Origin of the sequence: Sessilibacter corallicola (assembly GCF_021290925.1) — a bacterium.
Taxonomy (GTDB): Bacteria; Pseudomonadota; Gammaproteobacteria; order Pseudomonadales; family Cellvibrionaceae; genus Sessilibacter; species Sessilibacter corallicola.
This window is the reverse complement of sequence record NZ_JAJSLX010000002.1, coordinates 1,197,743-1,255,413: the sequence shown is the minus strand read 5'-3', so window position 1 is coordinate 1,255,413 and position 57,671 is coordinate 1,197,743. Positions and strand designations below refer to the sequence as shown.

Annotated in this window: 50 protein-coding genes (2 of these 50 running past the window's edge); 4 read left to right on the top strand and 46 right to left on the bottom strand. The window is 43.0% G+C overall.

Annotated features, from left to right (window positions below):
• On the top strand, positions 1 to 672 hold the 3' portion of the coding sequence (locus LU361_RS12655; protein WP_233089198.1) for an ABC transporter permease. The gene continues 1,023 nt to the left of window position 1, outside the view; only the last 672 of its 1,695 coding nucleotides appear in the window; its start codon lies beyond the left edge, outside the window; the stop codon is at positions 670 to 672.
• A 116-nt stretch (positions 673 to 788) separates the two neighbouring features.
• Here LU361_RS12655 and LU361_RS12650 read toward each other — a convergent pair whose 3' ends face one another.
• The 3 genes from LU361_RS12650 to LU361_RS12640 form a co-directional block, all read right to left on the bottom strand.
• Positions 789 to 2,297 carry an SLC13 family permease gene (locus LU361_RS12650; RefSeq protein ID WP_233089197.1) on the bottom strand — a complete coding sequence of 503 codons (1,509 nt, stop codon included), beginning with the start codon at positions 2,295 to 2,297 and terminating at the stop codon, positions 789 to 791.
• 908 nt (positions 2,298 to 3,205) lie between these two features.
• A complete protein-coding gene (locus tag LU361_RS12645; protein WP_233089196.1) occupies positions 3,206 to 4,561 on the bottom strand; it encodes a sigma-54-dependent transcriptional regulator in 1,356 nt (451 codons plus the stop codon).
• A gap of 64 nt (positions 4,562 to 4,625) precedes the next feature.
• Positions 4,626 to 6,413 carry a sensor histidine kinase gene (locus tag LU361_RS12640; protein ID WP_233089195.1) on the bottom strand — a complete coding sequence of 596 codons (1,788 nt, stop codon included), beginning with the start codon at positions 6,411 to 6,413 and terminating at the stop codon, positions 4,626 to 4,628.
• Positions 6,414 to 6,757: 344 nt separating this feature from the next.
• Between LU361_RS12640 and LU361_RS12635 the strand changes: the two genes are divergently transcribed.
• A complete protein-coding gene (locus LU361_RS12635; protein WP_233089194.1) occupies positions 6,758 to 8,071 on the top strand; it encodes an OprD family outer membrane porin in 1,314 nt (437 codons plus the stop codon).
• A 132-nt stretch (positions 8,072 to 8,203) separates the two neighbouring features.
• On the opposite strand, the gene LU361_RS12630 is transcribed toward LU361_RS12635, so the two are convergent.
• From LU361_RS12630 to LU361_RS12455, 36 genes are all read right to left on the bottom strand, one after another.
• A complete protein-coding gene (locus LU361_RS12630) occupies positions 8,204 to 8,641 on the bottom strand; it encodes a DUF2802 domain-containing protein (protein WP_233089193.1) in 438 nt (145 codons plus the stop codon).
• A 10-nt stretch (positions 8,642 to 8,651) separates the two neighbouring features.
• Positions 8,652 to 9,140: a chemotaxis protein CheW gene (locus LU361_RS12625; RefSeq protein ID WP_233089192.1), complete on the bottom strand. Its 489-nt coding sequence runs from the start codon at positions 9,138 to 9,140 to the stop codon at positions 8,652 to 8,654.
• A gap of 361 nt (positions 9,141 to 9,501) precedes the next feature.
• Positions 9,502 to 10,884: a chemotaxis protein CheW gene (locus tag LU361_RS12620; RefSeq protein WP_233089544.1), complete on the bottom strand. Its 1,383-nt coding sequence runs from the start codon at positions 10,882 to 10,884 to the stop codon at positions 9,502 to 9,504.
• Position 10,885: 1 nt separating this feature from the next.
• A complete protein-coding gene (locus LU361_RS12615) occupies positions 10,886 to 11,710 on the bottom strand; it encodes a ParA family protein (RefSeq protein WP_233089191.1) in 825 nt (274 codons plus the stop codon).
• Between the two features lie 244 nt (positions 11,711 to 11,954).
• Positions 11,955 to 13,076: a flagellar motor protein MotB gene (locus LU361_RS12610; protein WP_233089190.1), complete on the bottom strand. Its 1,122-nt coding sequence runs from the start codon at positions 13,074 to 13,076 to the stop codon at positions 11,955 to 11,957.
• Between the two features lie 15 nt (positions 13,077 to 13,091).
• Positions 13,092 to 13,832: a flagellar motor protein gene (locus LU361_RS12605; protein ID WP_233089189.1), complete on the bottom strand. Its 741-nt coding sequence runs from the start codon at positions 13,830 to 13,832 to the stop codon at positions 13,092 to 13,094.
• A gap of 90 nt (positions 13,833 to 13,922) precedes the next feature.
• The gene (locus LU361_RS12600) at positions 13,923 to 15,020 is read right to left on the bottom strand and encodes a protein-glutamate methylesterase/protein-glutamine glutaminase (RefSeq protein WP_233089188.1); all 1,098 of its coding nucleotides are present in this window, start codon (positions 15,018 to 15,020) and stop codon (positions 13,923 to 13,925) included.
• 122 nt (positions 15,021 to 15,142) lie between these two features.
• Entirely contained in the window at positions 15,143 to 17,701 is a 2,559-nt protein-coding gene (locus LU361_RS12595) for a chemotaxis protein CheA (protein WP_233089187.1), read from the bottom strand.
• Between the two features lie 57 nt (positions 17,702 to 17,758).
• Positions 17,759 to 18,553 (bottom strand): protein phosphatase CheZ, encoded by a 795-nt coding sequence (locus LU361_RS12590; protein WP_233089186.1) that lies wholly within the window; start codon positions 18,551 to 18,553, stop codon positions 17,759 to 17,761.
• A gap of 21 nt (positions 18,554 to 18,574) precedes the next feature.
• A complete protein-coding gene (gene cheY, locus LU361_RS12585; RefSeq protein ID WP_233089185.1) occupies positions 18,575 to 18,958 on the bottom strand; it encodes a chemotaxis response regulator CheY in 384 nt (127 codons plus the stop codon).
• A 500-nt stretch (positions 18,959 to 19,458) separates the two neighbouring features.
• A complete protein-coding gene (locus tag LU361_RS12580; protein ID WP_233089543.1) occupies positions 19,459 to 20,202 on the bottom strand; it encodes an RNA polymerase sigma factor FliA in 744 nt (247 codons plus the stop codon).
• Positions 20,203 to 20,204: 2 nt separating this feature from the next.
• Entirely contained in the window at positions 20,205 to 21,032 is an 828-nt protein-coding gene (locus LU361_RS12575; protein ID WP_233089184.1) for a MinD/ParA family ATP-binding protein, read from the bottom strand.
• 374 nt (positions 21,033 to 21,406) lie between these two features.
• Positions 21,407 to 23,086 carry a flagellar biosynthesis protein FlhF gene (locus tag LU361_RS12570; RefSeq protein ID WP_233089183.1) on the bottom strand — a complete coding sequence of 560 codons (1,680 nt, stop codon included), beginning with the start codon at positions 23,084 to 23,086 and terminating at the stop codon, positions 21,407 to 21,409.
• Positions 23,087 to 23,164: 78 nt separating this feature from the next.
• Positions 23,165 to 25,372: a flagellar biosynthesis protein FlhA gene (flhA, locus tag LU361_RS12565; protein ID WP_434064668.1), complete on the bottom strand. Its 2,208-nt coding sequence runs from the start codon at positions 25,370 to 25,372 to the stop codon at positions 23,165 to 23,167.
• 78 nt (positions 25,373 to 25,450) lie between these two features.
• Positions 25,451 to 26,587 carry a flagellar biosynthesis protein FlhB gene (flhB, locus tag LU361_RS12560; RefSeq protein ID WP_233089182.1) on the bottom strand — a complete coding sequence of 379 codons (1,137 nt, stop codon included), beginning with the start codon at positions 26,585 to 26,587 and terminating at the stop codon, positions 25,451 to 25,453.
• A 42-nt stretch (positions 26,588 to 26,629) separates the two neighbouring features.
• A complete protein-coding gene (fliR, locus tag LU361_RS12555) occupies positions 26,630 to 27,397 on the bottom strand; it encodes a flagellar biosynthetic protein FliR (RefSeq protein ID WP_233089181.1) in 768 nt (255 codons plus the stop codon).
• Positions 27,398 to 27,403: 6 nt separating this feature from the next.
• Entirely contained in the window at positions 27,404 to 27,673 is a 270-nt protein-coding gene (locus LU361_RS12550; RefSeq protein ID WP_233089180.1) for a flagellar biosynthetic protein FliQ, read from the bottom strand.
• A 52-nt stretch (positions 27,674 to 27,725) separates the two neighbouring features.
• Positions 27,726 to 28,628 (bottom strand): flagellar type III secretion system pore protein FliP, encoded by a 903-nt coding sequence (gene fliP, locus LU361_RS12545; protein WP_233089179.1) that lies wholly within the window; start codon positions 28,626 to 28,628, stop codon positions 27,726 to 27,728.
• Position 28,629: 1 nt separating this feature from the next.
• The gene (locus tag LU361_RS12540; RefSeq protein ID WP_233089178.1) at positions 28,630 to 29,226 is read right to left on the bottom strand and encodes a FliO/MopB family protein; all 597 of its coding nucleotides are present in this window, start codon (positions 29,224 to 29,226) and stop codon (positions 28,630 to 28,632) included.
• A gap of 5 nt (positions 29,227 to 29,231) precedes the next feature.
• A complete protein-coding gene (fliN, locus tag LU361_RS12535) occupies positions 29,232 to 29,708 on the bottom strand; it encodes a flagellar motor switch protein FliN (protein ID WP_434064667.1) in 477 nt (158 codons plus the stop codon).
• On the bottom strand, positions 29,701 to 30,732 hold the full coding sequence (gene fliM, locus LU361_RS12530) for a flagellar motor switch protein FliM (protein ID WP_233089177.1): 1,032 nt from the start codon (positions 30,730 to 30,732) through the stop codon (positions 29,701 to 29,703). The genes fliN and fliM overlap by 8 nt, the downstream gene beginning before the upstream one ends.
• A gap of 12 nt (positions 30,733 to 30,744) precedes the next feature.
• Positions 30,745 to 31,281, bottom strand: a complete 537-nt coding sequence (locus LU361_RS12525) for a flagellar basal body-associated FliL family protein (RefSeq protein WP_233089176.1) — start codon at positions 31,279 to 31,281, stop codon at positions 30,745 to 30,747.
• Between the two features lie 240 nt (positions 31,282 to 31,521).
• On the bottom strand, positions 31,522 to 32,700 hold the full coding sequence (locus tag LU361_RS12520) for a flagellar hook-length control protein FliK (protein WP_233089175.1): 1,179 nt from the start codon (positions 32,698 to 32,700) through the stop codon (positions 31,522 to 31,524).
• Positions 32,701 to 32,908: 208 nt separating this feature from the next.
• Positions 32,909 to 33,262, bottom strand: coding sequence for an Hpt domain-containing protein (locus LU361_RS12515; protein WP_233089174.1), 354 nt, complete (start codon positions 33,260 to 33,262; stop codon positions 32,909 to 32,911).
• Between the two features lie 297 nt (positions 33,263 to 33,559).
• Positions 33,560 to 34,447, bottom strand: coding sequence for a TIGR01777 family oxidoreductase (locus LU361_RS12510; RefSeq protein WP_233089173.1), 888 nt, complete (start codon positions 34,445 to 34,447; stop codon positions 33,560 to 33,562).
• 331 nt (positions 34,448 to 34,778) lie between these two features.
• On the bottom strand, positions 34,779 to 35,219 hold the full coding sequence (locus tag LU361_RS12505) for a flagellar export protein FliJ (protein ID WP_233089172.1): 441 nt from the start codon (positions 35,217 to 35,219) through the stop codon (positions 34,779 to 34,781).
• A 17-nt stretch (positions 35,220 to 35,236) separates the two neighbouring features.
• Entirely contained in the window at positions 35,237 to 36,577 is a 1,341-nt protein-coding gene (gene fliI, locus LU361_RS12500) for a flagellar protein export ATPase FliI (protein ID WP_233089171.1), read from the bottom strand.
• A gap of 45 nt (positions 36,578 to 36,622) precedes the next feature.
• Complete coding sequence (locus LU361_RS12495) at positions 36,623 to 37,477, bottom strand: FliH/SctL family protein (protein ID WP_233089170.1); 855 nt, start codon at positions 37,475 to 37,477, stop codon at positions 36,623 to 36,625.
• A 32-nt stretch (positions 37,478 to 37,509) separates the two neighbouring features.
• The gene (gene fliG, locus LU361_RS12490) at positions 37,510 to 38,529 is read right to left on the bottom strand and encodes a flagellar motor switch protein FliG (protein ID WP_233089169.1); all 1,020 of its coding nucleotides are present in this window, start codon (positions 38,527 to 38,529) and stop codon (positions 37,510 to 37,512) included.
• Positions 38,522 to 40,216 carry a flagellar basal-body MS-ring/collar protein FliF gene (fliF, locus tag LU361_RS12485; RefSeq protein WP_233089168.1) on the bottom strand — a complete coding sequence of 565 codons (1,695 nt, stop codon included), beginning with the start codon at positions 40,214 to 40,216 and terminating at the stop codon, positions 38,522 to 38,524. Before fliF ends, fliG begins: the two co-directional genes overlap by 8 nt.
• 25 nt (positions 40,217 to 40,241) lie before the next feature.
• Positions 40,242 to 40,607 (bottom strand): flagellar hook-basal body complex protein FliE, encoded by a 366-nt coding sequence (gene fliE, locus LU361_RS12480; RefSeq protein ID WP_233089167.1) that lies wholly within the window; start codon positions 40,605 to 40,607, stop codon positions 40,242 to 40,244.
• Between the two features lie 443 nt (positions 40,608 to 41,050).
• Positions 41,051 to 41,245 (bottom strand): PA3496 family putative envelope integrity protein, encoded by a 195-nt coding sequence (locus LU361_RS12475; RefSeq protein WP_233089166.1) that lies wholly within the window; start codon positions 41,243 to 41,245, stop codon positions 41,051 to 41,053.
• A 559-nt stretch (positions 41,246 to 41,804) separates the two neighbouring features.
• A complete protein-coding gene (locus tag LU361_RS12470) occupies positions 41,805 to 43,439 on the bottom strand; it encodes a sigma-54-dependent transcriptional regulator (protein ID WP_233089165.1) in 1,635 nt (544 codons plus the stop codon).
• Positions 43,440 to 43,500: 61 nt separating this feature from the next.
• Entirely contained in the window at positions 43,501 to 44,571 is a 1,071-nt protein-coding gene (locus LU361_RS12465) for a sensor histidine kinase (protein WP_233089164.1), read from the bottom strand.
• 556 nt (positions 44,572 to 45,127) lie between these two features.
• Positions 45,128 to 46,561, bottom strand: a complete 1,434-nt coding sequence (locus LU361_RS12460) for a sigma-54-dependent transcriptional regulator (RefSeq protein ID WP_233089163.1) — start codon at positions 46,559 to 46,561, stop codon at positions 45,128 to 45,130.
• Between the two features lie 501 nt (positions 46,562 to 47,062).
• Positions 47,063 to 47,647 (bottom strand): hypothetical protein, encoded by a 585-nt coding sequence (locus LU361_RS12455; RefSeq protein WP_233089162.1) that lies wholly within the window; start codon positions 47,645 to 47,647, stop codon positions 47,063 to 47,065.
• A 603-nt stretch (positions 47,648 to 48,250) separates the two neighbouring features.
• On the opposite strand from LU361_RS12455, the gene LU361_RS12450 reads away from it, so the two are divergent.
• A complete protein-coding gene (locus tag LU361_RS12450) occupies positions 48,251 to 49,312 on the top strand; it encodes a flagella assembly protein FlgT middle domain-containing protein (RefSeq protein ID WP_233089161.1) in 1,062 nt (353 codons plus the stop codon).
• 41 nt (positions 49,313 to 49,353) lie between these two features.
• Here LU361_RS12450 and LU361_RS12445 read toward each other — a convergent pair whose 3' ends face one another.
• From LU361_RS12445 to LU361_RS20190, 7 genes are all read right to left on the bottom strand, one after another.
• Positions 49,354 to 49,671: a hypothetical protein gene (locus LU361_RS12445; RefSeq protein WP_233089160.1), complete on the bottom strand. Its 318-nt coding sequence runs from the start codon at positions 49,669 to 49,671 to the stop codon at positions 49,354 to 49,356.
• Entirely contained in the window at positions 49,640 to 50,059 is a 420-nt protein-coding gene (gene fliS, locus LU361_RS12440; protein WP_233089159.1) for a flagellar export chaperone FliS, read from the bottom strand. Before fliS ends, LU361_RS12445 begins: the two co-directional genes overlap by 32 nt.
• Positions 50,060 to 50,200: 141 nt before the next feature.
• Complete coding sequence (fliD, locus tag LU361_RS12435; RefSeq protein ID WP_233089158.1) at positions 50,201 to 51,658, bottom strand: flagellar filament capping protein FliD; 1,458 nt, start codon at positions 51,656 to 51,658, stop codon at positions 50,201 to 50,203.
• Between the two features lie 302 nt (positions 51,659 to 51,960).
• Positions 51,961 to 52,341, bottom strand: a complete 381-nt coding sequence (locus tag LU361_RS12430) for a flagellar protein FlaG (RefSeq protein WP_233089157.1) — start codon at positions 52,339 to 52,341, stop codon at positions 51,961 to 51,963.
• A 79-nt stretch (positions 52,342 to 52,420) separates the two neighbouring features.
• Complete coding sequence (locus LU361_RS20195; RefSeq protein ID WP_286206476.1) at positions 52,421 to 53,956, bottom strand: flagellin; 1,536 nt, start codon at positions 53,954 to 53,956, stop codon at positions 52,421 to 52,423.
• A 335-nt stretch (positions 53,957 to 54,291) separates the two neighbouring features.
• A complete protein-coding gene (locus LU361_RS12415) occupies positions 54,292 to 54,687 on the bottom strand; it encodes a DUF1761 domain-containing protein (protein WP_233089156.1) in 396 nt (131 codons plus the stop codon).
• Positions 54,688 to 54,850: 163 nt separating this feature from the next.
• The gene (locus tag LU361_RS20190) at positions 54,851 to 56,383 is read right to left on the bottom strand and encodes a flagellin (protein WP_286206475.1); all 1,533 of its coding nucleotides are present in this window, start codon (positions 56,381 to 56,383) and stop codon (positions 54,851 to 54,853) included.
• A gap of 408 nt (positions 56,384 to 56,791) precedes the next feature.
• On the opposite strand from LU361_RS20190, the gene LU361_RS12395 reads away from it, so the two are divergent.
• Positions 56,792 to 57,671: the 5' portion of a tetratricopeptide repeat-containing glycosyltransferase family protein gene (locus tag LU361_RS12395; protein ID WP_233089155.1), read on the top strand. Its footprint extends 713 nt past the window's final position; 880 of the gene's 1,593 nt are visible here — the first part of the coding sequence; it begins with the start codon at positions 56,792 to 56,794; the stop codon falls past the right edge of the window.

Sequence of the window (57,671 nt, the reverse complement as noted above, 5' to 3'; positions counted from 1 at the left end):
CCCGCCACATGGACCGCAACCCATTTTTTAAACGCGCAAACAGCAATTACCGAATCACTATTAGTCACCTTGAGTATTGCTGTAATCACGGTATTAATTGCAATCGTGGTTGTTATTGTAGTTCTAGAAGCCGAAATTCAAACAAAATCTTCGCGGATTAACAAATTTATTATTTACTCACCGCTATTGATTCCGCAGGTGGGTTTTATCTCGGGCTTGGTTGTTCTCAGTATTTGGCTAAACATCAACCCAAATGTGTATTTGGTCATTTTAGGTCATTTGTTGTTTGTCATTCCCTACGCGTACTTATCCTTAGGTAAAGCGTACCAAGCCTTTGATCACCGCTGGCTGCAATTGAGCCGCACCCTGGGCGCCAGTTACTGGAAAATACTGTTTCGAATAAAATTACCCATGCTCACCACGCCACTGCTATCGACGCTTGCATTGGCTTTTTCTGTGAGTATCGCTCAGTACTTAGCAACACAATTACTGGGCGCTGGCCGAGTCAGCACAATCACAACCGAAGCCATAGCCCTAAGCAGCAGCGGTAATCGCCGTTTAATTTCAGTGTGGTCACTGTGCCAAGCTCTCTTACCATGCCTTATTTATTTACTCGCTTTAATGATTCCAAAACTGGTGTGGCGACAACGGAAATTAATGCAATTGCGTTAATTTAATCATCGAGAGCCAACAAACAAAAAAGCCTCCCAATAGGAGGCTTTTTTATAACATCAAAATCCGCAACGAAAAAAAGCGGCTGATACAGCCGCTAAAACGTGCTTGACAATTTAAAAGGTTAATCCAAATACCGCAGGTGCCAATAACATGGTTGCGCAGTAAATCAGTGCGATGGTAATGACATTCAACCAAAGACCGGCTTTCATCATGTCTTTAATCTGCATGCCATCATAAGAGAACACAATTGCATTTGGCGGTGTTGCTACCGGCATCATAAACGCCATTGATGCCGCTAACGCCGCAGGAATTGCCAATACTAATGGGCTAAATTCTAGACCGACAGCAACCGCACCTAAAATAGGTAAGAACGTTGCGGTGGTTGCGGTGTTTGAAGTAATTTCTGTTAGAAAAATAATGGTAACAATCGTCACGGCAATAATAATGGCGATATCGAACGCATTTAATGACGCAACCGCATCACCAATAGATGCTGCCAACCCGGTACTTTTAAAGGCACCGGCTAAAGCAAGGCCACCGCCGAACAACAACAACAATACGCCCCAAGGAATATTTTTCGCGCCGCTCCAATCTGCAGTGAATTGCTTTTTCTCTAATGACACAGGAATGACGAACAAAAGGCTCGCAGCGATCAGTGCGATGGAAGTATCGGTAATGGCTAATCCGGTAAAAGACACGATTAATTTACGGAAAATCCAGCAGAATACGGTCGCTAAGAAAACGGTTAGCACCACTTTCTCACCGCGCGACATAACACCGAGTGCTTTTAATTCGCGCGAGACTAATTCGTCCGCGCCTTCCAAATCAAGTTTGCCAACGGGGAAAATAACGCGGGTTAATAAAAACCACACCACCGGCAGCATAATAATGGTGATTGGAAGACCCATCATCATCCAGGTAATAAAATCAATTTCGACGCCGTAGCTGTCAGACATCACACTGGCAAGCAAAGTATTAGGCGGCGTACCAATAAGAGTCGCAACACCACCGATAGAGGCACTGTAAGCAATACCCAACATCAAGGCGATACCAAAGCGACGTACCTGAGCCGGATCTTTACCTTTAGCACTGATAAATTCGATCAGAGAAATACCCACGGTAAACATCATTAGGGTGGTAGCAGTATTGGAAATCCACATGGATAAAAACGCAGTAGCGCCCATAAAGCCGCCGATAATTGCGCTACTGGAGGTACCGGTCATGCGGACTACCGTCAGGGCGATACGTTTGTGCAAGCCCCAACGTTGCATGGCAACGGCGATTAAAAAACCACCTAAAAATAAATAGATAAGCGGATGAGCGTAACTGCTCGCAACGGCTTTTTGCCCGGCAATGCCGAACAGTGGCATTAAAATAATAGGCAACAATGCGGTAACAGCGACGGGGGCGGCTTCGGTCATCCACCAAATTACCATCCAACTCACGACGGCAACCAGTTTCCACGCTTCTGGAGATAATCCCGCCGGAGCATCCATTAACAGTAATAGGGCGCAGACGATGGGTCCTGCGAGAATGCTGATGATGTGTTTCTTTGAAATTGAATCCGAAGAAGATGTTGCGGCCTTCTCTGAAGGTACATTTAGTTCGACTTGTGTTGTCATACGCTGACTCTCTTTGTTATATGCGTACTTGTGTTATTTCTAATGTACGAAAAATTTTATTTTTCGAAACAACCATTTCTAATACGGTTGTTACATCGAAGATAATTAACGACTGAAATAACAACAATTAATGCAGTGTTATTTAATCGCTATTATTAAATGGCAAGACAAATGCCAACCTAAATAAATATTATAACTAATTGTTTTTTATAGTAATTTTTTCATATCGAATAAAAACAAAAATTCAAGATAGTTTATTTGAGGGGGGATTGCCACCCATAACCCACGCCAAATTCACCCATCGAATTCCTGGCGATTGTTGTTAGAAATAATTACTGCCCGCGCCATAGACGAAGGTCCAATTGAATACTAAAAGAGCCTCTGAATAACCTCAAATTACTCAGCGTGATCTCAAGCGTGCAGCTGCAAGGCGCCGTTTGCAATTAATGGCCCTTTCTATAACAGATAGTGGGGCCTTAATAAAAACGACAACGCTGCAAATGTGCGCTTGAGATCAGGACCAGCCGCTCCAAGCATTCACGGAGTTCGCAAGCTCACCCCTACGGGGCCTGCCAGTTTTTTCCTGCTCTGCGTTGTGCTTTTTCGATTTAACCCATTAGACCTTCAAAAGCACACCTTAATCAGAAAAAAACTCCTTGGCCTGAGTGATCTTGAGGTTAATCAGAGGCTCCTTAACTAGACAAATAATAAAGAAATCTATAAGAAGTCGAAATCCATTAACAGCGAATGAGAAGTTGTTAATTACGCAAAAATTAATGGTTAAACACAATGTGCTGAAAAATTTGGGGGGAAATGGGAATTTTGTTGACGATAAATGGGAAGTTTTCGAAAAAACCAAAGCTTGATTACAAGCTCTGGTTTTTTAATAACCTTTTAACAGAGATTAATTAACTGTCTTTAAACTGGCTTTTATCAAGATTGTATTTACGCATTTTTTCATACAGCGTTTTGCGGGCAACCCCTAAATTATCTTGCACAATTTTTAGTTTACCTTCACAACGCGTCAATTCATCGCGAATAATACTTTCCTCAAAACGGCTCACCTGCTCCGACAAGGTTAACGGTGCTCGGGGTCGTTCTGGACTGGATTCATCAAACGCGCGATCCTCACCCAACAAAACAAAACAATTGGCGAGGTTTCTTAATTCTCTCACGCCACCGGGCCAATCGTGGCGCAATAACCACTGACGTTTTTCCAACGAAAGAATCGGCACTTCAATTTTGTAATTGTTGGCGGCGACTTGTGTGAAATGCTCAAATAATAAACTTACGTCTTCGATTCTATCGCGCAATGGCGGAATTTTTACTTGCAGAACATTCAACCGATAATACAAGTCGGCGCGGAATTCGCCTTGGTCGCTCAGCTCTTTTAAATCTGTTTTTGTAGCGGCAATGACCCGTACATCCACCGGAATGAGTTTATTACTACCCAAAGGTTGGATCGCTCGTTCCTCTAATACGCGCAGCAATTTTATTTGCAGGGTGAGCGGCATACTCTCGATTTCATCGAGTAAAACCGTGCCGCCGTCGGCGTGCTGAAACTTACCAATGCGTTTACCTTTGGCGTCGGTGAAGGCACCGGCCTCATGGCCGAACAACTCGCTTTCAATAATCGATTCTGGCAGCGCGCCGCAATTAATCGCCACAAACGGTTTTTCGTGGCGAATGCTGTGGAAATGTAAATAGCGCGAGATCAATTCTTTACCACAGCCGGTCTCACCTTCAATCAAAACGTCAGCCGGTAAATCTTTGATGTCGTACAACAAACCACGCAGGCGCTTCATTGACGGCGTATTGCCAACAATACGGATACCGGCGCTCGGCTGGGTTTCGAGTTCGCGCTTAAGCTTGAGGTTTTCCAGCGTTAAATGACGTTTCTCTAAGGCTCGATTTAGCGTGCTGATCATCGAATCCGTTGAAAACGGCTTCTCCAGAAAATCGTAAGCGCCTAAATGCATGGCTTCTACGGCTATGGCAACGTTGCCTTGGCCGGTGAGCACAATCACCGGAATATTGCTATCAACCTTGCCTATTTCCGCCAGCAGCTGCAAACCGTCCATAACCGGCATATTAATGTCGGTAATCACCACACCATCAAAACCTGGCTCCAACTGATCGAGGGCCAATTTACCATTGCTTGCGGTGGCGACGTCGTAGTCTTCCAACTCAAGTGTTTGCGACAAGGCGTTCAAGACGTTGGGTTCATCATCGACCAACAGAACTTTTTTAGATATGTCATTCATTAACTGTTTTTACACACCTGAATTTACTCAAATTATGGGATAAATTATCGACAATGTCGAAAATTCACTCGTGAAGTGGCAAAGAAACTGAAAACTTCATGCCACCACGCACGCCCTTGGTCGCAGAAATACTGCCACCTTGACTTTCGACAATTCGTTTGGCAATTGCCAAACCTAATCCTAAACCGGTTTTTCGCGTGGTAAAGAATGGCTCGAACAAATTCGGCAAGGTATCTTCATCGACACCAGGGCCGTTATCACAAACGATTAATGCTATATAACCTTCGTGTTCTTCGCTGTCGATGACCACCTTGGGTTGATCAGTATTTTCCAGCGCGTGAACCGCATTGCTGATTAAATTAACAATCACCTGTTCCACTAATACGGGTTCGCAAAAAACCGTTCGATCATTACAGCGATTAACACAGCGAATACTCTTTGATTCCAGCTCTGGGGAGACAATGCTCATTACTCCAGAAATAATTTCTTGCAACTGACACGGGCGTTTTTCGGGTTGACTGCGACGGGCAAAAATACGAAATTGCTGAACGATTTTTACCATGGAATCAACCACAGAATTAATTTCTGCCAGGGTATTTTTTAAGCTTTCGGTTTTACTGAGTTCCAACATGCGAACACTGTTGTTGGCGTAGCTTTTTATGGCTTGTAGCGGTTGCGTAAGTTCGTGATGGAGACTGGCTGAGAATTCGCCCAGCATGGCCATTTTGGCGGTTTGAATCAATTCTTCTTGCGCTTGTTGCAGAGCTTGATGGGCGTATTTTTGCTCCAACGCAGACTGTTGCAGTTGTTGATTTCTAAGCTGTAAATCGCCGGTGAGTTCGTTAACTTTTAATTCCAACTGCCGATTCATGTCTTCTAAATGATGGCGCAGTTGGAGCTTTTTCTCCTGATACAACCAAAAAATATAAAGCAACAAACTTAACAGCGTATAACCTAACACCGAAAGGAAAACCGTGTAATAGCGCTTACTGGCAGGCACCAGCGTGGCAATATTAAGCCCCCAATTGTCTAAATACTTGTAGCTTAATCGCCAAACGGTGTTATGGGTTTGCGTGCTCGACAGACGAATTTCATCGAACTCGTTAAAGGTAATGGAGGGACTGTTGGCAACCACCTGCACTTTTTCACTGCCGTAGCGACGCGTTGCTACCAATCGATTTAATTCATCAACACTGTGGCTGACAATGGATTTATACAACCAGTCAGAACGAGAGCTAAAAAAGACAATGCCGTCGGCATCGTAGACCAAAAATTCAATGCCCGAATCTTGCCAAATTTCTTCGATTTGATTGAGCAATACTTTTACCGTAACCACACCCAGAATTTCACCGTTGTGCTGAACCGGCGCCGAAAAAAAGTAACCGCGTTTTCCAGACTGAGCACCCAGCGCCAAATACTGGCCGGTATTTCCGGCAATCGCATCTTTAAAATACGGACGAAACGAATAATCGCCGCCGACAAAACTGTCGCTTTGCAAATAATTACTCGAAGCGATGGTGACACCGTTGGTATCGAGCAAGTAAATGACATCGCTGCCCAATTCGGTATTAGTCTTTAGTAGTAGTTTATTAATTTCTTCAGGAGTTTTTGAAGACGGATTACGATAAACATTGAGGATTTCTTCGGAATCACTCAATAAACTGGGCACAAATAAATAATACTCTAAGGTTGTGCCGAGGGTTTCTTCAATAAGATGACGCTCAACTTCCAAACGTTGATTCAGTTTTTGCTCACCGTATAAATAGCCGACCACGATGAATCCAACCAAACCCGTCAGATAAAACACCAATGCCAGTTTTTTAAATTGTTTTCTATTTACAAGCTCAAACACGACGCCAGTTACATTCCATTTATTGTGATTATTTTCTCTATTATACCTTTGATCCGTGCAGTTGATGAATAACTAATCTAACTTACCTTTATAAAAAATAGCGCTGCCCACAAAAATGTAACCACATCCACCCATTAATTTTAGAAACCAGCAACAATCCGCCCAAAGCCTGGGAAGACTCAACCCCAAACCGCCCTATATGACTCGATTTAAGGATAATTTCCGATTGGTACACTTCTCGCTCTATAGATCTCGCCCTGCGTTGGATTTCTCCTCCACTGACGAAGTTAACTCGTTCAACAACGTAGAAACAAAAACATAATTAAAATATCGGGTAATGATCAATGAAGACTATTCATAAAAATTTAGCCATCATGGGATTAGCATCTGCATTTGCACCATTTGCACATTCAGAAGCCTTACAAAATGCGTTTGTTGACGATGCCAAATTGAGTTTACAAACTCGCTTTGCCGCATTGACTCGAGAATTTGAGGACGCCCCTCAAAATGATCGCGATATAGCAGCCGCAGGATTTCGCTTAAAATACGAAACAGGCACTATTGCACAACGCGTAAAATTCGTTACTTCGCTTTATCATGTTGAAGAACTCTTCTCTAGCGGTAGAGAAGCCAACGATTTATTACCTCTTAACCCACAAGGTGAACAAGAGGACAGATTTACAAAATTCGGCGAAGCCTATGTCGAGTTAACACCGTTTGACGGTTTTAAAGCAAAAATTGGCCGACAAACCAATCGCTCATTATTGAAAAGCAGCAGTGGACAGCGTTCCATCCCCGACACCTTTCAAGGTATCAGTGCAGAATACAAAATTGGCGACGTAAAACTCTACAGCCAGTGGTACAACAAATGGTCTCGCCGTTTTGACGAAGACTTTATCAGTTTCTCAACCGATATTGCCGGCAGTAAAATCGATCACATTTGGATTAACGGTATTAGCTACAAGAAAAATAAGCTCGCCATTGATTTTGAAGTGCTCGATTCAGCCAACTACTTACAAAAAACTGGCTTGCGCGCCAGCTACTACTGGCAATTGGCAGAAAACCAGCGTTTCACCACACGCGGTGGTGTGTTTACCTCAAAAGACTCAGGCAGTTTATTTGTGGTCGGCGCCGAAGCAGGCGAATTGGATGACGAAGACGTTCGCGAAGTGGGTGAGCGCAGCAGCAACGACGGTTTAGGTGCGTTTATTCAAGGTATTTGGCAAATCAACAACTGGAAATTAACCACAGCCTACAGCCAATTCGAAGACTCTTGGATTGAAGACAACTACTCCGGTGACCACGGATCAAACCCGTTCCCTACCCGTTCTATTGTCTTCCCAGACTTTGCCAACACCAACGAAAAAGCCTACATGGCGGGTGTTGAATACAATTGGAAAAAATTCGTTCCCGGTTTAACCACTGCGTTTAATTATTCCAAGGGTACCGACATTGAAAACAGTGAAGACGCTTCATTGGGTGAAGGTGAAGAAAACTATCGCGAATTATTTATTAAATACAAACCCAATTGGGCGAAAGGTTTAGCGTTCCAGTGGCGTATTCACGATTACCGAGGCAAGAAAACCGGTAATGTCGATGGCGTTAAAGGCGACGACCGCGATCATCGTATCTTTATCGACTATACCTACAAGTTCTAAAATCGATAGGTTTTAAAATCGATAGACCCTAATACATATTCTCCTTAATCTCCCTCTGGCACTCTAGCAATAACGGTTAACGATTTTGGTTAACCCGCTAGGGGCCTCTTTTTCTTTTCCATCTAGAACAATTCAATGATCCACTGGCGATTTGTTATTCACCAATTGCATTAAACTGGCTTCTGCCTTAGATAAACCACAACGCTTAGCAACATCGTCCGATGACATGCCTTTTTTCAATAAATTAAGCGCCGAGTTATACGAACCCGAATGGAGTTTTTCTTGAAAGTTAAATTCACTCTCGGATTGATCTTCAATCACTGATGACTCTGATTGAGACGGTTTTGAACTAACCTCAGCCTTCATGTTTTCAACGTCGATGATTCGTTTTCCCATTGCCGCTTGGGACTGAGTCATGACGGTGAGTTCTTTGTTAAATAAATGCTCTAGGCGATTAACGCGTCGTGTTTGAGATTTGAGTTGCAACCAAAGATACGCACAGGTTGAACTGGTGGCCAATGCGATTACCACAATACCGGCTATCACTAACGGATAATCAAACCCTTGCATTACACCACCATTATATATCGTCTAAATCGGCCCACTCCTGATCAGTTAATAATTTATTTAACTCAATCAGAATTAATAATTCATCGTTTTTGTGGCAAACACCCTGAATAAACTTAGCGCTTTCTTCGTTGCCAATATTAGGGGCTGTTTCAATTTCAGATTGTCTGAGATAGACCACTTCTGCGACGCTATCAACTAAGATTCCAATCACGTGTTGATCGGCTTCAATAATAACGATTCGCGTGTTATCGGTGATTTCGCCCGGTGTTAAATTAAATCGGTTGCGTGTATCAATAACGGTTACAACATTACCGCGAAGATTGATAATACCGATGACATATCCGGGGGCACCGGGAACCGGGGCGATTTCGGAATGCCTGAGAACTTCTTGAACCTGCATTACATTGACGCCGTAGGTTTCTCCCGCCAATTGAAATGTTACCCACTGTAAAATTGGATCTTCATTAGCTTTCGATTTTATATTGGTATTGCTTGCCATATTGGTATTCCCGATACTATTTGGCTAAGGGCTGTTGATCGCTCGCGCCGGAGAAAATACGTGTCAATCAGACCTTTTTGTATGAAACAATTTCTCTCAAAAAAGAATAGTTTAGATTCTAAAATAACACCATGTGCGACGACGTTTTTACTAGAGGAGTCTCTGATTAACCTCAAGATTACTCAGAGGCTCCTAATACTTATAATAAAATTACTGTTTGTAATGCGTCGAAATAACGCTTTGCTACAAGCGGTGTATTTTTAGGAACTTTCTTTATATGAACCTTGTTCATATAAACATTTTTATAGAAACCTTTTTATAAAAACCTTTGCTTAGGAGGCTTTTATTTAGGACAGTTCTGTTAACCGTTGATCGGCAGTTGCGTTTTTCTCTGGCGTTGATCGGTTTTATCGTAATTTGAAAGCTCTGTCTGTAACTTTACCGGATCTAAAATTGTGCACATGCGATCACGCAGGGTTCCGGTAAACCACGGCGTAGCCGATTCTCGGGTGCGCCATTTAATACGCTCTTTATCCAATCGAATCGATTCGCCAATTTCGTCCACCGCCAACGCCCACTTCGACTGATCAAACGATATAAGATAGGAATACGGTTTTGAGGCATGACGGGTATTTTGCTCGGGCAATAAAAATTCGGCGCTATCAACAACTTGGATCATGCCTTTTTTACTCGGCAACAAGCCTAAAACCCAGTGTATTTGCCCAAACGGTGCCGACAATGAATCACCGATTATTTGAACTCGTCCCAAGGTTACCAACGGTAAAGCAAGCTCTAAATCATTAATGCGAAATAGCAATATATCGATTTCGTCTTTTAACCAATGTAATGTTGGTACGGCTTGATGCTGTGTAATCTCTTGTTCGAGTTCTGTTTTTACATTCGTTTCTAGTTTTAGCGTCGCTTCGGTTTTTACACTTGTATCCGTTTTTATATCCGTTTCTAGCTTTGTTGCAGTTGCGGCTTTTGGTAGCAAATCGACATCTGTACTTTGAATGAGCGCGGATTTTAGTGCTGAGTCATTCAGTAATTTTTGCAATTGTTCATTTCGATTTTTTAAATCGATTGCGATGTCTAATTCATTGTTATCGGTTCGCTCTAGGGTTGGTTTTTCTTGCAGTTTAGGTTGAACAATTTCGTCTTTTTTATCTTCTGGATTTGCATTATCCGAAAAATTTATATTCGAAGATTTTCGAACAGAATTATTTGCGACAGGGTCATTTATATCAGGATCATTTCTATCAAAGTTATTGTTAACAGCGTAAGTCTTGATAGAAACAATCGGTTGTTTCGGTAACGTTATACCAATGGAATATTCAGGGTTAAAGTCAACGCTGTAAGCCTGCAATTCAACCAAGTTCAACCACTTTTTTAGCACTGAAATATGAACATTTACTGATTGATTAGCGGCTTTTGTTTTATCGTTATTCTCACTCGAAGGTGCAACATCGTGTGGCTCTGCTTGGGCAGCTGGTTCTTTATAATCGTCCGTTTTTTTTAGGGTTTCGGTTTTTTTGGCCGTTTCAGTTTTTTTAAGAGCGTTAGTCACATGACTCGACAAAGACACAATATTATCTGTGCCTTTGTGTCCGCTACTAAGGGCATTGCTTTTATCCAGACGAGCTTGTGCCAAACGTTTTTCTAATTCCGATTCAGTGAGTGCTGGATCGAGCAAATCGGAAAAATACGATTCGAGCGCGCCGCCGGATGTTTCCTCAGCGTCCACCTTAACCAACGCAACGTTCCAGTGTGGTTATTTCTGAAGGCGGTTGCTGGCGGGCAGATCGCTCCCCTAAAATGTACTTAAACAACGACGCATAAGCTGTCACACCCCGACTGTTAGGATCAAAGACGTGGGGCGCCAAACCGGCTTTACTGGCGTCTCGTAAGCGTGTATCAATGGGAATTTTTCCGGGCCAGGCTTCTTCCATGTAGGTATTTTTAATGGCACGCAAACTGGTAATAGAAGCGTGTGTGCGGCGATCAAACATGGTCGGCACAATCAGATATTCCAATTCGTTTTTTCTTGATCGGCTCATCATTTTTAATGTGTGCAACATCCGCTCTAAACCTTTTAAGGCAAGGTGTTCGGTTTGCACGGGAATGATTAACTTTTGGCAGGCGGCCAGTGCATTAATCATTAATACGCCGAGAATCGGAGGGCTGTCTACCGCGACGAGGTCGTAATCGTTTTCCATAAGCTGTGCGGTTTTTGACACCACAAGCCCCAAACCGTCTTTGCCGATTGCTTGCCGCTCTAACGTGGCCAGCGCAGTCGACGATGGAATAAAATCCAACCCTTCAACCGAAGTAGAGTGAATTAAACTTTTAATTCGGTCATTGGTGAGGGTTTTATTTTCTTCGAAGAGTGTATAAGTCGAGCTTGTGCAAGTGTCTGAATTTAATCCCCAGTAACTGGTTAAAGAACCGTGAGGGTCTAAATCCAACATTAACACGCGCATGCCAGATTCAGCGGCCAAACCACTGATTGACACCGTTGTTGTCGTTTTTCCAACACCACCTTTTTGGTTCGCAAAACTCCAAACTTGCATGACACAGACTCCAGATTTTAATTTAAGCTCAACACGCTCTTATAGCTTTTGATTGGTTTGAGTTATCAAAATCCAATCGAAAATGGTTATAGCGCAATGAGGCGGCAATCGCGTCAATAAATCGACGCTCGTTAACCAATCATTGCCGCTCTCTCGTTGTCTCTCAGACACATGCAATACAAAGGCCTACAACTGCTATCTAGCTATCGACCGTTTCGGTTAAACATTTATGGGATATAACACGCTATTGTTGGCGAGGTAATTCCGGTTCACTAGAAAACAATAAATTACCATTATCGAGTATAACCGGTGCCACCGACGAATTATTGTTATCTGTACTATTCGAGGAAGATGTCTGCGATATCGATGAAGAATTGCTCTCACTGGGAGAATCAGCAAGAAGATCTAATATTTCAATCAGCGACAGATTTTCCGGCGATGGCCCTAAATCAATTAAGGCTTGGTTTTTTTCAAGGGCAGATAAACTGGAGTTTGCCAATATCTGATTTTTTTGTTCACGAAATTCCCTTAACGCACGACGATTATCTCGGTTAACATCACTCACCTGTTTTTTTACTTTAATAACGATTCGTCGATTGAGCGCTCGGTTAGTACTGGAGTTATTGTCTACCAAAGGTTTAAAAGCGCCGTGACCGACTGCTGTTAGGCGTTGTTCGTTAACATTATTTTGGGCAAATATTTGAACAACCGTTGCGGCACGCGCCGTGGAAAGCTCCCAATTACTCGGGTACAACGCAGTAGAAACCGGCGTATTATCGGTATGCCCTTCTACTTGAATTGCGTTTTCAATATTGGCCAATGCACTACCAATTTCATCGAATACGGTTTCAGCCGCGTAATTAGGTTCAGCACTGCCAGACTGAAAAAACTTAGCCGTTTTTAATTCAATTTCTAGCCAGTGTTCTGTATGACGAAAATGCAATTGTTGGTCGTCTACGAGTTCGGAAAAACGGTTTTTCAGTTGATTTTCTAACGTGGCAAAATCGTTATCGTAAGAAGTATCAAACACAGGCCCGGAGTTAACCTGGCTATTGGCGCTGGGTAAATCCGATTGCCGTAAAAAATTCCCTGCCCCGTTGTCTAATTCTGAAGACATAAGCTCAATGGCACCTTCTTGCGCCGCCAGAATAGGGTCACCCACTTGAATGGGTTTTAAGGATTTTTCCGGTTGTGCGAACACACCCAAAAGGGCTTGGGAAAGAATACGTTGTTTTTCTTCATTAACCTGAGAGACAGAATACATCACCACAAAAAAGGCAAATAGCAGAGTGATAAAATCCGCATAAGAAACCAACCACCGTTCGTGGTTAACACTGACGCTGGCATCAACTCTCAAGCGTGACATGGATATATTCTCATGTTAAGTGATGTAACCGTTGAGTTTTATTTTTATCAATTTGGGGTTTTCACCTTCTGAAATAGACACCAATCCGTCAATCACCAATTCTCTGAATTTCGATTGTTGCGCAATGTGCTGTTTTAATTTATTGGCAATGGGAATCAACAATAAATTGGACAGAGCCACACCGTAAATGGTCGCCACAAAAGCAATGGCAATACCGGGGCCCACCTGCGATGGATCCGCCAGGTTTTGCATGACGTGAATTAAACCAATAACCGCACCAATAATACCAACCGTGGGCGCGTACCCGCCCATGCTTTCGTAAAAATGTACGGCCTGTAAATCGTGTTGCTCTTTTCGATAAAGATCGTTTTCGAGCACACGTTTTAAAGCATCAGAATCAGTACCATCGGCCAGCAGTAACAGCCCTTTTTTTGAAAAGCTGTCGAGTTCTTTATCGGCAATGGGTTCAAGTCCCAAGAGTCCGTCTTTTCTCGCCAGTTGTGCCCACTGAACAATTTTTTCAATACCTTGATCGTAAGCGTATTTAGGCGGTAGAAACACCCAAAATAATACTGAAAGCGCCCGGTGTAAGCTCGACCAAGGCGTTTGCAAAATAGCAGCGCCCAAAGTACCGCCAATAACGATTAACGCCGCCGAGCCATTAACAAGAGACGTCCAGCTTCCGCCCTCAAGGAAGTTTCCCCCGATGAGTGCAGCAAAACCCAAAATAACACCGATAAAACTGAGTTTATCCACGGTTTACCCTTGTAAAAACATTGGCTAACAGGAGAAATGGTCAAACAGAAGGGAAGAAATGGCGGAGGGAGTAAAAATTTAAAACAACAATTAGCAACCGAAGGCTTTTTTCAACTGGCCGGGAATTTCAGTCAAAGAAATTACGCGGTCGGTTAATTTTTCTTTGGCAACGGCCATTGGCATTCCATAAATAATACTGCTGGCCTCGTCTTGTGACCACACTACCCCACCCTTCTGTTTGACTATTCGGCTGCCTTCGCAACCATCATTGCCCATGCCGGTAAGAATTAACGTTAATAATCCTTCACCCCAAACATTGGCCGCAGAAGTTAACGTGACATCTACGGATGGCTTATACAGTAATCGGTCATCCCCCTTTAAAACTTTAATTCTTCGACCATCTTTCTGATTAATCATCATTTGATGACCGCCGGGCGCCAAATAAACCACACCATTTTCAATGGTCATACCGTCGTCGGCGTGAACCACTCGAACTTGACATTGGCTGTTGAGTCGCTCGGCAAAAGCCTTGGTGAAATTCTCAGGCATGTGCTGAATCACTAAAATAGGCAAAGAAAAATTTTGGGGTAAATGTTTTAGAATTTCTGATAATGCGATAGGACCACCAGTGGAGGCACCAATGGCGATGATTTTTACTTTTTCGTTGAGCTTGCGCGAGACTTGAGCGTTGTTAGGTGGAGCTTCCGCCACACGCGGCGTCGACGCTTGAGAAGCGCTTGATTTGGATTTGGTGTCGTGCTCAATTAATTTATTATTTAAGGCAAGGTTTCGCCGACGCGAAATTAATAGAATGCGCTGGTGTAATTTGTCTTTTAATTGTTCAGGATTTTTAGCAATTTCTTTAAAGCTTTTCGGCATGAAATCAACAGCACCAGCTTCCAGCGCCGACAAGGTTGTTTTAGCGCCGTCATAAGTCAGTGAAGAAAACATTAAGATCGGTGTTGGCCGCTGGGACATAATTTGACGGACGGCGTGAATGCCATCCATTAACGGCATTTCGTAATCCATGGTGATAACATCGGGCTTTTTTTCTAACGTCATCGACAGCGCTTGTTTGCCGTTGCTGGCAACACCCACAACGCGAAGTTGAGGGTGCTCTTCAATGATGTCGGTCAGTCTTTTTTGAAAAAATAGAGAATCATCAACGATTAACACCGTTATCGCCATGCTTCTAGACACCTTTTTGTGTTTAATAGGGATTTTATTGCGCACAAGCGATATACATTTATGAAAATTAAAAAATACAATACACTGAGTGCATTAGTACATAACATGAGTACGCAATATCGCTACGCCGCATTACCTGCGTAACATTTCAACATACTGGGTACGTCTAGAATCAAAGCGATGGTGCCATCACCGGTGATCGTAGCCCCGGCCATTCCCGGAGTTCCTTGCAGCATTTTTCCTAACGGCTTAATGACCACTTCTTCCTGACCAATTAATTGATCAACCACAAAACCGACTTTTTGAGTGCCCACCGACACAATCACAATATGTCCGACATCCGAAGGTTCTTTAAAGGCCGCACCTTCAATTAACCAATGTTTTAAATGGAAGATGGGAATGGCTTTTTCACGAATGGTGATGCATTCTTGGCCGTCGACAACATTGGTGGTGGTTAAATCCAAATGGAAAATTTCGTCAACGTTCACCAATGGCAAGGCGAAGGTTTGATCTTCCAACATAATCATTAAGGTTGGCATAATCGCCAGCGTCAGCGGAACTTTAATGTCTAGCCGTGTGCCGACATCAATTTCGGAATCAATTTCAACCGTGCCGTTGAGCTGCGTAATTTTGGTTTTTACCACGTCCATACCAACGCCTCGACCAGAGACATCGGAAATTTCTTTTTTCGTAGAAAATCCAGGGGCAAAAATTAACGCAAACGCTTCCTGATCGGGTAAGCGGGCGGCGGCGTCTTCATCGAGCACACCCTTGTCGACGGCAATTTGACGAAGCTTGTTCGGGTCCATACCACCGCCATCGTCGGTGATGGACAACAGAATATGATCGCCTTCTTGCTGCGCGGACAACACCACTTTACCCACGCGCGGTTTGCCTTTTTTCTCACGCACCTCTGGCGTTTCAACACCGTGGTCAACGGAATTTCTCACCAAATGCACAAGCGGATCGGCAAGGGCTTCCACCAAGTTTTTATCCAGGTCGGTGTCTTCACCCACCAGTTCTAAATTAATTTCTTTATTTAAGCTTCGCGCCAAATCGCGAACCACCCGAGGGAACCGACCAAACACTTTTTTGATCGGTTGCATACGAGTTTTCATGACCGCCGTTTGTAAATCAGCCGTCACCACGTCCAAATTGGATACGGCTTTCGACAGCGATTCTTCACCGCGCTCGTCACCCAATCGAACCAGGCGATTGCGCACCAGCACCAACTCGCCCACCATGTTCATGATATCGTCGAGGCGCTGAGTATCGACACGAACGGTAGTATCGCCACCGGCCGCAGGTTCTTTACCACCGGCTTTTGCCCCGGCTTTTGCCCCAGCTTTTGCTGGCGCTTTCGGGGCCGCGCGCGCAGGTTTCGGTGCAGCCGGGGGCGCAGCAGGAGGTGCGGAAGCGGCACCGCCAGGTATCGCCACTAAATCAGGTTTAGCGGTGTTGGCACTTGCCTGGGCAGTGCCAGTGCCCGGAACCGCTTTAACCGGTTCTGGATTTTCTTTTGGTTTTTCTTCTGCAGGAGCGGCTTTTTCGCTTGCAGGCTCGGCCGCTTTAGGCGTTTCACTGGCTCCTGCTGCAACACTTGGCCCTTGGCCTTGACCGTGAATTTCATCCAAGAGTTGTTCGAATTCGTCTTCGGTAATTTCTTCGCCATCACCAGATGCCGGTTTAGCACTCGGTTCGGGTGCACTCGGTTCAGGTTTATTGGACTCGGGCTTGGCTTCCGCTTTTGGCTCAGCGGCTTTGGTGGGCCCTTGGCCTTGGCCGTGAATTTCGTCCAATAAATTTTCAAATTCGTCTTCGGTAATGGTCTCTGGATCAGTTACCGGAGAGGCTTTTTCAGCGGCAGGTGCTGGTGCAGCACTGGCAGAGTCAGCTCCCACAGTTGGGCCATTGCCCTCGCCGTGCAACTGGTCCAATAACGCTTCGAATTCATCGTCGGTTATTTCATCGGATTCAGACGGTGCCGAGGCAGGCTTAGCCTCGCTAGCCGTTTTTTGTTCTGGACTAGACTGCGCTGGGCTGGATTGTTCTGGACTAGATTGCTCTGGGCTGGATTGCACCGGCGTTTCAGGGTTAGGTGCGCCCTCGTCATCGTCTGCAATGGCATCGAGCATATTGGCAAACGCGCCGTCGGAAATATCGAGTTCACCGTCACCACTTTCGGGTTCAGCAGACGCTTCGGGAGCGGCAACCGGTTGCGGTTCTTGGGGAGCTTCAACGACGGGTTCCGGCTCAGGGGCAGGTGCAGCAGCAGCGGGCTCTTGTAAATCTTCACACGCCACTAAACGGCCTAAACGATGAATCAGGCCAGGGTCTGCTTGATCGGGTTCTTGGCGAGCTTGCAACGCTTCGAATTGTTCATTAATGGTGTCGACGGCTTCGAGCACAACGTCCATTAATTCCGAGGTCACTTCGCGTTTGCCGGTTCTTAAAATATCGAAGAGGTTTTCGGTAACGTGGCAGCAATCCACCATCGGCCCAATTTGTAAGAAACCCGCGCCGCCTTTAACCGTGTGGAACCCTCGGAAAATAGCGTTGAGTAAATCTCTATCGTCGGGACTTTGCTCAAGCTCAACCAGCTGCTCAGAAAGTAGTTCTAGGATTTCGCCAGCTTCTACTAAGAAGTCTTGCAAAATCTCTTCGTCATCACCGAACCCCATTCCAAGCTCCTCTTGCCATACCGATATATTTCAATTTAACTCATTCGAACAATGCTATTAAAAACCTAAGCTGGAAAGGAGATCATCCACTTCATCTTGGCTAGCCATAACATCGGAACGTTGTTTTGCTTTAATTTGAGGGCCTTCACCGGAAGCGTTTTGTTCTGCCGCGGCTTCGTGATCGGCTTTAGATTTAAAGCCCGCTACGTCTTCGACCTGACCAGCAATGCGAACCAACTGCACTAATTCCGATTCGACGTCAGAAATCAAACGAATGACTTTCTTTAACACCTGACCGGTAAGATCTTGATAGCCCTGCTCTAAAATAATTTCTTGTAAGTTAGTACCTAACTGATCCGCGCCCGAGCCGATTCGCGCAAAAAATTCGTCCATTCGATAATACAACTGGCGAAATTCTTCGGGTTTCATCTCACGGCGTTTTAACCGCTTCCACTCTTCTCGTAGCTGACTAGATTCAGAACTGATATCTGCTGCAATAGGCGCACAGGCTTCGACGCGATCCATGGTTTTATCGGCAGCACCTTGGGTAAGCTCCAATACGTAATTGAGTCGATCGGAGGCGTCGCTAATTTGTGATTTATCGGAGAGATCAGAACCTTCTTCAGCTTCACCCGCATCAACGTTAAAATTAACAATCGCATTGTGCAGTGCTCGGGTTAACTTACCAACATTGTTGAAAATTAAACTGTCGCGTTGTTTGTTGATGTTATTAATGACTTCATTAGCTTCGTAATAATCGTCGTTTTGTAACTTCTCAATCAACGTTTCTGCCGCTGCACGAAGATCATCAACAGCGACATTTGGGTCTTTCACAAAGTGGTTTGAATCCATGACTATGCCTGTAATTTAGGGTTAACCAACTCGTTCAAAGATTTTTTCAATCTTTTCCTTTAAAGCTTGCGCGGTAAAAGGCTTAACAACATAACCGTTTACCCCGTTTTGAGCAGCCTCCACAATTTGCTCCCTTTTTGCTTCAGCAGTTACCATAAGCACTGGTAAGGATCCTAAACGTTCGTCTGCTCGGACCTGCCGCAACAATTCAATACCCGTCATTCCTGGCATATTCCAATCCGTCACCAAAAAATCAAAATCGCCATTTTTCAACATCGGTAACGCAGTTTGGCCATCGTCCGCTTCTTGAGTGTTAGTGAAACCCAAGTCACGTAGAAGATTTTTAATGATCCGCCTCATAGTGGAGAAGTCGTCGACAATGAGGATTTTCATATTTTTATCCAATGTAACCTCCATAGGCCCTGGTTAAGGGGAACCGATTCAATACATAGTCTAGTAGTAGTTTTTGCGGTATCCAGTTTTTATGGATGATACTTTCATGCCAAGAAATCCAAATCACGCACACAAAACCCATACAATAATGATAGATTAAATAGTTCGCTTAAAACGTGTTAGCTAACCTATTTATTGTATCGACAGAAATTCTTTCGCTTTTAGAATTTAAGCGCTTAATAGTGATTTTTTCGACTAATATCCTGATTTTTTTTGTGATGGGCATTGTCGACGAAAGATCAAATCCAATAAAAAGGTATATAGACGTTATGGCAATAGACGATCATTGACATAACAACAGAAGAAAATCAGAATCAAACCGGAGGAAAATAAGAGAAACTTAAGAACACACGAAAGCCTTTGGTTTTCACCAACAGCAAACGCTAATGTAAGAAAGGCTAAAGAAATCGCAAAACAATAAAACGACGTTTAATACATAGTTAAAATAAAAACTAATTTTCTGGGTCCCACTCTTTCAGTCGTCCACGCAAGCGCAGTGCCGCCTGACTGTGAATTTGGCTGACTCTCGATTCACTCACACCCAGAATCTGGCCGATTTCTTTTAGGTTTAACTCTTCATCGTAATACAGCGCCAAAACCAACTGCTCTCGCTCAGGTAAGGATTTAATGGCATCGGCCAAACACTTGCGCAAATTATTTTTTTGCAAACCGCTGTAAGGGCTTTGGTTTGCTTGGGCGTTAGAATCCTGAACGATACGGCTGTCGTCATCGCCCACCGCTTCTTCGTAGCTGAATAAGCGGGTGCTGGTGCTGTCTTGTAAAATGCTGTGATACTCTTCTAACGAAACCTCTAGGTGATCGGCCACTTCTTGGTCTGTTGCATCGCGACCAGTTTTTGCCTCTACCTGTGCAATAGCATCTTGAACTTTACGAGCGTTGCGATGAACGGAACGAGGCGCCCAGTCGCCGCGACGCATTTCATCAACAATGGATCCGCGAATGCGAATACCCGCATAGGTTTCAAAACTCGCTCCTTTAGAAGCGTCGTACTTTTGAGAGGCTTCGATTAATCCAATCATTCCCGCTTGAATTAAATCTTCGACCTGAACACTCGCGGGCATTCTCATCATCATGTGATGAGCAATCCGCTTTACCAATGGCGCGTACTGTTCAATATCGATCTGGGGCTGTATTTGCGTTTGATCATACATGGCTAGTCCGTCTATGGCAGTCATCATCACACTCCTACACTGGAGGCTTTAAGCAGACGTTCGACGAAAAATTCTAGGTGCCCTCTTGGGCCACCCGGCAAGGGCCAATCAATAATTTTTTGCGCGATGGAACGAATCGATTGCGCCGCTCGGCAACGCGGTGCATTGATAATTAATGGCGTTTGCTTTTGTACCGATTTACGCACGCTTTCATCAAAGGGAACGTGACCAATGTATTGCAACGTAACATCCAAAAAACGGTCGCACACTAATTGCAGTTTATTAAACAGATTTTGGCCCTCGTTGAGGGTTCGAGTCATATTAGCAACTACGCGAAAACGCGTGTGTTGGTATTCGCTGTTTAACAATTTAATTAACGCATAGGCATCGGTTATTGATGACGGCTCATCGCACACCACCACAACAACTTCGTTAGAGGCATTAACAAAACTGACCACCGTATCAGAAATACCGGCAGCGGTATCAACAATCATAATATCCAACTGTTGATCCAGGGTATTAAACGCATTAATTAATGCTGCGTGTTGCTGAACGTTCAGCTGAGTCATTTGCTGCACACCCGATGACGCCGGTACCACCTTGATACCGCCAGGGCCGTTGAGCAACACGTCTTCTATTTGACATTCGCCGTTAAGAACATCAGCAATATTGTGGGTCGATTTTAACCCCAATAAAACATCGACATTCGCCAAACCTAAATCTGCATCGAGCAGTACAACCCGTCTCTGCATTTCCGCAAGTGCGATACCTAAATTAACAGAAAGATTGGTTTTACCGACACCACCTTTTCCACCGGTAATTGCTATGACTTGAACAGGACGTGTTGAACTCATATGAACTCCACGACATATAAGTAAAAACTTACATGCACGCATTAAATTTTGATGAACTCACACTCAACAATGCAACATTGAGTATTTTTACTGACATTTTCTACTGGTTAATTTTTTGAGAGCACTGCAATACGCTCATAACCGCCGGAAATAAAATCGGAAAAAAAACCAGTGTTTAACTTATTGACTATCTTTTTTCTGTAGCTTTTACTACAAATCTTTAACAACAATCGTTAACTACAAACCTTTGACAATAATCCTTAACAACAGTCTTTACCTGCAATCATTAACCCACACTGATTAATCATCAGTTAATTACAAAAAAAGACCGCTCATTAATATTAGCAGATCGAAACTGCCATGAAGCAAATTAATTAAGCACCTAAACTCGCTTTAAATTTCAAACCGGAATTAGGTAATTCTGACTCCGTCTCTACCGCTAATTTAGATTGACCTAATTTCACCGCAATCTCTAACAGTTTATTGGCTTTCGCTAAATGAATGTCTGAGGGAATGTTTTGACCATTGGATAAATAAGCAACAGGAATTTCTGAGTGAATCACCGCTTTAATACTTTCACCCAAACTCAAACATTCGTCTAATTTGGTGAGTACAATTGCACGAGAATTTGCTTCTCGAGCGATGGACATTAATTTCGATTGGAAACCACCTTGAACATTAGTTGCAGTAACAAACAATTTTGAAATACTGTTCAGATTGTTTAAGGTGTTAAACCAAGAATTAGAATCGATATCGCGAATATTAACCCCAGGCGTATCAATCAATACCAATCGATAAGGGTCTAGGCTCGCCAGTACGTCGACTAACTCGCTGGGCTCTTCCACGGTTCTCATGGGAATTTGTAAGATATTAGCAAGGCTTTTTAATTGGCTTTGAGAACCCAACCGTTCGTTATCGGTAGTAACAATTGCAATTGATTCTCGACCAAATTCCAACACATAACGCGTGGCCAATTTGGCAATGGTGGTGGTTTTTCCTGCACCAGTTGGACCAATAAACGCCAAGCGGCCACCCGTGGTAATTAAATCGTAAGGCAACGTATTAATTTTTTTCGCCAGATAACCGAGCACTGGCCGCCAATAGGTTTGGGTATTATTGTCGCTGGGCGATTCGATATTACGGTGAATTTCTGCGCGAAACCCGCTGTCAAATCCCAACGCCGACAATCGTCGATCTACAACAATCTGTGATCCTTTCAAGCGTAATTGTTGACTCTCTACCAATTGTTGTTCGAGTAATTCTCGCATGTCGCTTAATTCTGATTGCAGCGATTTTATTTCTTGACGGTATTCACTGGATTCTACTGTTGTAACCTTCGGAGTTGGCTGCTTGGCTTCAATAGGTTTAGCTTCAAAGGCTTCTGCCTTGGTCTCAATACTGTCTAGAGTATCTGTTTGATCAGGCTGAATACCGCGAACATTTTCCTGCATCAATTTTTTAAAGAAGGAATTCTCTGAAAAATTAATGGTCTCTTGGGCAGAATTTATGGAATCGTCTTCGGCAACACTATGTCTGGTACTGGTATTAGTTTTAGCCTGTTTAAAGCGAAGTTTACTGTTTTCGACTTTTTCACGTTCGAGCTTATCGAGCTGTTCAGAAAGATACGATTTTTTATAGGCTTTCTGACGGCTACTGTTATCGGAGATATTGTTCGATACCGATTCTGAAGATGTACGACCAGCAATTGACGTTAACGTACTTTGTGACTGAGTCGATCGTGGTAAATCGCTACCAGCTTGCTGCTTGGAATCGTCAATTCTTTGATGATGATTATTGGCTTCTAAATCGAGATCACTTAATAATGCCAACGCGTCTTGATCGGGTTCGGCTTCGTATTTTGCAAACACACTTTTATTTTCTTGTTCTTTAGTGTTCGTTGCAAGCCAGGTAGAGCAGTCATCAGCGGTTGCCAATACTTCCACGTAATTACCATGATTAGCGTTGGATAAAATAACGGCATCGTCACCTAAATCCGTGCGTACCATTTCCAAGGCTCGTCGCATATCTGCTGCTTTAAATCGCTTGACTTGCATTTTTCAAGTCTCCCACACCGTTAAGACTTCCAATCTTTGAATACGTCGTCTAAACCGATAAACGTTTGTATTCAAGTCTTATTTACGTTGCACGGAACCGGTAATTGCGCCATCAACGTTTATGGATTTATTTTCGGGAATTTCTGCGTACGCCAAGACGGTTGCATCAACACCCATGGAACGAACAATTTTAACCACTAATTTTCTTAACCCACCGGCCACTAATATAATGGCTGGCTTATTGGCAAGCTCTTGCTGTTGTACACTTTCTTTAATGGACAACTGCATCCCTTCAATTAAAGAAGGATCAATAAACCCGGTTTCATCAGCGCCAGATTTTTGTGCTTGCATACTGGCTTTAAGCAGTATCTGTTCCAAATCAGGTTGCAGTGTGAGAACCGGTAGCGGTTCACCCCCTTTTGCAAGTCCATACACAATTTGTCGAGACAGCCCTATCCTTGCTGCTGCCGTTAATTGTTCTATGTCTGTGGTTTTTTCTGATATCGCCAACAACGCTTCACAAATAGAGCGAAAATCCCGAATCGGTACGTTTTCTTTTAATAAATTTTGACACACCTGCAATACCAAATTTAACGAGACTTTATCTGGCACGAGTTCAGAAATCAGTTTTGGCGAAGATTTAGCGAGTTGATCTAACAGCTTTTGAATATCTTCGTGACCAATTAATTCGTAAATATGTTTTTGCAACAATTGGTTAAGGTGAGTAGCGATGACCGTGCTGGTATCAACCACGGTATAACCAAGGGTTTGAGCTTCTTCTTTTTTATTAAATTCAATCCAAACCGCCGGTAAACCAAACGCCGGATCAGAAGTAGCAATACCGTCAATTTCTCCCACGGTATTACCAGGGTTGATGGCCAAATCTCTGTCAGGATAAATTTCTCCTTCGCCTAAAATAACACCCATCAGTAATATACGATAAGCACTGGGCGATAAATCGAGATTATCTCGAATGTGAACACTCGGGATTAAAAAACCTTTTTCTTGGGATAATTTCTTACGAATACCTTTAATGCGTTTTAACAGTTCCCCACCTTGGGGTTTATTTACCAAAGGAATTAACCGATAACCCACCTCCAAACCAATCATGTCGACGGGTTGTACATCATCCCAACTCAATTCTATGTTTTCAGGTTTTGCCTCAATCAGTTCGCCACCTTCGCCACCGCCCGGTAAGGCCGTGCGGGTTAATCGATTTGTCGAGGCATTCCCATCGGCAACTTCCACCACCTGATTTTTTTGCCGATAAATCAAATACGCAATTCCTGCACAAGCCGCGGCGAGACCAATAAAGGGAATATGGGGCATGCCGGGAATAACACCCATCAAAAACAAAACTCCCGCTGATACTGCCAACGCTTTTGGTGAGTCAAACATCTGACTCAACACTTGCGAGCGTACATCTTCGGCGCTATTAACGCGAGTCACCATAATGGCTGCTGCGGTTGACAATAGCAACGATGGTATTTGAGCAACCAAACCATCACCAATGGTTAACAAAATGTATTTTTCTAAGGCTTCGGTAAACGGCAATTGATGTTGCGCCATGCCAATACCCAGCCCACCGATAATATTGATCAGCAGAATTAAAATACCGGCCACGGCATCGCCGCGCACAAATTTACTGGCACCGTCCATCGCCCCGTAAAAATCGGCCTCATTCGCGACATCTTCGCGGCGTTGTTTTGCTTCGTCTTGTGAGATCAATCCCGCGTTTAAATCAGCGTCGATCGCCATTTGTTTGCCAGGCATGGCATCTAAGGTAAAACGTGCACTCACTTCCGAAATTCTGCCCGCGCCTTTGGTCACAACAACAAAGTTGATAATCATTAAGATGATAAAAACAACCAAACCAACGGCGTAATTACCACCAATAACCACTTCACCAAACGCCTGAATCACTTTACCGGCGGCATCACCACCGTTGTGGCCTTCCAACAAAACAATACGAGTGGACGCGACGTTTAATCCCAAGCGCAGTAAAGTCGCAATTAATAAAATGGTTGGGAAAACCGCAAAATCCAGCGGCCGCAGGGTATACACACCGACCAGCAACACCACAATCGATAAAGCAATATTAAAAGAAAAGAATACATCCAATAAAAATGCCGGTAATGGCAGCGTCATCATACCTAACATCATTAACAGCAAAATGGGAATACCCAAATTACCGTTAATCATCGACCGTCCACCGACAATAACGTGGCGCAGATTGGATCGATTAGGTTTGAATCTCGATAAATTACCGAGAGAATTCATCAACATAACAGCTCATTACCCCAGCGGATTTTTGACGCTACACGCCATTTATCTTCACTGGGGCAATATCAATACCATTAGAGATTAGGAGTTAAAAATATACTCTTCGGGAATAGGAAGGTGTTTTGGGCAAATCGGGCGTTTGGCCTGACCGCGCCGATATTGACGCAGTTGAAAAATATAAGCCAAAACTTGTGCAACCGCCAAAAATAAGCCGTGTGGGACTTCGTCGTCTACTTCGGTGGTGTAGTACAGCGCCCGAGTCAATACTGGCGCAGGCACTAATTCAACGTCGTGGGCATTGGCGATCTCTCGAATTTTCATCGCCATAAAATCCACCCCTTTCGCAACAATGACGGGTGTTTTCATTGTTTCGGGATCGTATTTTAATGCCACCGAAAAGTGAGTAGGATTGGTAATAATAACATCGGCTTCAGGAACTTGTGACAACATGCGATTGTTAGCCAGGTCGCGTTGTAGCTGACGAATGCGATTTTTAACCTCTGGCTTTCCTTCGGAATCTTTTAATTCATCTTTCACTTCCTGCAACGACATTTTTAATTGTTTTTTGTTTTCCCAAATTTGAAACGGAACATCAATAATAGCAATTAACAACGTCGACGCTGACAGCACTAACGCCGCAAAAATCATCAACTGAATGGCATGGGCCAAACCGTAGGTAATATCTTCATTAGACAAAGAGATAATCTCTCCTTGATGAAAATACAACAGTAAAATAGCCACCGTCATCACTACCGCCACCTTGCCCAACGCTTTTAATAATTCAATGACAGATTTCATCGAAAACATGCGTTTCAAACCCGATAACGGATTGATTCGACTGAACTTAGGCGCAAGAGATTTGGCACTCAACAACCAACCGCCCAAAGCAATAGGCGAAACAAACGCTAATACCATTAACACGGAAAAAATTGGAATTAAACCGACAAAACTTTCTTTGATGCTCAACCCTAATTGCACCAACAGTTGGTCTGTGTCGAAGGCAGTGGCTCGGTCGAACTGAAAATTAACGATAAAGATACCAGAGATTTTATCGGCAAAAAAATCCCCCAACAAATACAACGACAAGGTTGCCCCTAACAACACCGCCGAGGTTGTCAGTTCTCGTGAGCGGGGAACCTGGCCTTCTTCACGGGCTTTATCGAGCCGTTTGGCCGTGGGTTCTTCCGACTTTTCTTGGCTGTCGTTATTTTCTGCCATATTCCAGTCTCGTCAACCATCAGACTATTAGGTGTTAAAAGATTAAAACAAGGTTTCACGTATAAACGCCAACACATCGGAAAAATAGGTTGACATTTGCGGATAAAAATTAGTTAACCCAACCCAAATAATGAACAAACCAAACAGTAAGGTAATTGGAAAACCCACGGCAAAAATATTCATTTGCGGTGCGGAACGCGACATAACCCCAAACGCAATATTGACAATGAGAATTGCTGTAACTACCGGCAGCGCTAACACCAAAGCACCGGCTATCATCCAACCACCTAATTTTGCTAGTTCGTAAAACTTAAATTCAGGATTAATAAATTCACCGATGGGCATAAATTGAAAACTTTGCACCAATAATTCTAGAATGATTAAATGCCCGTTAATGCTTAAGAACAACATGGTCGCCAAGGTTAAATAAAATTGCGACAGTACCGTTACCACAACACCATTGGCAGGATCATTCAGTGATGCAAAACCCAACCCCATATTCATGGCAATGGTTTGCCCTGCAACAACAAACAGCTGCAAAAACAGCTGAAATACAAACCCGAGCATTACGCCAATGAGTATTTGTTGCAAAGTGACGACAAACCCCTGAATGGAGACCAGTTCGATATCGGGAACATCCAACGACGGCATAACAATAACCGCCAGTGGCAGCGCCAGGGTAATTCGGTATCGAGGCGGTAATGTACGAGCACCATAAATTGGCGAGGCCAATAAAAACGAAGAAATTCGAACCAACGGCCACAAATATTCTCTTAAATAATCGGATATTTGTGATTCATAAAGATCCACGGGTTATCAGCCAATCAGAATTGGAATGTCGGTAATCAAGCGAATGAACAAATCCATCAGCTTTGTTAGTAACCAAGCACCGGCGACCATAATTGTTAATAACGTAACGATAAGACGAGGCAAAAAGCTTAATGTTTGTTCGTTAATTTGCGTTGCTGCTTGAAACACGCTGACAATCAAACCGACAATCAAGCTCGGCCCAACAATTACGGTTATCATCATAACCGTAATCAAAAATGCATTGGCGAATAAATCCATCACAACTTCGGGTGTCATTATTACCTCTTCTATAAGATTTACAGCATAAGACGAAAATTTCGAGTTTAATTCACACACCAAAACTGGAAGCGATACTTCCGATGATCAGTGCCCAACCATCAACCAAAACAAACAACATGATTTTGAATGGCAGAGAAATAATCAACGGCGACAACATCATCATACCCATTGCCATTAAAACCGAAGCCACAACGATATCAATCACTAAAAACGGAATAAAAATAATAAAACCAATCTGAAATGCGGTTTTAAGTTCACTGGTAACAAACGCCGGAACTAGAGCAACAAACGGTACGTCATTGGGCGAAGCAATATTTTCATAGCCGCCAATATCTAAAAATAATTTTATGTCTGACTCTCGGGTTTGTGACATCATAAAATGATGCATAGGTTCGGCGATATTTTTAACCGCTTGGCGTGAATCAATCGACTCGTTAATGTAGGGTTGAATGGCGTTTTGATTAATCACCTCAAAAACCGGCGACATAATAAAAAGCGTTAAAAATAACGATAAACCAATCAATATTTGATTCGATGGCGACTGCTGCAAACCTAACGCCTGACGAAGAATGGCAAAAACAATGATAATTCGGGTGAAAGAAGTCATCATCATTAAAATCGCGGGAATGAAGGTCAGTGCCGTCATTATCGCAAGAATTTGCAGTGTTACGGTATATTCTTGCGAGCCATCGGGATTTGTCGTTACCGTTAAGGCAGGCAACCCCGGAATACCTTCAAGTGGAATTAGATCTTTATTGTTTTCTTGGTTACGGGCTTCTTGATTATTACCGCCATTCACAACCGAAGAAGAGTTTACTGATTTTGAGGAGTTACTGGTAGTAACGTTCGAGCTATCGGTTACGGTTTGTGCGTAAATATCAACGGGCATCAACAGTACTAGCGGCAACAGCCATTGCCATACAAGGTGTATCAATGGCCGTTTTGCCGACATATCACTGCTTATCCTTAATACTGATAACGTTGCTACAACCGCTGATAACCTCGCTAAAATCGGGCTTTTCCGGGCAGTTAACTTGCGTAGAGCTGGCGATAACTTTAGGCGATTCCAATTTACTTTTGTTAAAACGAGCCGCGTATTTTGAGACTTTTTCTATCAGCCATTCGATAGCAAAATAAATTCTAATAATATTTGATTCTTTTTGTTTATCTTTTAGGTGTTCATCATTACTTGACGAAAACCGTTCTTGATCCTCTAACACGTGCAATTTATTAATCGAGTTTGCGGTTACGCCGACAACAATGTGTTGGCCGCCCACATCAATAATGGCAACACGTTCTTTTACTCCGACCGGCAATTGGCTGATCAATTTTAGTTTGCCTTGCGCCGCGTACTTGGAGTTATTTTTTAAGTAGTTTGCCAACCATCCCAATACCAAAATAACCGCAACGATACCCACCAAGCCAATGATTACGTCTGCGGTTATCGTCTCATTGATTACCGACGAGCTTGCCGCTAACGCGGAGGACATGTTAAATAAATAAAGAATACCGCCAATCAATACACGTTTAATACTTTGATTAATAGTCATAGGTTTCACTTTAGTCGTTTAATTCGTTCAGACGCACTGATAACGTCTGTCATCCGAATACCGAATTTCTCATTCACAACTACCACTTCACCGTGCGCAATCAATGTTCCATTCACTAACACATCCAATGGCTCTCCCGCGAGCCGATCCAATTCAATCACCGAACCCTGATTGAGCTGTAATAAATTTCGAATACTGATCGACGTGCTTCCCACTTGCATCGAAATGGTCACAGGAATATCGAGAATAACGTCTAAATCGGGGTTGTCTGTCGGATTAACATTGGGAGCCTGAGAAAATTCATCGAGATCCATAGCCTCAGCGTTACTGCCAGATCCCTCCGAGCTTTCTGAGTCAGTTTCGCCACCGCCCTCTTCACTTTCCACTTGTTCCGACATAGCCGCGGCCCATTCGTCGGCCATGGCGTCTTGATCGGGTTCACCACCTTCTGGGTTGTCATCATCCGGAGTTTCTTCACTCACGATCTAAGTTCTCCGCTTCTTCCAATAATTGATTTTGTGTCAGCTGATTTTTTTCTTGAACTTTGGAACGTTCAACAAAACTCAGAATTTTTAACGCTAAATTACCATCGTACTGACCGAGTGTAGACCGAAACATGGGCACTTGATTGGCTGTCACCACGTGGTAAGGCGGCATTTCAATGGGGACAACGTCGCCTTCTTTCATGTTCATGATGTCTCGCAATTTCAAATCGGTGTTAGCAATTTCACACTCAATATCAACCGAGGCTTCTAATACATCTTCACGCAAGGCAACAATCCACCGGTCATCGCGATCGTCGCTGTCGCTTTGTAAGCCTGCATCCAACATTTCCCGAATCGGTTCTACCGTTGAATAAGGAATGGTTATTTGAAGTTCTCCGCCACCGCCGTCTAATTCAATGTGAAACGTACTTACGACAACTACTTCGCTGGGGCTGACAATATTCGCCATTGATGGATTTACTTCGGAATTAATAAATTCGAATTCCAACGGCAATACCGCTTTCCATGCTTCGGCCAAATCAATAAACGCTTGTTGCAATACCATTTGCACAACTCGCAATTCGGTGGGTGTAAATTCTCGGCCTTCAATTTTGGCGTGACGACCATCGCCACCAAAAAAATTATCCACCAATTTAAATACCAACTTTGCATCCAAAATAACCAGTGCCGTACCACGTAAAGGACGAAACTTCACCATGTTTAAACTAGTGGGAACATAAAGCGTGTGAACGTATTCACCAAACTTCAAAATCTGCACACCGCCTACCGAGACATCTGCCGTACGTCTCAGTAAATTAAACATACTAATACGAGTGTAGCGAGCAAAGCGTTCGTTGATCATTTCCAGCGTTGGCATTCGACCGCGAACAATACGATCTTGGCTGGTTAGATCGTATCCCGTAGCCGATCCGGGTTCCGCGTCCGATTCTACCTCGATGTCGCCATCGTCTACGCCGTGTAACAGCGCATCGATTTCATCTTGTGATAATAAATCTTGCACCTATGGCTCCACTTATTGCATGACCAAGTTTGTAAATAAAACCTGCTCTATTCCGGGTTCGTCAATTTCTTCGGTCATGATGTCTTGCACAACAATGAGCGCTTGTTGCCGCATTAATTCTTTGCCTTCTGGCGTTTGTATTTCCGCGTATTCCATGCCGCTAAATGCCAAAATAAGATCATTGCGAATGCGAGAGGAATGCAATTCTATTTCTGCGACAACGGTATCTGATCGAGCCATTAAGGTAATTTCTATTTGCGCGTAACGCTGACGGCCTTTATCGGGATACGTCAGTAAAATTGGTGGATTTAACGGAAAGTAAATCGCCGGTAATTTTACTTCTTCTGCCTCTTCTTCCTCGGCTGCTTCTTCGCCTTCGGCCAATTCTTCTGGTGGTGGTTCTTCTTTAAACATGGTAAGAACGGCAACGGTTCCGCCGACAGACAACAACACCAGCAGTAAACCGATGACAATCAATATGATTATTTTCTTCTTACCGCCACCACCGCCTTCTTCCTCGGCCGCTTCTGCTTCTTCTTCGTCCGCCATGTCAAAAGCTCGTCGTTTATTAAGAATTCAGTCTCTGGAATATAAGAATTGCAATAGATGTGCCTTCAAACAAAGGCAATTTTGAGGGGAATATAAAATTAGTGAACTAAATTAAGATTCGTTATTCTGAAAATAAAGAAACCAAATTTCAAAAAAGGAAAATTAAAGTATCTAAATTGTGAAGCTAAGCAGCCCCTGATTAGTTAATTCCACATCCGTGTGGAACTTACGAAATTTACGTTAGATATAATCGTCGACAATATATTGGCTTACTTTTTCCGGTTCACGCATCGCATTTTCTAACACTGCGTTTTCGTCTGTAACTAATTCTCTATCAGCAATACCTAATTCATTGGCGTCAGCATTTTGTCTTTGCTGCTGATGAGGATTGTCCGAGACATTAACGTTAACCAGGTCGATTCCTTCTCCAGACAGTAATTCTCGCAATCGTGCGACCGATTGTTCCAACGCATCGCGTACCTGGGAAGAGTGGCTGTTAAAAGTCACTTGGGCTTGGTCATTGTTAATACTCACCCGTGCTTGCAGCGGACCAAGTTCTGGTGGGTCTAACTGAATTTCAGCTTCTGACAATCCCTGACTTGCCATATATAACACTTTTTGTCCAATTTGCTCGCCCCAACCAGAATGAGAAACCGGCAGTGACGCCACTAAATTGGAATTAAATGTTCCCGAGCGGTCGCCTGTTTGAATTGATGTTAGTGCCGATAAAAAGTCGGCTTTTAATGGTGTGCTAGCCGTTTCTGCAGTCGTAAATTTTGATAAATTTTGGCCAAGCTCAACCAAATCAGCGGATACATCTGCGAGCGCGTAATCATTCAACAACACCGAATTCGATAATCCGAGCGGATTATTAACCCCGGCGGTTCTGAGTTGAGTATCCAACGGATTTAAAGATTTTAGTTGCGAGTCGGACAGTTTTACTTGCCCAGAATTCAGTGACAATCCCGCAAACAAAGACGCGCTTGGATTGGTTCCAGCGGCTTCTGGATTTATAGAGGCAACCAAACTACCGTCGGCATTGACGGTGTAGGCAGCCAAATTTAATCCAGAAAGTGACAATGGACTACTCACTAAACCATTAGGCTGACTCGCAGTTGAGTCGGTTAATAAACTTCGTATTTCTGACAGCGATTGTTCATCCAACGCTTCTCCATCACCAATTATTGGAGAATTTTCCGCTTGAGCATTCTCAGGATCTTGATGATTAATCGAATCTGACGAAGAATGGGCATCGTCTTTTTTCGCACTGGAACGCTCTTCAGTTTTATGAGCGTTTGCTTGTTCAAAGACATCAGAAAACTCTTCACCCTCATGAGAGGAATTAACCGATTTTTTCGTGTCCGAAGACGATGTTTCAAAACTTAAAGGGCTTACCGCTTTATCAATTGCACCTGTCATTTACTTTTCCTATGAAGTCAAAATGAGCGGCAACTTCATGCCGTTTAGAAGCCGTTACAATTCACGGGGAAGGAAAAGCAAAAGAAGAACCAATATTAGGGTAAAAATTAAAAGGAAGGGCGACTATTTTCTTTTAATGGCGGTGTTGGTTTAATACTCAATCGTACTAAACCCAGGCTTCTTACAACGTATATCTAGCAATGTATAGCTAACAACAAGTTTCTAACAAGGAATCGATTTCGAGCAGCAATGGTGTTTTCGATTCGAAAAACAAACGGCTGTTTTCTTCGATACTAGAATCTTCGTTGTCTTTAACTGAGGTTTCAAAGTTCTCACAAATTTTTGAAAACGCCAAGGCTCCTATGTTGCCGCTGGAGCCTTTTAAACTGTGAACGGATTTTAGTACACCCGATCGATCGTCTTGCTTTAAATGATGTAGGATAACATCAAAGTGCTCGCATACGTCTTTTCGGTAGGCACTGAGTAAATTCTCAAAATCACCGGCGAGAATTTCTTTCAAGCTCGAGAGTGCGTAGCTGTCAAAATATTTTGTTTCTGCCATAACCAAACACGTATGCTTATTTTAAATTCGTAATTAATTGATTAAGGAGCCTCTGATTAACCTCAAGATCACTCAGGCCAAGGAGTTTTTTTCTGATTAAGGCGTGCTTTTGAAGATCTAACGGGTTAAATCGAAAAAGCACAACGCAGAGCAGGAAAAAACTGGCAGGCCCTGAAAGGCGCGGTCTCAAGCGCACATTTGCGGCGTTGCCGTTTTTATTAAGGACTACGGCCATTAATTGCAAACGGCGCCTTGCAACTGCACGCTTGAAACCACGCTGAGTAATGTTGAGGTTAATCAGAGGCTCCTTAAATCTGAGAATGCTTCATCAATGTTGGGATAGGCAAACTCAAATTTATTATTCAACAACTGTGACGGAATAATTCGTTGACTGTCGGTCAATAGCTGAGACGATTCACCCAACAGTAATTTAAGCGCACATTTGGGAACGCGAAACGGCGCCCAGCGACCGCACGCTTTTGCCAGCGCTTTAGTGAATTGCGCATTGGTTACCGGGTTTGGTGCCACTAAATTGACTGAACCGGAAACATCTTCCGCGTCTAATACGTAATAAATCGCGGTTACTATGTCTTGCAGATGAATCCACGACATATACTGACTACCGGTGGCTAACGGGCCTCCGAAACCAAATTTAAACGCCGGTAACATTTGCGCTAGGGCGCCGCCGTCGCCCAATACAATTCCGGTTCGCAATAACACCAAACGCGAATTTTTAACGTTACAGGCTTCGGCCTCCCAATCGCGGCAAAGAGTTTGCGCGAAATCGTTTTGATTGTGCGCAATGTCTGAAAACTCATCGACTTTTTGTTCACCGGTGTCGCCGTATATCCCAATGGCCGATCCCGACAAAAATACCTCTGGCGCCGAACTCGAACGCTCAAATAATTCAACCAATTGTTGCGTTGTTTGAATCCGACTGGCTCGAATCTTTTGTTTTTGAGCGTCACTCCAGCGGCGGCCAACAATCGGTTCACCGGCAAGATTTATCACTGCGTCGAATTCATTCAAATCAGATAGATATTGCAGCGTATTGATTACTTTGACGTTTGCCGAAGCAAACACCGGAGAGGATTGGCGGGTAAGCACGGTAAATGTGTGTTGCTGCCCACTCGCTATTAGCTGGCGGCCAATAAACCCTGTTCCACCCGTCATCAAAATATTCATGATTCGATCCAATCCTTAGTTAGCGCCGCCATTACTGGATACCGCGCGTGCGCTAACTTTGTAAATAAGTTATATGTGTTTATTAAGTTAATGTAAACTGTCTTTTCTCAGGGTTATGTAAATAATTGCGTTTATTGCTTTTACAATGATTCATGATAACCACTAAAACTGCACTTGGGTTGATCGATCATAATTCACCTGTGTGATACGCCTTTTACATCCTTTCATTGTTACAGCAAGAATCTATCATTGGATCAATAATAATTCTCCAATCTTGTCTAAAGGAGCCTCTGATTAACCTGAGTACGAATACTATTAAACTTGGGCAATGCTACTGGAGCGGCGATCTGGCGGGGTTACGCTGGCTGTAACTGTCGTCGATGGATTGTTGTTGCTTTTTCTCTAACTGCGTTCTGTGGAGACGTTCGGCATTGCTAGCGGCTTCTTGTATTTTTTGCTTTCGTCGATGCTTTTCTAACCAAAAAGTTTTTGATTTTTCAAGTTGTTGACGAATGATCTCTAGGTTTTCGCTCTGAGATTTCAATAAGTAATCCAGTTGGTGTAAGTAATTCCGCCTAGACTCCAACAAGTGAAGATTTGCGTTTGTGGATTCAGACAATTCGCTTTTGTATTGTTCGTAATACTGCTCAATGCTCTCTACTTGTTGTTGCTGCGATAAAAAGTTGTCTCTCTGCTGTTGCAGCAACTGCGCGGCTTTGTATTCCTCTTTTTCGGCCACTTTTAACATTAAGACGTATTGGTTAAAGCGCATGGTACAAATAAACCTTTTTAAACATGCTTAAAGGGTAATTTTTTTAATTCTGACTCGGCGGTAGAATAATCAACCGCAACATCAATATCTTGACGAATAAAATCAATCAGCAGTTTGCGAGCGGCCACCGCTTCGTCAATCAACCCGTCGGCACCTGCCGAATAAGCACCCATACTGATCAAATCTTTGTTCTGACGATACACCGATAACAGTTGTTTAAATTTATTTGCTTTGCTCTGCTGTTCTTTATCAACAAGATGAGTCATTAACCGACTGATGGAAGCTTCAATATCAATGGCCGGATAAACGCCCTCTTCTGCCAATTGTCTCGACAGAACAATGTGGCCGTCTAAAATTGCGCGGGCGCTGTCGGCAATGGGGTCTTGTAAATCGTCGCCTTCAGTGAGCACCGTATAAATGGCGGTAATAGAGCCTTCTCCGGTTTCACTGTTACCGGCGCGCTCCACCAATTGCGGCAATTTAGAAAATACCGACGGCGGATACCCTTTGGTGGTCGGTGGCTCGCCGGTAGCCAAACCAATTTCACGCTGTGCTTGAGCGTATCGAGTGAGTGAATCCATCAGCAGTAACACGTGTTTTTTCTGGTCGCGGTAGTGTTCCGCTAAGCGTGTTGTTAATTGCGAAGCTCGCAATCTCATCAACGGTGGGTCATCGGCAGGAGATGCAACAACAACGGCTTTTTTGCGGCCTTCCTCGCCTAAGTTTTGTTCGATAAATTCTTTGACTTCACGACCTCTCTCGCCAATTAATCCAACAATAACGATATCGGCGTTGGTGTATTTGGTGATCATTCCCAGCAACACACTTTTACCAACACCGCTACCGGCAAATAAACCGATTCTTTGGCCTCTGCCCACAGTGAGCAACGCATTAATGGCTCGGATTCCCACATCCATGGTGTCTTGGATAAGCGCACGCTTCATGGGATTAATGGTGTGGGGCGTTAAACTGAGTCTGTTTTCAGCCAACCAGGTTTGTTTGCCGTCTAACGGATCACCTAAGCCATCAATTACTCGGCCGATAATATCCGCACCGATGGCAATTCCGTTGTTCTCATCCAAGGGTAAAACTTTTGCACCAGGTTTTAGACCTTCTATGTTTTTTATTGGCATGAGGTAAATTTTTTGATCGGAAAAGCCAACCACTTCGGCAGTAACGGTATGATCGCGATCAAGAAATATTTTGCACTGTTGCCCCAGTTGAGCACGAATTCCCACCGCTTCTAGCGTTAAACCAATCACACGAATCAAACGGCCACTGGCAACCGGCTCCGATTTTGATAACGACTGGTTGTGATAACGAGATAATCTTGACGCTAAGCGGGTTCGTGGGAACATGGGTATTATTCCCCTGGAATACAGACAAATGTAATACAGACAAAATTACGATTCATTTTCATCATCGCGGGCAACGCCAAGACCTGCTTGCCTAAATTGCGACATCGCAGATTCGATACGTTCTTCTAGATTGAATTCCACCAGACTTTCCAACGATTTGACTCGACAACTGCCTTGTGTGACTGAATCGTCGGCAACCAATGAACAGTCAAAGGTGTTTTCGTAACGATTCAATAATTCCAAATCTTTCGGATTTAAAAAAACTTCCGCCGATTCTTGACTGACCGGCAACGCCAATAAAGACTCACGAACAAGGTTAACAATATCGTCTTGGGAAGACGTTAATTCCCGTCGAATAACGGATTCCGCAAGTTTCACAATACAATTCACCATAAGCTGTTCGATTTCTTGATCCAACTCTTGACTGGCGTCAGAAATATTTTGGGTTAGTGATTTTATTTCAGCAACGGCTTCTAATAATTGCGGTTCAATCTCTTCTTTGGCTTTTTTCTCGCCCGATTCAAATCCGTGCTTTTCACCTTTTTCAAAACCACTCTGGTAAGCTTCTAATTCAACAGATTTTCGAATCTCTAATAATTCTTCTGCGGAAAACGGTTGTACTTGCGTGTCTTCTACTACTTCAATACTCTCTTCAATCTCAACGTCTTCTGCGACAGAAAGATTCTGTTCGGTGTTGGAATCTAACTCCGTTTGCTCAGCATTAGAATCTTCGCCGATGATTTCGGTAGATTTATTGTTTCCATCCTGAGTATCTTGTATTTCTTCAGCATCAGAGTGGTTGCGTTTTTTTACTCGCCGAATGGCCGGGACAACCGAGTCGGTATGTTCATCCAAACTCGGAACCGACCAACGATTCCAGGGTTCATCACTGTTATCCAAAACGCACACCAGTACTCATGGCAATAAACCCCTTAAAGCATTTGTTCACCGCCACCACCTAAGTTAATTTCGCCCGCATCGGCCATGCGTCTTGCAATAACCAGAATTTCTTTCTGCGCATTTTCAACTTCGGATAATTTAACCGGCCCTTTGGTTTCGAGATCGTCTCTGAGCAATTCGGCGGCGCGTTTCGACATATTTTTAAAGATTTTTTCTTTTAATGTTTCATCGGCACCTTTTAAGGCAATGATTAAGATATCGGAAGAAACTTCTCTTAAGAGTGCTTGTATACCTCGGTCGTCAACGTCAACGAGATTATCAAAGACAAACATCAAGTCTTGAATTTGTGTACCCAAATCTTCGTCGACATCGTTAATGGATTCAAGCAGATCGTTCGCCAAGCTGCTGTCAAGATTATTGACAATTTCTGCGGCCACTTTAATGCCGCCCATGGTTTTGGTTTGCGAGCCTGCGTTACCGGAGAATTGTTTTTCGAGAATATTATTGAGTTCTTGCAGCGCGCTCGGTTGCACGGTATCTAATGCGGCAACGCGCATCATAATATCTAGGCGCACTTTGTCTTGAAAATACGACAGAATTTCTGCGGATTGGTCACTGTCTAAATAAGCAATGACGATGGCTTGAATTTGTGGATGTTCGTTTCGAATAATATCGGCAACGGAACGCGCTTCCATCCATTTTAAGGTGTCTAAACCGGTGGTGTTGCCGCCAAGCAAAATCCGATCAATCAAACCATTGGCTTTGTCTTCACCCAAAGCAGTAATTAACATACTGCGAATATAACCGTCTGAGCCCATACCCAAACCGGTCAGTGTTCTAACTTCCTCTAAAAAATTCGATAACACCGCCTCAACTTCATTTTGTTGAACGTTAGAAAGATGCGTCATGGAGGTACCCAAACGCTGTACTTCTTTGGGCCCAAGGTGTTTGAGTATTTCTGCGGCATCGCCCTCGCCCAAGCTCATCAACAACACGGCGGCTTGTTCAAGCTTGGAACGATTATTTCCTTTTTGATCGTCTGCCTCAGCCATCTTCGTTTATCCAACCTTTAATAACCAATGCCACACGTCCGGCGTCTTCGGCAATCATGCCGCGAATTGCGTTGAGTTGTTGTTCGTAATTTTCATCTGGGCTCGGCAGTGCCAGTGCGTCGCCACCGGTAAGCGTGACGGCTTCATCGGATAAAGAATCAAACGCTTCTAAACCCGATGCTTCAAGTGCCGCCAGTTCTTTCGCCTCTTCTTCTTGTTTTGCTTTTAAGCCAGAGCCGGCCAAACTTTTTAGCACCGGTCTTAATAATCCAAGCAGTAAGGCGAGAATAATCAGCAATCCAACCACTTGCTTAATAACGCCTTGGAACCAAGGCTGTTCCCAAATTGGCAAACTAAAACCATCGTCTTCTCGAATGCCAGAAAAAGGACTGTTTAACACGTTCACGCTGTCGCCGCGCGCTGCCGAAAAACCAACGCTGTCTCTTACCAGTATAGTTAAGCGCTCTAATTCATTTTCTGTCCAGGGCACTTTTTCTAATTCACCGGTTTCGGCATTAGCAACGTATTTGTCATCGACAACAACAGCCACAGTCAGGCGATTAATTTTACCAAGCTGATGCTTGGTATAACTGACGGTTCTATCGAGTTCAAAATTTCTGGTGGCTTGTTTGCGAGTATTACTCGGCGGCGTATTTTCTCCACCTTCTTGAGGTTCTGCCTGCTCGGGTGCTTCTGCCGCACCGGGCGGTTGATTGGTTAATGCTCCGGGAATACCTGCGACGATTTCAGAACCTATACGTTGTTCATCCAGTGTTTGTTCACTTCGAACTGCGGGAAGGTCAGGATTATAAATTTCATCAGCTTGTTCTATTTCGGTAAAATCAACATCGGCGCTGATTTCGGCGCGATAATTTCCGTCGCCGACCAGTGGATTTAATATGCTGTTTACTCGTGCGATTAAATCGTTTTCTAAATCGCGCGTGTATTCTCTTTGACGTGCAGCTTCGGCAAGCTCTGCCATTTCTTCGCCGGCACTGAGTAAATTGCCTTTTTGATCAACAACGGTAACGTCTTCCAATTGCAACTCAGGAATACTGGAGGCAACTAAATTAGCCACGGCTTTTACTTGATTGCTTTTTAAATTACGGCCGGGAAATAATTCTAAAAAAACCGACGCCGTGGGCCGACGTGCGTTTCTAACAAACGCAGATTCTTTGGGAATGGCAAGGTGCACTCGGGCCGATCGCACGCTGTTAATACTGGTGATGGTTTTGGCAAGCTCGCCTTCTAAGCTTCGTTTATAACGAGCGCCTTCCATAAATTGACTGGTGCCCAAAGGCTGCTGCTGATCCAGTAATTCAAAGCCTACAGAGGATTCACCGGGAATTCCCGCCTCGGCGAGTTTTAATCGGGCTTTGTGAATGTCTTCGGTAGCAACTAATAAGCTGCTGGTATTGGGATCAACTTTGAACCGAATATCGTTGTATTCCAGAATCTCAACCACCTCGGCTGAATCGAGTCGATCCAAACTGCCGTACAGGGGCTTGTATTCATCGCTTTGGGTCCATAGAACAACGGCAAAACCAATGGCAACACTGGCTGCTAATCCCACCATTAAACCGGCTTGGCGAATTAAATTGAGGTTATTAAATCCCTCTAATAAATAATTACTCGCTACCGATTTCTCTGATTGCCCTTGTGTGTCCTCTGCCGTTGCTTCCGCCATAATTGATTACTACCTACTCACGCTGTTAAATTGGCATATTCATAATATCTTGATAGGCTTCTATCAGTTTATTTCTCACTTGCAGCGTCGCTTGAAATCCGACCCGTGCTTTTTCTCCGGCAATCATCACTTCTTCTATTTTTACGCTTTCATCGCCCATTGCGTAAGCTTTCGATAAATTTCCAGATTCTTGTTGTAAGTTGTTGACGCTGTCGATGGCGTTGGTGAGCATTTCACTGAAGGCGGGTGTTGTTTTATCAACGTTATTCACCACGTTGGTGTCTTTCACGTCGAGCGCAACATGATTAATACCCTGATTATGCATTTCAGAACGGATATCACGCATATTCATTAGCAAAGCATTAATATCAGGTCGATTAGTTACATTCACCGGTCATCTCCCGCAATGACGTTCAGTTAACGCTGACGAATACAGCTCGATAAATCCGCCAATTAACCGTCAACGAAAACAAGTGGGGAGAAAATTGCACAATCTAGGCCAGAGATTGACACAAAAGAAAACAGTAACAACAAAAGGGAAAAAGAATTTAGAAAAGGATAATACAGTGAATAATTCAAAGATTAAAAATGAGGGCGAGCATTGAACTGGCAATGCCGTAATAACAATAAATTTAGATTCAATAGATTCAGATTCATTGCGTTGATCATCGACAACTACATTATCGAATCATAAAGCGCTATAAATACACACAACTTATTTATAGTAGAACTGAATTTTGAGCCTAAGTTAATCAGGCTCTTTCTGATTTTTTGGATAATAAATTTTCCGATCAGAACTTCTTTTATCTGATCGGAATAATCGCCTAAATATTATTATTCATCCAAATCATCAAAATCGAAATCAAATTCTTGGATTTCTCGGTTTAACCGCCTTGCTTCTAACGCATCTTCTAACTTTCTGCGAGCGTCAATTTGTTCGTTTAACTCTGTGAATTCGTTAAGTTCGTCACCGATACCGTTCAAAATATCGTTTGTACTGATCTCTTCATTTGCCAGTTCATCACGCATGTTTTCTTCCTCTACAATCCAAACACAAAATAGTCGCTTGTATGTATCACTGTCAGGTGTGTTTGTTTGACCAAGGTTGATTGGTTTTGGTTTCAAACAAACTATTCAATATCCATCCGACGCTGTAAAAATAACTACAGTTGTAGCTCCAGGTCAAGAATATTTTTTACAGATTTTATGACAAACAGATTAAGACTTTTGGCATAAAGTATGAATATTTTAATTTTTTATTTAATTGTTTAATAAAAAATCCGTGTAAATTCATAAGCTAATCAACAGCGTGAATTTTATATGAACGTACTGATAAATATTTATACAAACCAATAACTAAAGATGTATAAAAATAGTTTTGCTTAAGCTTTTTTGGAATTTTTAACATTGGACCCGAATGGCAATTTTTAATCCAATGCGGAGACAATAGGATGATTATTTTGTGACTAAAAAATCACTAAACAATAAAACCCTTAATTTGGATCGATCAAAAAAGGGTTATTATTCAATTATTTAAGTTGTGTCTAATTTAAATTTGGCAGATAAAAAATCATTTACACATTTATCCTTAAATACAATCTTCCACGAGTAAACCCACTTCTCTAAAGCGCGCAATTTTATACCTGAGTGTTCTGGGGCTGATGCCCAAACGTTGTGCCGCACGTTTACGGCTGCCGTTTTCACTGCGTATAGAATTGACGATTACTTCAAATTCTCGGTGTTTTAAGTCGTTATTTAATTGACCTCTACCCATCTCAACGGCCGACGTTGATGCCTGCTCAACGCTGTTTTTATCGCCAAATAACGAAGATTTAGAATCAGCAGCAGGATAAATACCTTCTGATTCAGCATGATTAATCGGCATAAAAGCGTGAATTTCATCACCGTTGGTTGAAAAACCCGAATATTCCACAGGTTCTTCTTCGCGATTAATGGGCACTTTTGCGATCGCGGTCTCACTGTCATAAAGACTGTCAGTTTTTACATGGGTATCGTTCAAAGGCCGACGTTGCTCAGATTCACAATTATTCATTCCCTGCGTGATTGAAGCTCCGGTCATCATAGTGAGAGCCAAATCACATTCTTGAATTAAATTACCGTCTTGCAATATCAACGCGCGTTGAATAACGTTGTCCAGCTCGCGTACATTGCCAGGCCAAGGATAATTAAACAGCGCAGTTTTTGCACTTTGTGAAAGATTCACTCGGCCACGGTGCTGTTTTTTTGCATGATTGATCAATAATACTTCCGCCAAAGGCACAATGTCTGCGCGACGTTCTCGCAGCGGTTGCCACTGCAATGGCAGCACGCTCAGGCGATAGTACAAATCCTCGCGAAAACGGCCTCGTTGGACTTCTCTGAGCATTTCGCGGTTCGACGTCGCGATTACACGAACATCTAGGTCGATGGTTTTGCGGCCCCCCAAACGCTCTACTTCGCGCTCTTGTAAAACTCGCAGTAACTTTGCTTGCAAGCCTATGTCCATCTCGGAGATTTCATCGAGCAATAAGGTGCCGCCGTTAGCCTGCTCAAACTTACCCGCACTGGCGCTGTTAGCGCCAGTAAACGCGCCTTTCTCGTGGCCAAACAGAATTGATTCGAGCATGGTTTCGGGAATGGCAGCGCAATTAATCGCAACAAAGGGTTTGTCTTTGCGTGAAGAGGATTCGTGAATAAAACGCGCGAGGACCTCTTTACCCGTACCAGACTCGCCTAATATAAGCGCGGTTGAATCTGTTTTGGCAATTTTAGCGGCCAGTTTTAACAACTGTTTACTGGCTTCGTCGACAGCCACTGGAGCCGACTCAGAGCTGATGGAGGTTCCGCAGGCGTATTTTTTCACAGAATCAACCAACACGCCGGGATCAAAGGGTTTTACCAAATAATCCACCGCACCGTTTTGAATAGCTTTAACTGACTGATCAATGGTTCCATACGCGGTAATTAATAACACCGGTATTTGAGGAAACTCCGACTGAACCGCTTTAAGCAATTCATAGCCGCCAAGCAGCGGCATATTAACGTCGGAAATTAACATGCGAATGTCACTGTGACTGCGCAACACCGTTAAAGCTTCGCTGCCGTTGGCTACTGCAATCACATTAAATCCGGCGAGCAGTAATGTATCTGTAATGGCTTCTCTTAAACCGGGATCATCTTCGGCAAGAACAACAGAAAACGAAGATTGGTTTTGTAATGTCATAGATCACCGAAAAATAAAGTCCGATTAAACACTTAAAAAATAAATTGATGTATAGGAGCCTCTAAGCACTAATGCTCACAAAATCGGTTTGTGTGGAAATTTTTATGGTTGCTAAAACGCCAGGTTTTTTATTTTCCAGCACTAATTCACCGCCATGAGCATTAGCCACGGCACGAATAACGGCAAGCCCTAAGCCTGTGCCTTGCGGTTTGGTTGTTACAAAAGGATTCACCAGTTGTTTCATTAATGATTCGTTAATGCCGCAGCCGTAATCTCTTACGTCAATAAAAATGGTTTCATCGATTGAATAACAGGAAATTTCAATTAACCGAAAAGGTTCAACTTTGGATTGCCCACCCGAAGCCACCTGAGAATTTTCGTAAGACTGAATGGCATTATTCACCAAATTCAATACCGCATTAATTAACGCGTCTTTATTGCATTTAATTTGCTCCACCGCTATTGCATTGGTGAGCTTTAATTTAGAACCCGACGCATTAATTGGAAATTCTAATGCTTCTTCTAATTCTTGAATCAATTGGCGGGGTGAAATTGTATCGTTTAACGGTAAATCACCGCGCACAAATAACAACATGTCTTGAACTTGGCGCTCCAGATGCAATAATCGAGAACGCAGCTTGTCGGAGAATTCCGCTTTTTTCTCTGCATTAATTGTCGAGTCACACATGTGACCGGCATACAGTAATGCCGCAGATAAAGGCGTGCGAATCTGATGCGCTAACGCTGACACCATTTTTCCAAGAGAGGACAACCGCAATTGTTGATTGACGGTATCTTGCAATTTTCGGGTTTCGGTTTGATCGTGAAGGACAATGATTTGGCCGGGTTTACTGCCGTTAATGGCGGTAGTAGATATCAATAAACGTTTGCCATTTTTTGTCGAAATTTCGTGACCATCATCGTATTGTCTGAGAAAACACGCTTTTAATACGTCTCGCCAGAACTCGCCTTTTAAAGTGCAGCCCAACAAATTATTGGCCGCATGATTGTCTTCAATAATTTTTCCAGACGAATCCAATACAATAATACCCATTGGAGCCGCTTTCATCACGCCCAGCAAACTCATACCCAATTCATTACTTTGCTCATGCTCAGTAGCCAAACCAACCATAAAACCCACCCTACTGATGAATTTGAAAACGAGATCAATATAAAATTGACGTAATGCCCGTTATTAAATAATCACCAACAGTATTGCAAGCATGATACCAAGCAATAAACGCTTAATTTTCAAGGAGTTAAACCAGATATAATCGTCAAAAAAATAACAAAGAAGATAAAAATTGGTATTAACCTAATATAGGAGCCTCTGATTAACCTCAAGATCACTCAGGCCAAGGAGTTTTTTTCTGATTAAGGCGTGCTTTTGAAGGTCTAACGGGTTAAATCGAAAAAGCACAACGCAGAGCAGGAAAAAACTGGCAGGCCCCGTAGGGCGTGTCTCAAGCGCACACTTGCGGCGTTGCCGTTTTTATTAAGGACTACGGCCATTAATTGCAAACGGCGCCTTGCAACTGCACGCTTGAGATCACGCTGAGTAATTTTGAGGTTAATCAGAGGCTCCTATAAGCAAACAATAAAAAACCGACTTAAAGAAGTCGGCTTTAGAGAGTGAATTATTATTAGGTTTATTGAGGTTTTAGATTGTTTTTATGGACAACATCAAATCATGAAACCGAGGCTCGGTTTAATCCGTATTTGCGCATTTTCTCGACCAACGTTGTTCTGCGAATCGCTAATCGAGACGCGGCTCTTGCAACAACGCCACCACAGTCGTCTAGGGCTTGCTGAATTAAATTACGCTCTAGGTTAGTTAAATATTCTTTTAGATCAATGCCATCGTCTGGCAATAGTGCGGTATCGCCCATTTTGACGATGGTCGGGTGCACGGAAAATTCATCGGCTTCATTCGCTTCAAACTCTTCCTCTACCTCGACGTGGCGATATTTTTCCGGTAAATCTTGCACCCCAATCACACCGTGGGGATGCACAATTGCCATTCTTTCAACCAAGTTTGCAAGCTCGCGAACATTTCCAGGCCATTCGTGATGAGAAAGCGAGAAAATAGCCGCTGAATTAAAACGAATCGAACCGCGTTTTTCGCTTTCTAAGCGCGAGACCAACTCATTAATTAAAATAGGAATGTCTTCACAGCGTTCGCTCAGTGACGGCATTTCTATAGGGAAGACATTAAGCCGATAATATAAGTCTTCTCTAAATGTGCCCTCGCCAATCATGTGTTCTATATTGCGGTGCGTAGCGGCAATAACACGAACATTGGTCTTTTGGGGTTTGTTAGAGCCAACTCGTTCAAACACACGCTCTTGCAGCACACGCAATAATTTCACTTGCATATTTAACGGCATATCACCAATTTCATCGAGAAATAAGGTTCCGCCTTCGGCCAATTCAAATCGACCCGCTCGTGAATTTATGGCACCCGTGAAAGCCCCTTTTTCATGACCAAATAATTCGCTTTCGAGAAGTTCACCGGGAATAGCACCGCAGTTAACAGGAACAAAGGGCCCATGCCTGCGTTGAGAACTGTAGTGAAGATTACGGGCAACCACTTCTTTACCCGTACCAGATTCACCGGTAATAAGAACGCTGACTTCTTTATCAGCAACTTGAGACATTGACTCACGTACCTGAACAATCTTACGACTGGTACCAACCAAGCTTCTAAATAAATGAACAGGACGTTTATTACCGTTAATGCACGTTGACTTAGCTTCACGGTAACGTTGAGCGCGATGCAAAGTGTCCATTAAAGTAGCGTAGGAAGGATTAGCAGAAATGCGTCCTATAATAGACACGTTTTGCGTGAAGTCGTTTTCAGCGGATTCATTAATCAGCACAACCGGTAATGCGCCGTCCCATTGTGAGAGTTCATCGATCAGATGATTTCTGCTACCTTCTACAACCCCGATAATGGCGCAAACAAATGATGCCGACGTGTGCTCACCAGATTCAACCGTTTGTTTCCAACTTACTGAGCTGCTCACAACGGCTGGTTCACCCATAAATTCCAGAACAATACTTAGATTATGCCGCTGCTGATGGTCATCATCGATTACCAATACTTTTAGTTCAGTCCACATCTTAGGCAACCTTTATTTTTAATCGATCTCATTAACTGTAAGAATTAGAGAATAAGAATTGGAGAGATCGAAAATTACCGCTTAAATTAATGGCCAAATCTGTGTGAGTGACTGAATCAATGTATTTTCACCTAGTTAGAACTCATAGGGTGCTCACGAAATAAAATTACCACCCAACGCACCTGGAACTCAGTCAAATTACTGGCCTATGTGTTCAAAAAATTAGACCATCATAAATTGAAAGTCAATTTTTTGTCCTAAGCAAAAAAGAGGCTAGAAAGTGTGTACAATGAAAAAGTATTATTAGCTATTATTATGATTAATAGTCAATAACAATAAAAATCGAATGGATTCATGTCTGAAAGTAATTTTGCGTACAAAGTGATAAATAAATCATTAATTAAAATAGCCTTTGAAAATAGGCAGTTAGAATTTCATCTTAATAATGGAAACGCAATAACCATTATTTATAAGGTGTTATTTTCAAATCTACTCTCACTATTAATATTCCAAATAATAAAAACAATCCGTCAGAATTTCTCCACGAGCCATGCTTTTTGATTTTACATTTTCTTTACGTCTAATATTTTTTGAATATTCAAAACAGTTAACCGATTGGTTAGCATTTTCCGGGTTGATTTTATCGTCAGTATTCGCTGGATTATCCAATAACGCCAAAAGATCGGAGTAGTCTCTCGATAGTGATTCTAAATTTTCATAGCCAATGGATTCTAAATAATCGTATACGCGCTTAAATGAAATTGGATCTATCTGTTGTTTATTTATTGGTGTTTTTATTATTAGGGATAAAAGCAACTCTTCACTGGTGTAACAATCACCCTCGGTATTGAGAACCTTCTCATTAAGGCTATTTTCCAGATCTTTCACTTTCGGGAAATAGGCAACATGGGCAGCAGCGTAACTGAGGCTGCCTATAAATAAGCTGGTTGAGAATTCAGGAAAAATAAAGGATGACAAAACGGTGGCAAGACCACCGGCAGCAATAGGTTTTTTCTTACTGGAGGTTTCGAACGTTTGTTGAATTTTTTCCAGACGATCGTCTTTGGAGTCAAAACTAATATGCATAGTGTCTAAACAATTATGCTCTAATATTAGTGATTGATTATTATTGGGTTCACTAATATCTTGCTGCGCAACCACGGCAACGCAATATAAAGAAGTTATGCAAATGAACAAAAAACGAATACGCATCATAAATTTGACTCGCTGCTTTTTTGGTCGAACATTTATCAACCTTCAATGAATCTTTAGTCGGTTTTTAATCAACTCTTAATTTTCATTAGTTTTTCTTAAAGTTTCCTATTTATGTTCTATGTTATTAAAACGTCTATCCAGCAAAAATGATTATTGAATATACCTCTGGGATTCCGTTAACCCGCATTCAATAATCCATCGAAATAATAAATAGCATTCAGAAATGACTCAAAATAAAGCATATATTCTCTAACTCCTTTTTTTCCAAAATTGGCGGTTTTTTATCAGAAATTGTGAGAAGAAAAACCACAACTTCACCACTGACAATTGGCAATCTCAAGCTAGAATTAATTATAGGAGATGCTGACCTTTTGCAGCTTTTCCGAGACACAAGGATGTGTCACCAAAGACAATGGCAAACTGATAAAATGGAGTGTTACTAAGCCTTAAACAAGTATTTATTCGCCACACAATATGCATAATATTTCATACAAAAAAGCGATACGTTATGCAACCTATCTTTTGCTTTTTAGCACTCTCACCAGTTGTACCTTAGTTAAATCAGAAAAATTAACCACAACTGAACAACCCGAATCACATCTGGCAATCTACAACAAATGGCTTAAAACCGAAAAAGAATTTACCGGCGAACCCGACGAGCCACCTCAACAGAAAGATTGCCTAAACCCAGAAGCCAACAGTTATCGAAAAAAAGTTGCGTTTTTAGGGTTTAGTATTAATTCCACCAGAGACGCAATCGACCTCGGTGCTATACAATCGAGTTACCCCAGTCAACTGGCGGGCACATTAAACACGCCCACCCTGCTCTCTCGAAACCAAACACATCAAACGCTGCCCAGTTTTACGGGGTCCAGCCTTCTGTCTAGCAAAGATAGCGCAGCCGTTATTAAAGGAATTTCTGAATCACTCGATTCGCAATTTTTAATTGCGGGCAGGATTGTAAATACGGGTTTTCAAAAAGAAAAACAAACACCTAAAGATTGGCTATCAATCCAGAAATTTTCTCGGAAATTAAAGCGTCAAAAGATTCGGTTGTTTACTGCAGAAATCACCTTGTATGACGGCATCAGTGGTAAGAAGATAGACACTCATGTCTATCACGGTGAATCCTTTGATATTCAAACACTGAAAAACAAATCCAAAGCGTTTAGTAAACAATTTATTGACAGCGATTACGGAAAATTAGTAACCAACGCAGTGACAGAGCAAGCACAGTGGATTGAAAACACGATTAACTGCCTGCCGTTGCGCGTAAGAATAATCGCATTGGACGACAACGGTATTACCCTGTCTTCAGGCATAGAATCACATATAGTCCCAGGCGATACGTTTGTGATTATGACAAAATCTCAGGAACGGCAAATACTCGCAAAAGAAATTACCGATAAGTATTTGCCCAGCGGAGAGGTTGTGATCAAACAAGTGTATCCCAAGGGTGCCTATGCTGAATTCAAATCACAATCGCCCAAACATAGAATTTCAAAAGGCGATTTGGTTCAGTCACTTTCCCCTTAAACACTATTTGTTTAAGGGGCTTTTATTTAGGTAACTGTTATTTAAGTAGCATTGGCAAGATACGCGTTTTTCGCCTGTTGATTTTTCTTACTTTCTGCGATTTTCGCTTGTGCACTGTCTCGCTCTAATTGTATTAAACCAATCACGTGACGGTACAAACGGGCAATATGATTCACTTTATTGGATATGTTTTCTAAGGCAATAACACCGGATTCTACACATTGTCGAACCAAAGCATTCACCTGGTTATCTAATACCGACAATCGATCCCAATCTTGGTGTTCTATAATCAGTTCTAAATCTTCGTTTAACTCAACCAAATTATTTTCAAGGTTTGCTAGGCTGGCTTTCTTGATCATTTAGGTTCTCACTTTTTATGGCGACCCAGGCTTCTTTAATTGTTTTCATCAGGCCTGTTACCTCATCGCAGATTTCAACGTTATTTTTAGCGTTCGCTTCGACTAACTGGTGAATCATGTACTCATAAAGACTGTCTAACTTTTGTGCGATATCTTGGCCTTGCTCAAAATCCAACGCCGAGCGTAACCCTGAAAGAATATCGATTGCTTTGGAAATTTTTTGACCTTTGAGTTCGGTTTTATCATTGAGCATGGCCACACGAGCCTGTGCAACGCGCTCTATAAAACCCGAAAATAACAAGTCGATTAACTTGTGAGGATCGGCATCGGTGATAGAGGTTTGCACATTAACGTGGTTGTATTGCTTTAGCGCTTGATTGAAGTTCATAATTATCTCTCAATGATCAACTAACCATCTATCGGCCAAATTTAAAATCCCTTAACCCACCAGTAAAAACAGTGAGTAACAATTTTTAACACACACAATTAAGGAGCCTCTGATTAATCAGAGATTCTTATATTAACGCGCTTAATTATCGTCGTTACTACTTCTACTTGCTTGCAATGAATTGGTGAGAAAATTAAGTGTGCTGTTAAGCTGGCCCACCAACGCATCAGCAGCGCGATACTGCGCGTATAAACGATCTTCGGTGAGAGATATTCGTCGTTCTAAAGCTTCGCGTTGATCGTCAATACCGTTTAATGTGGTTTGCAAACCTTGCTGACGCAATTCAATCACACCGGCAGATCCGGTATAACCGGAGAGTGCATCAGTAAGTCGCTCCGATAATGCGCCGTCACCTGAAAATAAATTGGTGATGGAATCGTAATTATTGTCTAACGCATTGTTGAGAGTAGACTCATCAATAGTTAACCGGCCTTCTTGATCCGTAGATAATCCTAAATTTACCAAAAATTGAAAGTCATCTGGATTACTGTCAACACCGATGGATAACTGATTTCTGATGGTAGAGACGATGTTTCTGACCGTTGAATCACCGGTTAAAGCGCCGGTTAAATTACCAGTGTTGCCATCGTTGACAACGACCACCGTGAGTTGATCGACCACGTCGATAAAACCATTGTACACCTCAACAAAGTTTTCAATCGCACTTTTTGTGCTTTGCGTGTCGTTACCAACGGTTAAATTAATGGTATCGCCGTTGGTAAAATCATCGGAATTTTGCGCGTCGAGTACGTTGAGGGTTACCCCTTCGATCACCCCAGAAATTTCATTGCTAGCGCTGGTCGCAGTTAAACCGTCAATGTGAACAATGGCATCTTGAGCGGAATTTAATTCTAATCCAGTATGGGTAACACCGCCGTCGCCAACGGTTTCGATATCAGTGGGATCATAAACCAGCTGCGATAACCCGGTGGAGGCATCTCGGTCATCACCGTCGTCGTCATCAACAGTCACTGAAACGGTGTTTTCTACCCCAGTGCTCTCACTGGTTAAAACTAACCGGGCACCGTCATCATCGTTAATAATTGATGCGCGAACACCGAGGTTATTTTCGCTGTCATTGATTGCGTCTCTTATTTCAGACAACGTATTGTTCTCGGAGGTAATATCAACCGCAAACGAATTGGAACCAAGATAAACGTTTAACGTTCCCGTACCTACCTCTGTTGTGCCCGAGGTAACTGCTTGGGTGGCGATTTTTTCTGCGGTCGCTACTTGTTCAATTTGAATTTGATAACTTGCCGCCTCTGCGGTGTCTTCGGCGGTGGCATCTAATAGGTCTCGATCACCAATACTAACCGAGCGACTTTGAAAGAGACTTTCTTCACCCAACCCTTCGACGGATGCTAAAAATGTGTTTAACGCTAAGTTTAATTGGCCAATAGCCGATAATTCTTCGGTCGTGCTGGTTTCGAGTCTATTTAAACGATTTTCCGTTGGTGCGCGCTCGGCATTGACAATGGCACCCACAATGGAATCGATATCCAATCCAGACCCAATACCGTTAAATGTGATCGACATAATAACACTCAATTAAAAGTTCGGTCGCGCGCTTGTTTCGAACAAATCCACCGGCAATTTTTTGCCGAAGTTATAACGTACTGCGCACGGTATTTCAGGTTATCGGCGCAATCTTAAGGTTCATCAATATCGTTTAAAGCGGCAAACATTAAGTTTTCTGGCATTAACGAATAATCAGCAAAAACTACGCCGCACAGGAAAAATTCACCATCAATTATATTGATGTGATTTTATTGCATAAGAAATTACTGATATAAAAAACGAAAGATAACGCTATCTTATAAAAGACAACGCAAAAGAGATTAGGCTTTCACAGACGTCATTAAACTTCGAACTTCCGAAATTCGCTCTGCAATTTTCAGTGCTTCCTCAGAAGGAATTTTTCGAATTAATTCGCCGGTTTGTGAATCAGTGACTTCTACAATCACACGGCCAGTATCATTTTGCAGATTAAACGAAAGATCGCGACGAATAGACTGCGCAAATTCGTTGAGGTTGGAAACCACGGATTCGATGCGCTCAACAGGTTGGCTATCGTCTGCTTCTCTGTCTTCTATTTCTGGTGTCGCTGTTTGTGACGAAACGGGATTCGCCGAGCTTCTTTCTGCATTTAAATCCGTTTTTCTATTGGCTGCAGCAGTCGCTGTTACTGGGCGAAAATCTTGTCTGTTGTTAATTTCCATTGTTCACCCTCCGTTTAGATGTCCAGAAAACTAACACCTGAATATTCAGGTGTTAGTTTATGGTTTTATCTAATCCGGATTAACCGAGTAGACTTAATACCGCTTGTGGCAATTGGTTTGCCTGTGCGAGCACCGAGGTACCTGCCTGTTGCAGAATCTGGGCTCGGGTTAACTCTGCCGTTTCTGCGGCGAAATCGGTATCCCGAATTCGGCTTCGTGCAGCGGATACATTCTCGGCAATGTTCTGTAAATTTGAAATGGTATTTTCAAACCGGTTTTGAACCGCACCGAGTTGCGCACGCTGTGAGTCGATATTGGCAATGGCACCATCGACAATGGCAATCGCATCTTGCGCGCCTTGTGCTGTGGTTACATCAATATCTTCCACAGTTTGCAGTACACCAATGGTATCAGCGGAAATCTCACCAAAGTTAGCACCACCTACCGTGAACGGTTCGCTGGAATCGAAAGTGATGGTTCCAACAGCTTCGAACGAAGCGTTACCACCGTCAACAGTTACGTTGGACGTTCCGATTGTACCGTCAGCACCCACCGCCGTTAATATAACGCTGGAGCTGTTTGCTGTGCCGTCACCATCAACTTCAACGAAACTGTTGATTTCTATGTTGTCACCGTCTTGAGCGGTAAGCACCAAATTACCATTTTCGTCGATTGCCGCAGAAATACCGTTACTGCCGGAATCCGCATTGATGGAATCACGCAGATTTTCCAAGTCCTGCGCGGCATCGCCAGAAGCAGTTAAGGTAATATCCGTGGCAGAGGTTGGCGTTCCACCTTCACCGTTATTGGTGGCAATAGTAAAGGTAACCGAGTCACCCACTGAGTTGGCGGTGTCGAAATCCAAATCGAGATCGCCGGCATTAATCGCCACTTGTGTTACCGCCCGAGCGGTAACTCCGGTGGTTTCCGATAAAGCATTAATGGCGTCGGCCACTTCACCGGCGGTGTCTGTGTTCGACAAAGTAAAACTACCCGTACCGAATGTACCCGTAATAGTAACGCTGTCGCCGTCAGTAAATTGTGTATTACTGATCGCACTGTCGACGCTTCCGGCAACCGTACCCGCACTTTGTACTCGGTAGTTACCGAGTCGATCGGCTGAGGCATTGGTTAACGATACTTCAATGGTTTGGTTTGCATCAGAACCTACTTGGAACGCAGAAGTACCGAAGGTTCCGTCAAGAATGGTTCGACCACCGAAGGTAGTAGTGTCGGCAATACGCGTTAATTCTTGTTGCAATTGGTTAATTTCTTCTTGCAGAGCCGTTCGTTCCGTCGCTGAGTTACTGCCGTTGGCAGATTGCAATGCGAGATCACGAATTCGCTGTAAGATATCGGTAGACTGTTGTAACGCACCTTCTGCTACTTGTGCCAAAGAAATGCCGTCGTTCGCATTTCGAGAGGCAACTCCCAATCCATTAATCTGAGAAGTTAACCGGTCTGAGATTTGCAAACCAGCAGCGTCGTCCGCCGCGCTATTAATTCTAAAGCCCGTAGAAAGACGTTGGAGAGAGACATTGAGCGCGTCAGTCGAGCTATTCAAGTTTCGTTGCGTATTTAAAGACGCAACGTTAGTGTTGACTGTTAATGTCATTAGATGACTCCTGTGCCCTCTAACGGGGCTAATTTGACTGTGAGATAAAATCTTGCACGAAGGCTATCGGCGGATAGTCTTGGAACTTTAAAATTTATTGTTTATGTGAGAACGGAATGTTTACTAGGAAGTGCTTAAGATCTTTTTGAGAAGTGATATCTTATTTATAGAACAAGAATAGAAAAGGGTAAAACGTTTTTTTGATTTTTTATAAGAGAGCTTATCGACGCTAATATAAGCGCATTATTAAGCTAACAGAATAGGGTTTGTATAGTGCAATAGTAAAAACCATGATCGAGTAATCATTGTCTCGATCATGGTTTTAAAAAAGTTGATCAAACAAAATAAATAACGACAGACATTAAAAAGACACTGAGCATTCGATAGCCACTTTGTATTAATAGTAGCTGTGTACCCCATCCACAAAAAAGACTGTCTGACAAAAAGGCTGGAAAAATAATAAGAAAACCCAAAATTAATCCCAGCGTTATTGCCTGCCCTAATGATTGAACATCAATTAACGACGATAAAAGCGCAACACCAATGGCCGACAGTAAACTGGCAACCATGCTGCCAATCATTGGGCCGGTACTGCTGCCCAAAGTTTCTGGAGTTTTACCGATGGCTTTCATCCATAAATTACCAAACAGCAATGGTGAATACCAAAGCGCACCTAACATCATGCCGACAACTGCACCGGCAACAATTTCTAAAATATTTATATCAAACATAAAATACCGAGATTTAAAATTAAAAGAGTTTAACATAGAGTAAAAACCGGAAGTTAAAAGAATATTAACAACGGTTTCAATTAGTAAGGTGCAAACACAAAAAAAGCCGCATATAGCGGCTAAGTTCGTGAGATTGAAGAGGTAGTTGAACCTGAACTTCTTATTATCCTCCCAACAGACTGAGTACTGCCTGTGGAATTTGGTTTGCTTGAGCAAGAATGGTGGTTCCCGCTTGCTGCAATATCTGACTTCTGGTCAGTTCTGCCGTTTCTGCTGCAAAATCCGTATCTCTGATTCGGCTTCTGGCAGCGCTCACGTTCTCGGAAATATTATTTAAATTGGCAATGGTATTTTCAAACCGGTTCTGCACCGCACCTAAAATGGCTCGCTGACTGTCAATGGCCGATATCGCGCCGTCAATAATCGCAATGGCATCTTGCGCCCCATCGGAGGTGGTAACATCAATGGTTTCTACGGTTTGTAATACCCCGATGGTATCGCCGGTAATTTCTGCAATGTTGGCTCCGCTGAGTGTAAAAGGCTCATTGGAATCAAACGTTACCGTGCCGACAGATTCAAAGGTATTGGAACCCGCGCCTGATAAGGCAACATTGTTGGTGCTGATGGAATTATCCGGCAAGACCACACTGAAGGTAATGTTCGAGTTGTTCGCCGTTCCGTCACCATCAACTTCGGTGTAACCCGTCACCTGAATATTGTCGCCGTCTTTTGCGGTAATAATTAAATTACCACTCTCATCGATTTGCGCGGATAAACCGTTGCTTCCCGAATCAGCATTGATAGCATCGCGCAGATTTTCTAAATCTTGAGCATCATCACCGGTTGCCGTTAATACAATATCGGTGGAACCGGAATTTCCGTCGCCATCGTTGGTGCCGATGGAAAAACTCACCGAATCACCGACAGAGTTTGCCGCATCGAAAGCCAGAGAAATATCCGTTGAACTAACGGCAACACGATTTACCGCGCTTGCGGTAACACCAGTGGATTGCGCAGACGCGTTAACCGCATCGGCAACATCTCCGGCCGTGTCTCCCGTTTCGATATCAAACGTTGAAGTTCCAAACGGACCAATCACACTGACATTGGCAGCGGTAAATTGTGAACCACCAACGGAGTTGGCGATATTACCGGCAACAGTACCTTCACTGTCTACACGGTAATTCCCTAAACGCTCAGCGGATGCATTGGTCAGTGTTACTTCAATGGTTTGATTGGCTTCGGCACCAACTTGGAAAGAAGACGTTCCAAAAGTACCGTCGAGAATTCTTCGACCACCAAATGTGGTGGTATCAGAAATTCGCGTTAGCTCTTGCTTTAATTGATTGACCTCTTCTTGCAACGCTTGACGCTCACTTGCGGAGTTACTGCCATTGGCAGATTGCAAAGAGAGGTCTCGAATACGTTGCAAAATGTCAGTGGATTGTTGAAGCGCACCTTCGGCGACTTGCGCTAATGAAATTCCATCACTGGCATTTCGTGCGGCAACATTCAACCCATTTACTTGAGAGGTTAAGCGGTTGGAGATTTGCAAACCTGCTGCGTCGTCTCTTGCGCTGTTAATTCGAAATCCGGTTGATAAACGTTGTAATGATACGTTTAACGACGCGGACGAGTTATTTAAATTCCGTTGCGTGTTTAACGACGCGACGTTTGTATTTACTGTTAAAGTCATGGCTCTACTCCTAGCCCCCTAAGGGAATAAGATCCTCGTTACAATCATTCACAACCGGAACTTCGGCGTAAAAAAATTTTACTTTAGGTCGTTTTTTATTTTTTTATTAAAAATCTCAGCCCGACCAAAAAATAATTTTATTAATAAAATATTTTAATCAATTTATGGCAACAACAAAGAATCAGTAAATAGGAAATGCTAATACCGTTAAGATAATCTCTGTAGAACATCGTCCTTCTTTTATCTATCGCGCCTATAGAACAACAATGAGTACCCACCGGGTCTAGATCATTGGCATTGCAATTGCTCTATACCCAGTGTATCGCCAGAGCTGAAGAATAATTGACGCCGAAACTGCAAATGCAGCGTCTTATATAGCCACCTAATACTGAAAATTTGTGAAGCATCATGATTGAAGCGCTTGAAGCAGCCTTAAAGTCCGAGAACCCCGAAGCCGTGCGGCAAGCTATTGCCGATTTGGGCTCGAAGTCGGACTCTGTTCATGTTTTGGTGCCACTGATTAATTTAGCGCTGAAAAACAATTTTCTAGATGTGAGTTTGTCCTGCTTTGAAAAAGCCTTGACGCTGGGGCTGCCTGAGCAGCAAATTAGCCGCTTTATCAACGAACCTTATTTTGAAGAACACCAAAAAACGGCTAAAGAATTTTTAATGGTTACCAATGGGCAGTTAAAAAACTCCTTGAATTTAAAAGTCCTACTGATCAAGACGTGCATGAAGCTTGGCGAGTTAAATGAAGCCATCGAATTAATTAATACGGTATTAAATCAATACCCGCACCCAGAGCTACTGACTTTGCTTTGTGATTGCTACGCCCAAACAGGCGATTATCACAGCGCGAAAGCTGCCGCGCTTTTGGCTACCGAGCTCGCCCCCAGCAGTGCTGTCTATTTGGTCAAGTTAGCGGTTATCGAAAAGTCTTTGCAGCGCTACTTTGAAGCCGTCAATCTTTTGAGCAAAGCGATTGAATTAGAATACACTTGTGTTGACGCACACATACAACTGGCTTATTTAGCGCTGTTCAGCGGCCAGTTTACCCTCGGTTGGCAAGAATACGAATGGCGATTCAAAAACCCGAATGTCGTCCGTTGGAATCCTCCCATTCCTTTATGGGAAGGTAACACAGATCTAACGTCGCACAGCCAATATCATTTATTGGTCTGGGCCGATGGCAATATCTGCGAGCAAATTTTATTTTTGCGCTTAATCACTCGTGTTAATTGTAAGGTAACAGTGAAAATTAATTCGCCCGTAAAAGCATTAATTGATA

Bases quoted from the DNA above. Each gene is read 5' to 3' on its own strand.
- LU361_RS12580 (WP_233089543.1), bottom strand. From the start codon at position 20,202: ATGACTGCCATAGACGGACTAGCCATGTATGATCAAACGCAAATACAG.
- LU361_RS12455 (WP_233089162.1), bottom strand. From the start codon at position 47,647: ATGCATATTAGTTTTGACTCCAAAGACGATCGTCTGGAAAAAATTCAA.
- LU361_RS12450 (WP_233089161.1), top strand. From the start codon at position 48,251: ATGCATAATATTTCATACAAAAAAGCGATACGTTATGCAACCTATCTT.
- LU361_RS12550 (WP_233089180.1), bottom strand. From the start codon at position 27,673: ATGACACCCGAAGTTGTGATGGATTTATTCGCCAATGCATTTTTGATT.
- LU361_RS12635 (WP_233089194.1), top strand. From the start codon at position 6,758: ATGAAGACTATTCATAAAAATTTAGCCATCATGGGATTAGCATCTGCA.
- fliF (WP_233089168.1), bottom strand. From the start codon at position 40,216: ATGGCGGAAGCAACGGCAGAGGACACACAAGGGCAATCAGAGAAATCG.
- fliI (WP_233089171.1), bottom strand. From the start codon at position 36,577: ATGTTCCCACGAACCCGCTTAGCGTCAAGATTATCTCGTTATCACAAC.
- LU361_RS12630 (WP_233089193.1), bottom strand. From the start codon at position 8,641: ATGCAAGGGTTTGATTATCCGTTAGTGATAGCCGGTATTGTGGTAATC.
- LU361_RS20195 (WP_286206476.1), bottom strand. From the start codon at position 53,956: ATGACATTAACAGTCAACACTAACGTTGCGTCTTTAAATACGCAACGA.
- LU361_RS12595 (WP_233089187.1), bottom strand. From the start codon at position 17,701: ATGGGGTTCGGTGATGACGAAGAGATTTTGCAAGACTTCTTAGTAGAA.
- fliG (WP_233089169.1), bottom strand. From the start codon at position 38,529: ATGGCTGAGGCAGACGATCAAAAAGGAAATAATCGTTCCAAGCTTGAA.
- LU361_RS12590 (WP_233089186.1), bottom strand. From the start codon at position 18,553: ATGGATTCAAACCACTTTGTGAAAGACCCAAATGTCGCTGTTGATGAT.
- fliD (WP_233089158.1), bottom strand. From the start codon at position 51,658: ATGTCGATCACATTTAACGGTATTGGGTCTGGATTGGATATCGATTCC.
- LU361_RS12540 (WP_233089178.1), bottom strand. From the start codon at position 29,226: ATGACTATTAATCAAAGTATTAAACGTGTATTGATTGGCGGTATTCTT.
- LU361_RS12465 (WP_233089164.1), bottom strand. From the start codon at position 44,571: ATGGTTGGTTTGGCTACTGAGCATGAGCAAAGTAATGAATTGGGTATG.
- LU361_RS12510 (WP_233089173.1), bottom strand. From the start codon at position 34,447: ATGAATATTTTGATGACGGGTGGAACAGGGTTTATTGGCCGCCAGCTA.
- LU361_RS12615 (WP_233089191.1), bottom strand. From the start codon at position 11,710: ATGCAAGTTTGGAGTTTTGCGAACCAAAAAGGTGGTGTTGGAAAAACG.
- LU361_RS12460 (WP_233089163.1), bottom strand. From the start codon at position 46,561: ATGTGGACTGAACTAAAAGTATTGGTAATCGATGATGACCATCAGCAG.
- LU361_RS12430 (WP_233089157.1), bottom strand. From the start codon at position 52,341: ATGGAAATTAACAACAGACAAGATTTTCGCCCAGTAACAGCGACTGCT.
- LU361_RS12525 (WP_233089176.1), bottom strand. From the start codon at position 31,281: ATGGCGGACGAAGAAGAAGCAGAAGCGGCCGAGGAAGAAGGCGGTGGT.
- LU361_RS12505 (WP_233089172.1), bottom strand. From the start codon at position 35,219: ATGCGCTTTAACCAATACGTCTTAATGTTAAAAGTGGCCGAAAAAGAG.
- LU361_RS12650 (WP_233089197.1), bottom strand. From the start codon at position 2,297: ATGACAACACAAGTCGAACTAAATGTACCTTCAGAGAAGGCCGCAACA.
- fliP (WP_233089179.1), bottom strand. From the start codon at position 28,628: ATGTCGGCAAAACGGCCATTGATACACCTTGTATGGCAATGGCTGTTG.
- LU361_RS12515 (WP_233089174.1), bottom strand. From the start codon at position 33,262: ATGGCAGAAACAAAATATTTTGACAGCTACGCACTCTCGAGCTTGAAA.
- LU361_RS12600 (WP_233089188.1), bottom strand. From the start codon at position 15,020: ATGGCGATAACGGTGTTAATCGTTGATGATTCTCTATTTTTTCAAAAA.
- LU361_RS12645 (WP_233089196.1), bottom strand. From the start codon at position 4,561: ATGAATGACATATCTAAAAAAGTTCTGTTGGTCGATGATGAACCCAAC.
- flhB (WP_233089182.1), bottom strand. From the start codon at position 26,587: ATGGCAGAAAATAACGACAGCCAAGAAAAGTCGGAAGAACCCACGGCC.
- LU361_RS12570 (WP_233089183.1), bottom strand. From the start codon at position 23,086: ATGCAAGTCAAGCGATTTAAAGCAGCAGATATGCGACGAGCCTTGGAA.
- LU361_RS12470 (WP_233089165.1), bottom strand. From the start codon at position 43,439: ATGACATTACAAAACCAATCTTCGTTTTCTGTTGTTCTTGCCGAAGAT.
- LU361_RS12625 (WP_233089192.1), bottom strand. From the start codon at position 9,140: ATGGCAAGCAATACCAATATAAAATCGAAAGCTAATGAAGATCCAATT.
- LU361_RS12415 (WP_233089156.1), bottom strand. From the start codon at position 54,687: ATGTTTGATATAAATATTTTAGAAATTGTTGCCGGTGCAGTTGTCGGC.
- LU361_RS12445 (WP_233089160.1), bottom strand. From the start codon at position 49,671: ATGATCAAGAAAGCCAGCCTAGCAAACCTTGAAAATAATTTGGTTGAG.
- LU361_RS12575 (WP_233089184.1), bottom strand. From the start codon at position 21,032: ATGAGTTCAACACGTCCTGTTCAAGTCATAGCAATTACCGGTGGAAAA.
- fliS (WP_233089159.1), bottom strand. From the start codon at position 50,059: ATGAACTTCAATCAAGCGCTAAAGCAATACAACCACGTTAATGTGCAA.
- LU361_RS12475 (WP_233089166.1), bottom strand. From the start codon at position 41,245: ATGCGTGATGAACTGGCAAATGAAGAGATCAGTACAAACGATATTTTG.
- LU361_RS12610 (WP_233089190.1), bottom strand. From the start codon at position 13,076: ATGTCACGCTTGAGAGTTGATGCCAGCGTCAGTGTTAACCACGAACGG.
- flhA (WP_434064668.1), bottom strand. From the start codon at position 25,372: ATGTTGATGAATTCTCTCGGTAATTTATCGAGATTCAAACCTAATCGA.
- LU361_RS20190 (WP_286206475.1), bottom strand. From the start codon at position 56,383: ATGACTTTAACAGTAAATACAAACGTCGCGTCGTTAAACACGCAACGG.
- LU361_RS12520 (WP_233089175.1), bottom strand. From the start codon at position 32,700: ATGACAGGTGCAATTGATAAAGCGGTAAGCCCTTTAAGTTTTGAAACA.